The sequence below is a fragment of the Pseudomonas sp. ICBG1301 genome, assembly GCF_016918385.1.
Classification (GTDB): domain Bacteria; phylum Pseudomonadota; class Gammaproteobacteria; order Pseudomonadales; family Pseudomonadaceae; genus Aquipseudomonas; species Aquipseudomonas palleroniana.
In genome coordinates, this window is the sequence record NZ_JAEKGB010000004.1 from 57,672 (window position 1) to 113,944 (window position 56,273).

The window sequence follows — 56,273 nt, forward strand, 5'->3', positions numbered from 1 at the left end:
CCGGCCAGTACCGGCATCACCGCGATCAACAGGAACGCCGTGATCAGCCAGGTCCACACGAACAGCGGCATCTTCATCAGCGTCATGCCCGGCGCGCGCAGGTTGAGGATGGTGGCGACCACGTTGATCGCGCCCATGATCGAACTGACGCCCATGAGGTGGATGGCGAAAATAAAGAACGTCACGCTTTCCGGCGCGTAGGTGGTGGAGAGCGGGGCGTAGAAGGTCCAGCCGAAGTTCGGCCCGCCGCCCGGGGTGAACAGGGTCGAGACCAGCAGCAGAAACGCCGCCGGCAGCAACCAGAAGCTGAAGTTGTTCATGCGCGGCAGGGCCATGTCCGGCGCGCCGATCATCAGCGGGATCATCCAGTTGGCCAGGCCGACGAAGGCCGGCATCACGGCGCCGAACACCATGATCAAGCCATGCATGGTGGTCATCTGATTGAAGAACGCCGGCTGCACAATCTGCAGGCCCGGCTGGAACAACTCGGCACGGATCACCATGGCGAACGAGCCGCCAAGCAGGAACATGGTGAAGGCAAACCACAGGTACAGGGTGCCGATGTCTTTGTGGTTGGTGGTCAGCACCCAGCGCATCAGGCCCTTGGCGGGGCCGTGGGCATGGTCGGTATGACCATGGTCGATCACAGTGCTCATGGCCGTTCTCCTGCACGCGAGTGGGCGGATGGGTTCAAGGCATACGCAGTGAAGGCAGTCATTGGCTTTGCGCCTGTTTCAGGGCCAGCACGTCTTTGGGCGTGACCATGTCGCCTTTGTTATTGCCCCAGGCGTTGCGTTCGTAGGTCACCACGGCGGCGATATCCACTTCCGATAGCTGCTTGCCAAACGCAGCCATGGCGGTACCGGGCTTGCCGAAGTAGACGCGGTGCAGGTGGTCTTCCTTCGGCCCGGTGGCGATCGGCGAGCCTTTGAGTGCCGGGAACATCGGCGGCAAGCCCTGGCCTTCGGCCTGGTGACAGGCCACGCAGGTGGTGTGGTAGATCTTGTCGCCACGGGCCACCAGTTCGTCGAGCGTCCACTCTTTGGAGGTCAGTTCCTGCAGCTTGGCCGCTTCTGCTTTGCGTTCGCCAAGCCAGGTGTCGTAGTCGGCCTTGGATTTGACATCGACCACGATCGGCATGAAGCCGTGGTCCTTACCGCACAGCTCGGCGCACTGGCCACGGTAGATGCCGGGCTTCTCGATACGGGTCCAGGCCTCGTTGACGAAGCCGGGGATGGCATCGCGCTTGACCGCAAAGGCCGGCACCCACCAGGAGTGGATCACGTCGGCAGCCGTCACCAGAAAGCGCACCTTGGCCCCCACTGGCAGCACCAGCGGCTGATCGACTTCCAACAGGTAATGCTCGCCCTTGGTGGCCTGGTTATGAATCTGCTCGGCGGGCGTGGCCAGGTTGCTGAAGAATTCCACATCCTGGCCCAGGTATTTGTAGTGCCACTTCCACTGATAGCCGGTGACCTGGATATCGATATCCGACTCACTGCTGTCATAGATGTTGATCAGGGTCTTGGTCGCCGGAATGGCCATGGCCACCAGGATCAGAAAGGGCACCACGGTCCAGAGAATCTCCACGGTCGTACTCTCGTGGAACTTCGCCGCCACTTGGCCGGTAGAGCGACGGTGCAGGATCATCGACCAGAACATCGCGCCAAACACGACGATGCCGATCACCACACAGATCCAGAAAATGGTCATGTGCAGGTCGAACACGGCGTGACTGACTTCAGTCGCCCCTGGCGCCATATTCGTTGTCCAGGCGGCGTGCGCCTGGCCGAATACCGACCACAACAGGAGGCCCATCCAAACATGTGGATGTCGCGTCATTGCGGGTTCCCCTTTATGTTTCTTGTTATCCCGCCGGTTTGCACCTGCGGCGAAGGGAGCGGCTTCCATACTGCTTACAACCGCCAAGCCTTGCCTGCTTCATGCAGTTGGGCGTCATCAGCTAATTGCGTACAAATCCGAGTATAGACAGCACCTGCAACCCCGCAATGTGTAGGGGCAAATCAACAAAAATCGACGGGCGGAGCTAATAAAACAGGGGGCGCAAACGTTTATCCGACGCGAGATGGCAATTCGATATAACCGCTGTGCATAACCATGAAATAATTATGACAAATGCATCTTAGGTGCTCGTATAAACGAGCTACCTTATCCTCTCCCTTTTCCTACGCCTGTTTCACTGGAGTTTTCATGAACACCGCCGCATTGCGCGAGCAGATTTCCCGTGCCCATCAACACGAAGCCACTACGGGCCAGCTTGCCCAGCAGCTGGAAAAACAATTGCCGCACCTGCATTCGGCCATCGCCTTGGCTGACGGTGATCGCAACATTGTCATGACTCGCTTCGTGACGGCCTACATCGACCTCGTTCCCGATTTGCTGGAAGCCGCCAACGACGTGGCCCGCGAAGCCGGCATTGAAAGCCAGATCAAGCCGGTGCTGAAGATCGCCGAGCACTTCTTCCTGCAGCCCCCTGCAATACTGGCAGGGCACGAGGGCCTCGACGGCCTGCTGGACGAAGCCTACCTGGCCCATCGCCTGGTGGAAGAGGTCAACGATCTGTATATCAAGCACTTCGGCCAACCGCTGATTCCAACCGATACCACCGTGGCCAATTTGATTGCTCACCAATTGATCGGCGAGCAATTCGCCAATCAGCTGGATGAGGCGGTGCATCTGGCGGTAGATGAAATGCTCAACGAAGAGAACTTTGCGCTGGAGTCGGTAGAGGCCTATCGCGAGACACTCAAAAGCCCGGATACGGAAGCGGCGTGGAAACGCTGGCCGTGCCTGTCGCGGCAGCTGGGGGTGGAGTTATCGCTGGATCAGCCTGCCTGAATTTTCCGGCCTGCAAAGATCAAGTGTGGGAGGGGGCTGGCCCCCGCCCACAGTTTCCGGCTGAATCAGGTAGTAGAAGGCGCCGACCCGATCCCCACGGTGGTACGCACCCTACCTTCCAAACGTCGTTTCAACCCACGCGCCTCGATCACCAGCGTCGACCCCTTGGCCGCATTCGCCCGGCCCCATTCCTCCAGCAACTCCAGGCAGGAATGGTCGATATAACTCAGGTTGTTCAGCGGCACATGCACGGTAGTCCCCGCCGGCACTGTCGACAGCACCTGGGTCAGTACCGGCACCTTCAAGAAGGTCGCCGCACCCGTCAGGCGCAACTCCATCTCGCCCTCTTGCGGCAGGTCGATCAGGCTCACCTTCAAGCGTGACGCCTTGAACGCCAGCTTCACCAACGTGAGCCCGAAGCCCACCAGCACGCCCGTCAGCAGATCGGTGAAGATGATCGCCAACGCCGTCGCGGCATAGGTGAACATCGGCATGCGCCCATAGCGTCCCAGCGCCTTGAACGCCTTGATGTCCACCAGTTTGATCCCGGTATACACCAACACACCCGCCAGACTCGCCACCGGAATACTTTGCAGTACGCTCGACAGCAGCAAGACGAAAGCCAACAGCCACAAACCGTGGAACATGGCCGACATGCGGGTGGTGGCGCCGGCTTGCACGTTGGCCGAACTGCGTACGATCACACCCGTCATCGGCAACGCGCCGACCAGGCCACACAGCATGTTGCCCACGCCTTGAGCCGACAACTCCTTATCGAAATCGGAGCGCTGGCCGCTGTGCATCCGATCGACCGCCGCTGCAGAGAGCAAGGTCTCTGCGCTGGCAATAAACGCCACAGCAAACGCGGCGATCAACAACTGTGGATCGGCCAGGTTCAGCAGATCGCTGGGGCGCAGCCAGTCGATGGCATCGGCAAGGTTTTCCGGCACTTGCACGCGCTTGACCTGCAAGGCCAGCACCAGGCTGACAACGGTCGTCAGCCCCACACCCAATAGGGCGCCGGGAACGAAACGCAGGCTTTGCGGGCGCAATTTATCCCACCCATACATCACCAACATCGTCGACAAGCCGAGCAGGCCGGCCTGCCAACCAAGGCCACCGCCAAGGGTCGGCATCGCCTCGCCCAGCGCAGCCGGAAAGCCCGCCAGGTTCGCCAGCCCCGAGGGCTGGGGCGCGCCGTCGAGCATCACGTGAATCTGCGACAGCACGATCAGTACGCCGATCCCCGCCAACATGCCGTATACCACTGCCGGCGCCGTCACGCGGAACCAGCAACCCAGGCGCAAGCGGCCCGCCACCAGTTGCAGAAACCCCGCCAGCAGCAAGATCGGTCCCAGCATCACCATGCCGTGCTGGCGTACCAGTTCAAACACCAACACCGCCAACCCCGCGGCCGGGCCACTGACCTGCAACGGCGAGCCCGCCAACCAACCCACCACCAGGCCACCGATGATCCCGGTGATCAGCCCCTTGGCCGGCGGCATGCCGGAAGCGATCGCAATGCCCATGCACAGGGGCAGGGCAACCAGAAACACAACCACGGAAGCCAGCAGCTCCCGTGGCAGTACAGCTTTCAATTGAGCAGCACGCATGATGACTCTCCCGAGGCATTCGCCGGGCGCGGCAAAGCCTGGCTGCATCCATGGCAGCCACCGCTCTACCCGGCAGGGAAGTGTTTTAAAAGCGCGCTTTAGGCGTCGCGGAAGGGATCGGCTCGGTGCCGTTCAACGGTCGAAATGCCGCTGTTTCCGCATCGTAGGCCCGGATTTCGCTGGTCTCGATGTTGTAGATCCAGCCGTGGATGAACAAGTGACCATTGGCCATGCGCGAAGCCACGGACGGGTGGGTGCGCAAATGTTGCAGTTGGGCGATGACGTTTTCTTCGGTCACCAACTTCATGCTCTCGCCTTCAGTGGCGCAGTCGCAGTTGTCATGGACCATGGTCTTGGCGACCTCGGCATGACGCAACCAGGCTTTGACCGTCGGCATCTTTTCCAGCGTGTGCGGGTTGAGTACCGCACGCATGGCGCCGCAATCGGAATGCCCGCACACAATGATGTGCTGCACACCCAGGGCGAGTACCGCGTACTCGATCGCGGTGGAAACACCCCCGTTCATCTGGCCGTAGGGCGGCACTACGTTGCCGACGTTACGGGTCACGAACAGGTCGCCAGGGGAGCTCTGGGTGATCAGTTCGGGCACGATGCGCGAGTCGGCGCAGGTAATGAACATCGCTCGTGGGCTTTGGGCCGTGGCGAGTTTCTTGAAAAGCTCTTCCTGCTGCGGGAAGACGTCGTGATGGAAATGCAAAAAGCCGTCAACGATATGCTTTAGCGCTGCATCGGCGGATTCCGCCACCTGAGGGGCTGAAGCCGACGCAGCCAACGGCTGTTTATCCTTGTCACTCATGATTCATCCTCTTGATTAATGCAGGGGGAGTATTCAGGTCAGATCGACGCCAGCCAGTAAAATTCCTACAGCGGCGACGCAGACTTATCAGTCACTCGCGGAACAAGGTAACCATCGAAACTTAACTCAAACTGAATGAACCGCTCTAGATCGCGGGTTTCAGTGATATCAAAACGCGACTATTCCTACATAAACAGTGCGACATTCCTAGGCAGTTTACAGCAATGCCATTTGTCTGCCCGGTGGGCAGAACGCTGTGCAGTCCAGGTTGAAGCCTTCCCGACGGTTCAGGCCCAACCGCTTGAGCGCCTTGCTGAAGCGCTGCGCCAGCAAATCGGCAAACGGCCCTTCGCCGCGCATGCGCACGCCGAAACGGCTGTCGTACACCTCGCCACCCCGCACCTGGCGCACCAGGCTCATCACATGGGCCGCACGCTGCGGGTAATGCGCGGCCAGCCACTCCTCGAACAGCGGCGCCACTTCCAGCGGCAGGCGCAGCATCATGTACGCCGCGCTTTGCGCGCCGGCCGCGTGAGCTTCAGTGAGCAGGCTTTCGAGTTCGCTGTCGTTGATCATGGGAATCATCGGCGAACACAGCACCCCAACCGGGATGCCCGCCTCACGCATCACCCGAATCGCCCGCAACCGCGCCTTGGGCGCCGCCGTGCGCGGCTCCAGGATGCGCTTGAGTTCGTCGTCCAGGCTGGTGAGGCTGATCATCACCGCCACCAGGCGCTGGCGGGCCAACTCGGCCAGCAGGTCAAGGTCGCGCAATATCAGCGAGCCTTTGGTGATAATCGTCACCGGGTGCCGGTAGCGCAGCAGGACTTCGAGGGTTTGCCGGGTGATCTTGTACTCACGTTCGACAGGCTGGTACGGGTCGGTGTTGGACCCCAGGTTGATCGGCGCGCAGACATAGCCGGGCTTGGACAACTGTTGCTCCAGCACATCGGCGGCATTGGTCTTGGCGATCAGCCGGGTTTCGAAATCCAGCCCTGGCGACATGTCCCAATAGGCATGACTGGGCCGTGCATAGCAGTAGATACAGCCATGCTCGCAGCCGCGATAGGGGTTGATCGAACGATCAAACGGCAAGTCCGGCGAGTTGTTGCGAGTGATGATGGACTTGGCCGTCTCGATACGCACTTCGGTGCCTTGGGTCGGCGGCACCTCCTGAAACCAGCCGTCGTCCTCGGCCACGCTGACGGTAGGCGCAAAGCGGTTGTGCAGGTTGGTGGCCGTGCCCCGGCCACGGGGCGGCAGCGCAGTAGACATGAAAACGCCTCGATACTGTTTTTATATACAGTATCGAGGCGCAAGGTTTCTGACCAGTGCCGTTTGGCGGCCATTGCGGATCAGTGCTTGTTCGTCACTTGCCCAAGGTCATCGCCGGAGGTGGTGCGCATATCACTCTTGCGCAGGTTTGCCACGTCGCTGGCCTTCACGGGGGCCCCCTTGTTACCCCAGCTGCCGCGAACGAAACTGACCACATCCGCGACTTCCTGGTCCGACAGACGCCAGGCGAACGCGGGCATGGTGAAGGTCGACGGCGCGGTGTGGGTCGCCGGCAAGGTGCCGCCATTCAACACGATGTTGATCAACGACGTGGCATCCGTCGTCTGCAGTACCGGGTTACCCGCCAACGCCGGGAACACCCGCGTATAACCATGGCCGTCCGTGCGATGGCAGGCCGCGCAATTGTCGATGTAGACCGACGCGCCCGGCTTGCTGTCATCGCCTTTCCACAATGCCTCAGCCACCTGTTTGTCGTACTGGTGCGGCTGATCCTGCGGATCGACCGCCGGCAGGCTCTTGAGGTAACGGGCGATCGCCGTCAGGTCATCTTCCGACATGTACTGCATGCTGTGGACTACAACGTCGCTCATGCCACCAAACACAGCGCTGCGATCACTGCGGCCGGTCTTGAGGAATTGCACCAGTTGCGCTTCGCTCCAACTGCCAAGGCCGTCCTTGTGGTCGCCACGCAGGCTTTTCGCGATCCAGCCTTCCAGTGGCGCACTGCCGGACAGGAACGCGTTGCCGTCAGTCGCACTCAGGGCTTTTTCCTGCATGGTCAAGGCACGCGGTGTATGGCAAGCGCCGCAATGGCCGAGACCTTCTACCAGGTAAGCGCCACGGCTGATCACCGGGTCGGCCGCAGCCTGGGCCGGTTGCGCCTGAACAGCCGGGGCAAACATCCAGCGCCACGCCGCCAAAGGCCAGCGCATGCTCAAGGGCCAGGGAATCTCGCTGTCCTTGTTCGCTTGGGCGACCGGCTCGACACCCTTCATGAAATACGCGTACAAGGCCTGCATGTCGCTGTCGCTGACGCGTGCATAAGACGGGTAGGGCATCGCCGGGTAAAGCGTACTACCGTTCTTGGCGACGCCATGGCGCACGGCCTTGTCGAAGTCTTCGAAGCTGTAGTCGCCCAGGCCCGTCTTGTCCGGCGTGATGTTGGTGGAATAGATCACGCCGATCGGGGTTTCCATCGGCAGGCCACCGGCAAAGGGCTTGCCGCCCTTGGCGGTGTGACAGGCCACGCAGTCGCCGGCGCGGGCCAGGTATTCGCCCTGTTTGATCAAATCGGTTTCAGCCGCACTGACCGAGCAACTGCTGAATAACCCCAGTGAGGCCGCCAGAGAGGCGATAACGAATGCTTTCATGCTCATCGCTCCTTATGCCTGTACCAGCGGGCCGGGGTTTTTCAGGTACTGCTCGCGGATCGCCCGCGCCGACCAATAGGTCAACGCCGCCACCAGGCCGGTAGGGTTGTAGCCCAAGCCTTGTGGGAACGCGGAAGCCCCCGGAACAAACACGTTGTGCACATCCCAACTCTGCAGATAGCGGTTCAACGCACTGGTCTTCGGGTTGGTGCCCATGATCGCGCCGCCGTTGAGGTGGGTGGTCTGGTAGGACGCCGTGTTGAAGTGCTCCCCGACCTTTTTACCGAGTACGGCAATGGCTTTGGGGTTCATCGCTTCGGCGACCTTGCCCATCTTCTCGATCATGAATCGGTTCATCTTGATGTCGTTTTCCTGCCAGTCGAACGTCATCCGCAGCAGCGGTTGGCCGTACGCATCGCGGTACACCGGGTCCAGGTCCAGGTAGTTACCCCGGTAGGATTGATGGGCGCCGTGGGCATCCATCGATACTTGGTGGGTGTAGTAATCGGCAGTGGCGCGTTTCCAGGCACTGCCCCAGGCCGGGGTGCCCGGTGGGTTGGAGGTACCGGCAATCGGCCGGCTACCCGCCTGGTTGACCCACATCGGCGAGCCGCCCACAAAGCCGTGTGGCCCATGGTCGAAGTTGTCCGCGTTGAAGTCGTCGATGGCCACGCCATTGCCGCCCGCACCGATGAAGTTGTTGGTGTGGGTGTCCTTGTCGAAGAAGGCTTTGATGGTACCCATGTTCTGGTAGGCGAAGTTCCTGCCCACCACGCCCTCATTGGTAATCGGGTCGTAGGGTTTGCCGATGCCCGACAGCAGCATCAAGCGCACGTTATGGAACTGGAAGGCGCCGAGGATCACCAGATCCGCCGGCTGCTCGCACTCCCGGCCCTGGGCGTCGATGTAGCTCACGCCGGTGGCTTTTTTCCCGGTGCTGTCGAGGTTGACCTTGAGCACGTGGGAATTGGGCCGCAGCTCGAAATTCGGCACCTGGCGCAGAGCCGGCAGAATGTTTACGTTCGGTGAAGCCTTGGAGTACATGTAGCACACGTAACCGCTGCAGAAACCGCAGAAGTTGCACGGCCCCATCTGCGCGCCGTAGGGGTTGGTGTACGGCCCCGACGTATTGGCCGATGGCAGGTTGTAAGGCTTGTAACCGACCTCGGTAGCGGCTTTCTGAAACAGCTGAGCGGAAACGGTATTTTTTTGCGCCTCCAACGGGAACGGGTTGGAGCGGTCCGGCGCATACGGGTTGCCGCCCCGGCCTTCACCCACCAACTGGCCTTTGACGGTCCAGGCCTGGCCGGAGGTGCCGAAGACTTTTTCCGCATAGTCGAAAAAAGGCTCCAGCTCTTCGTAGCTGACGCCGAAGTCCTGGATGGTCATGTCTTTGGGAATGAAATTCTTGCCGTAGCGCTCTTCATAGTGGCTGCGCATGCGCAGCTCGATCGGGTCGACGCGAAAATGCACCCCCGACCAGTGCAAACCCGCACCACCTACGCCATTGCCCGGCAGGAACGCACCCAACTGACGGTTAGGCAGGGCGACATCATTCACACTGTGGCGAATGGTCACCGTCTCCTTGGAGATGTCCTGAAAGAGTTTTTTACGCACGCTGTAGGTCAGTTCGTCGATGACCTGGGGATAGTTGCCGTCCGGGTAAGTGTCCTGCATCGGGCCGCGCTCCAGCGCTACCACGTTGAGGCCAGCCTCCGTCAGCTCCTTGGCCATGATCGCGCCGGTCCAGCCAAAGCCTACGATCACCGCATCCACTTTCTTCATGATGGTCGCCACGTTTATGCCCTCTCGCCGCGGATGGAAACAGCCGGGAAGGGGTATTGCTCGTTGCGTTCCACCCAATCCATGAAATCGGCGCGGGCGCCGGGGAAGCCGATCATGGTCCAGCCGACCATACCTTTGTTGCCCCCGTGGATCGGGTCGCAAAAGAAGCCTTCCTTGGTGTTTTGCAGCAGCAGGTTGAAGAACATCTTCGCCGGCACCGCTTCAAAATGTGCACTCACTTCACTGCCGCCCGCCTCAAGACGACGCAACATGTCATCCTGGGTAGCGCTGTCTTGCGCAGCAAAAACTTTACCGTTGAACGCTTTCGACCATGCATCCGTCGCGGCGATACCCAGGCGATAGATCTCCTTGGGCACCAATTTGCTCTGCCAGCCCATCTCGGGAGCTGCATCGGCATTGAACGGGCCTTGCATGAACCACAGCGCGCCACTGGCGTAAGGCGTGTTCATCTGACGGTCGATATATTCCGGGGCTCCCGCTTCCAATGCGCCAGGGCCCTGGGCATCGGCGGGAATCAGTCGGGCGACGGCAGCGTTGATAAACGCCCATTCTTCAGCGGTGAAATAACTCGGCTCGTAGGCTTTATCGCTCGCAGGCACCTTGGCCGGTGCCGCCTGGGCGGGCTCCGGCGTGGCCATCAGCATTGAACCGCCAAGGCTGGTGCTGGCAACCGTGACCACCGGGATCAAGGTCAAGGATTTGCGCAAAAAGTCGCGCCGCGGGTTGTCTTGATCTTGATCAGACATGGGGGCACCTCATCATGGGGTCACGGGTTTGTCCGCCACTTCTGGGAGCAGCGTGAAGGCATGGATTCCCAGGCATGACACATCCTGGCAACCAATAGTTACAAATGATAGCAGCCTAAGGATTTGGAATAGTCAACTGAGCTGCAAAAAAACAGCAGATCAGTACCGACTGTTCACAATTCTTTGACGAGGGCCTCACGCCCTGTTGACCGCCTGTAGGCGAATCTGTGGCCCATCAGCCATTTCCCTATTCGGTTACAAAGCGCATGTTCAAGATTCGATTGCTGCCCGCCTTCGGCCTGGTGTTCATGGCACTGTTCGCAAGCGTTCACGCTCAAGCCGAGGACGCCCCATCGACGCGCTCGCCGGAATGGGCCCAGCCCGTGGGCGACCAATTCAACCTGCACCAGATGACGCCCACGCTCTATCGCAGCGCGTTGCCGGACAGCAGTGCAGTGCCTGTGCTGGAAAAACTCAAGATTGGCACGGTCATCAACTTCCTGCCGGAATCGGACGCCAGCTGGCTGAAATCGACGGATATCAAACAGGTTCAACTGACCTATCGCACCAACCATGTCGACGACACTGACGTGCTCGCGGCCCTGCGCGCCATTCAGCAGGCCCAGGCCAACGGCCCGGTGTTGATGCACTGCAAACACGGCTCTGACCGCACCGGCCTGATGGCTGCGATGTATCGCGTGGTCGTGCAAGGGTGGAGCAAGGAAGATGCGCTGAACGAAATGACCCTGGGCGGCTTCGGCACCAGCAATGGCTTCAAGGACGGCGTTCGCTACATGATGAAAGCCGATATCGACAAATTGCGCACCGCCTTGGCCAATGGCGATTGCAGCACCAGCGCCTTCGCCCTGTGCTCGATGAAAAGCTGGATCACCACTTCGCAAAGTGACGAGAAAAAGCTCTGACTACACGCTGTTGAGTCGCAAAAAAAAAGCGGGGCACTGGGTGCCCCGCTTTTTTTAGTCTTTTTTCAGCTTCGGATTAGGAAAAAACTGCACCGCCTGCACCTTCGGGTCAGGCGCTTCCAACGCCGATGTATTGACCCGCGTGCCCAACTCCCTGGGCACCGACAGCCCTTGATCATTGAGCGTATCGGTATAGCCGCAGGCCACGCATTCACGATGTGGCACGCTGTCCTCGGTCCACATCTTCAGCTTGTCCGGCTCGCTGCACGCCGGGCAGACCGCCCCGGCGATAAATTGCTTTTTGGTAATCACAGGCCCTTCACTCATGCTGCCGCGTCCTCACTCAGGCCGCTGTGGCGCAAGAGTGCGTCAATCGACGGCGCGCGTCCGCGGAAATCGACGAACAGCACCATCGGTTCCTGGGAACCGCCACGGGCCAGGATCGCCTCGCGGAAGGCACGGCCAGTCTCGGGATTGAGCACGCCGTCTTCTTCAAATTTGGAGAAGGCATCCGCCGACAGCACTTCGGCCCACTTGTAACTGTAATAACCCGCCGCGTAACCGCCCGCGAAGATATGCGCGAAGCTGTTGGGGAAGCGGTTGTAGGCCGGCGGGCGCATCACCGAAACCTCATCACGCACGCCTTCGAGCACCTGCGCGACGGTGCGGCCATCGCCGTGGGTGGCGTGCAGTTCGAAGTCAAACAGCGAGAATTCCAACTGGCGCACCATCATCAGGCCCGACTGGAAGTTCTTCGCCGCGAGCATTTTCTCCAGCAAGTCCTGCGGCAGCGGCTCACCGGTTTCATAGTGACCGGAGATCAACGCCAGGCCTTCCGGCTCCCAGCACCAGTTCTCCATGAACTGACTCGGCAACTCCACCGCATCCCAGGCCACGCCGTTGATGCCGGACACGCCGGCGTGCTCAACGCGGGTCAGCAGGTGGTGCAGGCCGTGGCCGAACTCGTGGAACAAGGTGGTCACTTCGTCGTGGGTCAGCAGCGCAGGCTTGCCGCTGTCGGCCGGGGTGAAATTGCACACCAGGTTAGCCACCGGGCTTTGCAGCACGCCGTCGATCGTGCGGCGACGGTCGCGGGCGCCGTCCATCCAGGCACCGCCACGCTTGTTGGCGCGGGCGTACAGGTCGAAGAAGAAGCGGCCGACATGCTGGCCGTTTTCCTTGATTTCAAACAGACGCACGTCCGGATGCCAGGTATCGAAACCTTTTTGCTCGGCGATCTCGATGCCGTACAGACGCTGCACAATGGCGAACAACCCGCTCAACACTTTGTCGATCGGAAAGTAGGCGCGCAGGGCCTCCTGGGACACGCTGTAGCGCTGCTCACGGAGTTTTTCACCGTAGAAACCGCTGTCCCAGCTTTGCAGGTCGGCGCAGCCTTGTTCGGCGGCGTAAGCCTTGAGCTGTTGCAGGTCCTGAGCGGCAAACGGCTTGCTGCGCTTGGCCAGGTCACGCAAGAAACTCAGCACCTGGTCACTGGACTCGGCCATCTTGGTGGCCAGGCTCAGTTCCGAGAAAGAGGCGTAGCCCAGCAGTTGAGCAAGCTCCTGACGCAGGTCGAGGATCTGTTCCATCACCGGCCCGTTATCGTTCTGACCGGCATTCGGGCCTTGGTCCGACGCACGGGTGCAATAGGCCGCGTAGACTTCCTCGCGCAGGGCGCGGTCCTGGGCGTAGGTCATCACCGCGTAGTAACTCGGGAACTCCAGGGTGATCAGCCAACCGTCGAGCCCCTTGGCCTGGGCGGCAGCGGCCATTTGCGCCTTGGCCGAGTCGGTCAGGCCAGCGAGGCGGGCCTCATCGGTCACATGCTTGGTCCAGGCCTGGGTGGCGTCCAGCAACTGGTTGGAAAATTTGCTGCCCAGCTCCGACAGCTTGCTCTGCACTTCGGCGTAACGTTTTTGCTGCTCAGGCGGCAAATCGATACCCGACAGGCGGAAGTCACGCAGGGCATGTTCCAGGATAGTTTTTTGCGCCACATCGAAGCCGGCCGCTTCCGGGCTGTTGGCCAAGGCTTCGAAAGCCTGGAACAGTGCGCGGTTCTGGCCCATTTCAGTGGAGTAGGCGCTCAACGCAGGCAGACATGCCTCGTAGGCTTCGCGCAGTTCGGCGCTGTTGCACACGGCGTTGAGGTGGCTGACCGGGCTCCAGGCGGCGCCCAGGCGGTCGTTCAGTTCGTCCATCGCCAGGACCAGCCCGGCCCATGTCGGATTTTTACCCTGGCTTTGCAGGATGCCTTCGATGGCGACACGGTTGTCGGCGAGGATCTGTTCGATGGCCGGCTGGACGTGCTCGGCACGGATCGCCGAGAACGGCGGCAGGTCGTAGGACTGCAGAAGTGGGTTGTTCGCGCTCACGGTTGGCACCTTGGCTGAGGAAACGGATAAGACAAAGATGGGGCCATCTTAATTACAATCAATGCCCACCGCAGCTATCAGCAAAAGAGAGAGAGGCTATCGTGACCCTTCGCAGCTATCAGAACCACACGCCAACCCTGGGCGCCGGGGCGTTTGTCGATGTTTCGGCGGTGGTGATCGGCGATGTCGAAATTGGCGCCGACAGCTCGGTATGGCCATTGACCGTGATTCGCGGCGACATGCACCGCATCCGCATCGGTGCGCGCACCAGCGTGCAGGACGGCTGCGTGTTGCACATCACCCATGCCGGCCCCTTCAACCCGGACGGTTTTCCACTGCTGATCGGCGATGACGTGACGGTCGCCCATAAAGTCATGCTGCACGGCTGCAGCGTAGGCAGCCGGGTGTTGATCGGCATGGGCAGCATCGTCATGGACGGTGCCGTGGTCGAAGATGACGTGATCATCGGTGCTGGCAGCCTGGTGCCGCCAGGCAAGAAACTCGACAGCGGCTTTCTGTACGTGGGCAGCCCGGTTAAACAGGTCCGCGCACTGACTGACAAGGAGCGCGCCTTTTTCACCTACAGCGCCGCGAACTACGTGAAGCTCAAAGACCTGCACCTGGCCGAAGGATTCGATCAATGACCTTGCATTACCCCACCGTACTGTTCGACCTGGATGGCACCCTCACCGACCCGCGCGAGGGCATCACCCGCTCGATCCAGTACGCCCTCGGCAAGCTCGGCATTGATGAGCCGGACCTGACCAAGCTGGAACACTTCATCGGCCCGCCGCTGCTGCAAGCGTTCATGCAGTACTACGGTTTCGATGAAGCCAAGGCGTGGGAAGCGGTGAACTTCTACCGCGAGCGCTTCAAGGTCACCGGGCTCTATGAGAACCGCGTGTTCGACGGCGTGATGCCCTTGCTCGAAGCGCTGAACGACCAAGGCCGCCAGCTATATGTGGCGACCTCCAAGCCGTGGGTATTTGCCCGCGAGATCGCGCGGCATTTCGACTTTGCCCGGCACTTCAAGGTGATCTACGGCAGCGAGCTGGATGGTACGCGCACCAACAAGGTCGAGCTGATCGCTCACTTGATGCACGAAGAGCAGCTGGACCCGGCCACCACCTTGATGATTGGGGATCGCAAGCATGACCTGATCGGTGCACGAAGCAATGGGTTGGATTCGGCGGCGGTAGGGTATGGGTTTGGCAGTTTTGAAGAGCTGAATGCCGAGAAGCCGACTTGGCATTTTGAAACCCTGGATCAGATGCATCAGGCGTTTATGCGGCGCCCTTGAGGGCGCTATCGGGAGCAAGTCGAATCGTCGCACCGAGCGTACACAGTGAAAATGTGGGAGGGGGCTTGCTCCCGATAGGGCCCTAGAGGCCAGCACCTTCCAACTGCTTCAACGCCACCTTGCGCTGCGCCACCGGCAACCCGCCCAGCTTTTCCACCGCCGCAAAGAACTTCACCCAATCCCCACCTTGCTGCCTGAACAACGCGGCAAACGCAGGCACCCACTGGTCATACAGCCCGAACGGCAATAGCCGCGCGTTGTTCATCGGCTGGTTGATCCACCCGTCATACCGCTTATCGCCACCCCACTGGCTGTCGCGCATCCGCCGGTACTCACTGCGCAAGCGCTCGAATTCCGCCGCCTTGGCCTGGCGCATCACGTCCGCGGCCAATGGCTGGGCGTAGAGTTTTTCCAGGCGTTTGCGGGTGTCGAGGATCAGCCGGATAAATTGATCACGTTGCAACAACGCCGCATCACCCACCGGCGCCAGACCGCGTGCCGCACGCCATTGACGGGTGCCTTCCTGCTCCACGAAGTTGGCGTAGGACTCATTGAACTCAGTGTCGTCCTTCACATAAAAGCGCTGGTGCGCCAGCTCATGGAAGATCAGCGTCGCCAGGCGCTCATCACCCCAGTTCATCATGGAGCTCATGATCGGGTCATCGAACCAACCCAGGGTCGAATAGGCTTCTACGCCGCCAATCGACACATCCATGCCACGCTGGCGCAACAACGCCGCTTCACCTCGCGCCGCGCTTTGGTTGTAGTAACCGCGATAAGCCACGCAGCCGGCGATGGGGAAGCAATGGGTCTCGGGCGAGAGAGAAAATTCCGGCGTGGCGAAGACGTTCCAGACTACATAAGGCCGACCAATGTCGGCATACAGCCGGTAACTCCGGTTGTCAGGCAGGTGCAAGTGTTCGCTGGCAAAGGCCCGCGCCTTCTGCGCTTGCTTGAGGTGATCGCGCAATACCTGTGGGCGAGACGGGTCTGCGATGACCTCGGAAACCGGCTCCCTGGCCCGCAATAGTTGCCACTGGCCGCTGGCCAATTGGCTGTAATAGCTCACACTGGAACAGCCGCTGAGCAGCACCACCAGCAACCCTGGAAGAAAACGCCTGACCATGCCCCAATGACTCCTGGGTAAATTGCCCGCCAGACTAGCCTGCCTGCGCGGCATTTTTCCATGGCGTGGCATGTTTATACTGGTGGCGAGCCTGCTTGTATCTTTCCCACCGCCTGAGTGCCCGCCATGCGCCAGCTTTTGTTTTGCACCACTGCCTTGTTTCTCAGCGCTTGCGCCTCAACCCCGATTCCCCCGGTCGACCCGCATCAGGCCTGGATTGATTTCGCGACGCCGACGCCGGGCGCCAAACTGGTCATGGCCCAGCGCCTGGACGGCAAGAACCTCAACGACGGACGCTTCTTCCAGGTGCCACCCGGCAGCCATGAGCTGATGGTGCGATTTGATTTTGAGGTGCCCACGGGTGGCAGCTTGGGTGGCCTTGGGCAGATGACTGACCGTACCTGCTTCATTACCCTGCAGTACGATCATTTCGAGGCTGGCCAACGCTATCGCCTGGAGGGGCGCTCATTGGCCTACACGCCGAATATCCGTTTGTATAACGCCGCCCGCCAATTGCTGGCTGAAGAGCGCAGCGTCAACTGCCTGTGATCAGTCGTTGTTTTTTTGGTAGATGATGCGCTTGGTGCCGTTTTCACAGGAACCGACAATCATGGCGATGTCATGCTTCTCGGCTTCTTCGGCGGTGATGATTTCCAAGGTGTAGGACGGAATCGCCTTGGCCTGGATCTTCACCTCGATCTCTTTCCTGAGCTCTTCACAATCTTTTGGCGCGGCCACAACCGAAGTAGCCAACGCACCGCAAATGATCGCCAAGGCAAAACGTTTCATGTGTGAAGCTCCCTGAATGCCTGCGCACGGGTGTGCGCTCGAGGCTGCATAGCCTATACGACCGCATCCGGGAAACACGAGTTCTGATTTAACGCAGAACAAAGTGTGGAAGGGGCGGTGCGGCTTGGCCCCTTCCACATTGGATGGGCTGAGTCAGTTGACGAGCGTGGCATCCAGGCTGATTTTCGCATTCAGCACCTTGGATACCGGGCAGCCTTCCTTGGCCTTTTTGCTCAGCTCATCGAACTGCGCCTGGCTCGCGCCCGGGATCTTGGCTTTCAAAATCAAATGCACGGCGGTAATCGCAAAACCACCGTCCACTTGGTCCAGGGTGACCTCCGCCTGGGTGTCGATGCTGTCAGCCTTGAGACCTGCATCGCCAAGAATCATGGAGAACGCCATGGAGAAACAGCCGGCATGGGCAGCGCCAATCAATTCTTCAGGGTTGGTGCCTTTGCCGCCCTCGAAACGTGCCTTGAAGCCGTAGGGCGCTTCGCGCAACACGCCGGTTTCGGTCGAGATGGACCCCAGGCCTGTCTTCAGATCGCCTTCCCAATGAGCCGATGCTTTTTTCTTGATACTCATAGCTATCTCCTCGAACGGTGGTTTTGCGTCAGTAGGGTTCTGAGGATAGAAGCTTTTGCAAAGTTCACTTTGTCGGAAAAACCTAGTGCGCCAGTAGGAAATTTATGATCACCTATTGAATCTCGGGTATATGCCCTCATTGCATGAACATGCACAGAAGCGGCAGGTTTTGGTTGGTCTATTTAAGCCTGCGCACCCAATGGAGAAGCTGGCTTATGAAATCGCTGTCGGACGTGAAGTTCTCGACCCTCGACCTCGTACCTGTACAGGCTAATGGCAGTCCGGCCCAGTCATTGCGCAATTCCCTGGACCTGGCCCAGCACGTAGAAAAATTCGGCTACAACCGTTTCTGGGTGGCTGAGCACCACAACATGGATGGCATCGCCAGCTCGGCCACCTCAGTCCTGTTGGGCTACCTGGCCGGTGGCACCTCGACCATCCGTGTCGGTTCCGGCGGCGTGATGCTGCCCAACCACGCGCCGCTGGTGATCGCCGAACAGTTCGGCACTCTGGAAAGCCTCTACCCCGGCCGTATCGACCTGGGCCTGGGCCGCGCCCCCGGTTCCGACCAGATGACCGCCCGTGCCCTGCGTCGGGAGCGTTCCGGCAGCGCCGACGATTTCCCGGAAGACGTGGCCGAACTGATGGCCTACCTCGGCCCACGCACGCCTGACCAACGGGTGATCGCCGTGCCGGGGACGGGCACCAACGTACCGGTGTGGCTGCTCGGCTCGAGCCTGTTCAGCGCGCAGTTGGCGGGAGAGCGGGGGTTGCCCTACGCCTTCGCCTCGCACTTCGCTCCGCGCCTGATGCATGAGGCTATTCGCGTCTACCGCAATCACTTCAAGCCTTCAGCCGTGTTGGATAAGCCCTACGTGATGCTCGGCATTCCGCTGGTAGCGGCCGATACCGACGAACAGGCCGATTACCTGGCCACCTCGGTGTACCAGCGCATCCTCGCACTGATGCGCGGGCAGAGCCTGGTGCAGCGCCCACCGGTGAAAACCATGGATGGCCTGTGGCTGCCGCATGAGAAGGACGCGGTTGGCAGCTTCCTCGGCCTGGCGATGGTGGGTAGCCCGGCGAAGATCCGCGCCAAACTGGAAGTGTTGATCGAGCAGACCGGCGCCGATGAGCTGATCTTTACGTGCGACCTGTACGAACACGCTGATCGCATTCATTCCTACGAGCTATTGGCGCAGTTGATGAAAGCCTGAAGCCAGGCGAAAAAAAACCGACGCACTTGCGTCGGTTTTTTATGTCTGGAACACGGAATCAACCGCGCTTGTAGACAATTTCCTTGGTGCCGGCTTCGCAGCTGCCAATCACTTTGCCATCGGCGGCAGCGCCTTTAGCGACCACATCCAGCGAGTAATGCTGAACGCCTTTCGCATCAAGCTTGGCTGCGAGTTCGCTTTTCAGCTCTTCACAAGGCTTGCCAGCTGCCATTGCTGTGCCGGCAATGCTCAACAAACTTACCGCTAACAGAAACTTCTTCATCCGTTACTTTCCTTGCGCTGATCGAAAAGAGCGTGCCGACGCACGTTGCATCGGCACCCTAAGGTTGTAGCGCAGGTTATGGCAATCGGCCAGTCAGCAAGTTCAACCGGCGAGATCAACTACTGGCAATTCGGAACCCCACCTTGAGCGTGACCTGGAAGTGCGCGGCCTTGCCGTCCTTGATGTGACCGCGGGTTTCAGTCACTTCAAACCATTCCAGGTGCTTGATGCTCTTGTTGGCCTCGGCCAGGGCATTGTTGATGGCGTCTTCGATGCTGGTGGTCGAAGAGCCGACCAGTTCGACTTTCTTGTAGGTGTGATGATCAGACATGGCGTTTCTCCTGAGGGCTTTAGTCAGCGTAGCAGTCAATGTTGGTAATGCTTCTGGCGACTGCTCGTAGGTAAAAGTTCAGATTTACTGCACTTTCTGAAACCGCCGCAGTCGGTATCTACACACGTCACTCAATCACTTCAGGAGAGTCCAAATGGCCAACACTTCTCTACGCAAAGCCTCGCTGGAAAGCATGGAAGCGGAGATTTCCAGCCTGCTCAAATCCCTTGAAAGCCTCAAGGATGATGCATCCGATGAGTCGCGCAAAACCCTGAAGGCCCTGAAAAGCAATGCCGAGAATGCCCTCAAGCACTCCCGCCACCTGATCAGCGACGCCTACGAAGAAAGCAAAGTCAAACTGCGTGAAACCGGTGTTGCTACCCGCGACTACGCACAAGAGCATCCCTGGACAACCGCCGGTGTCGCCGTTGGCGCGCTGGGCCTGCTGGCCGCTTACCTGCTGTGCAAACGCGGTGACTGATTAACCGGCTATACCGGCTCGCGCAACAGCTCAGCCTTGAGCCACTGCGCCAGCTGCCGAGCGCGCCCGTCCGCGGCGCGCTTGGGTAGCCACAACGCCAGGTGCGCCGGGGTTTCACTGAAACCCCACGGCGCCACCAGGCGCCCCGCACGCAGGTCCTCTGCCACCAGTGGCTGTGGCGCGATCGCCACCCCAAGCCCAGCTACCGCCGCCTCCAGCAAATAATACAAATGCTCGAAGCCCTGGCCGTGTTTCAAAGCGCCGGGATCGATGCCGTGGTGCCGCGCCCAACTGGGCCAGGCTTGCGGGCGTGAAGTGGTGTGCAATAGCGCCTGGCCGCACAAGGCTTGTGGCGCAGCCTCCCGCAATTGTTCGAAACCGGCGAAACGCGGGCTCATGACCGGCCCGATACGCTCGCTGGCCAACTCGTACACTTGCATATCCGCCGGCCACGGCGGCTCGGCGAAGACCAGCAGCGCATCCAAGCCTGGCCGGCGCGGGTCAAGGTCGCCTTCACCCGCCGACAGATGCAGACGCAAATCCGGCAGGTCGGCATTCAAACGACCCAGACGCGGGATAAACCAGCGCGCCAGCAAACTCCCCGACAAACCGAGCACAAAGGGTGCATCTGCGCCGCTTTGGGTGAGTTCCGCGCACACATCCCGCAAGCGTTCGAAAGCCTCGGCACTGGCATCTCGCAGCCGGATGCCCGCATCTGTGAGTTTAAGGCCCCGGCCTTCCTTGCTGAAAAGGCTGACACCCAAGTGCTCTTCCAGCACTTTCAGCTGACGGCTGACCGCGCCATGCGTGACGTGCAGCTGCTCGGCAGCCAGGCTGACGCTGTTGAGGCGGGCTGTGGCTTCAAAAGCACGCAGGGCGTTAAGGGGCGGGAGGTCTCGGCTCATCTGTGAGTTTTCCTGACAGGTTTCGGCGATCTTATCGGTTTTCAGCGTAGCGTGTGAGGGGTAGAGTGGCCCTCATTGTTTCTACACCCATTTTTTCCTGGAGCGTCCCATGACTCAGTCCCAGACCGATCTACGCAACGGCCCAGACGCCAACGGCCTGTTCGGCACGTTCGGCGGCCGTTATGTCGCTGAAACCCTGATGCCGTTGATCCTCGACCTGGCCCGTGAATACGAAGCGGCCAAGATCGATCCGGCGTTCAATGAAGAACTGGCCTACTTCCAACGCGACTACGTCGGGCGTCCAAGCCCGCTGTATTTCGCCGAGCGCCTGACCGAGTTCTGCGGCGGCGCCAAGATCTACCTCAAGCGCGAAGAGCTGAACCACACCGGCGCACACAAGATCAACAACTGCATCGGCCAGATCCTGCTGGCACGACGTATGGGCAAAAAACGCATCATTGCCGAGACCGGCGCAGGCATGCACGGCGTGGCCACTGCCACCGTGGCCGCGCGTTTCGGCCTGCAATGCGTGATCTACATGGGCACCACCGACATCGAGCGCCAGCAGGCCAACGTGTTCCGCATGAAGCTGTTGGGTGCCGAAGTGATCCCGGTGGTCGCCGGCACCGGCACCCTCAAGGACGCGATGAACGAAGCCCTGCGTGACTGGGTGACCAACGTCGACAGCACCTTCTACCTGATCGGCACCGTGGCCGGCCCACACCCTTACCCCGCGATGGTGCGCGATTTCCAGGCCGTGATCGGCAAGGAAACCCGCGACCAGTTGCAAGCCCAGGAAGGCCGTCTGCCGGACAGCCTGGTGGCGTGCATCGGCGGTGGTTCCAATGCCATGGGCCTGTTCCATCCGTTCCTGGACGACAAGAGCGTGCAAATCATCGGCGTTGAAGCGGCCGGGCACGGCATCGAAACCGGCAAGCATGCCGCCAGCCTCAACGGCGGCGTACCGGGCGTGCTGCACGGCAACCGTACCTTCCTGCTGCAGGACGACGACGGCCAGATCATCGACGCCCACTCGATTTCCGCCGGCCTCGACTATCCCGGTATCGGCCCTGAACACGCGTGGTTGCACGATATCGGCCGCGTGCAATACACCTCGGTGACCGACGACGAAGCCTTGGATGCGTTCCACAAGTGCTGCCGCCTGGAAGGGATTATTCCTGCCCTGGAAAGCGCCCACGCCTTGGCGGAAGTGTTCAAACGCGCGCCGACCCTGCCGAAGGATCACTTGATGGTGGTCAACCTTTCAGGCCGTGGCGATAAAGACATGCAAACCGTGATGTTCCACATGGAACACTCTCAACAAGAGCAGTCCAAGCAGGAGAAACACTGATGAGCCGCCTGCAAACCCGCTTCGCGCAACTGAAAGAACAGAACCGCGCCGCCCTGGTCACTTTCGTCACCGCCGGTGACCCGGGCTATGACACTTCGCTGGCGATCCTCAAAGGCTTGCCTGCCGCCGGTGCCGACGTGATCGAGCTGGGCATGCCCTTCACCGACCCGATGGCCGACGGCCCGGCTATTCAACTGGCCAACATCCGCGCCCTGACCGCCAAGCAGAACCTGGCGAAAACCCTGCAGATGGTTCGTGAATTCCGCAAAGACAATCACGATACGCCGCTGGTGTTGATGGGATACTTCAACCCGATCCACAAGTACGGTGTGCCGCAGTTCATCGCCGACGCCAAGGCAGCCGGGGTTGATGGCCTGATCGTGGTCGACATGCCGCCTGAGCATAACGCTGAGCTGTGCGACCCGGCCCAGGCCGCCGGTATCGACTTTATCCGCCTGACCACACCTACCACCGATGATGCGCGCCTGCCAACCGTACTTAATGGCAGCTCCGGTTTCGTGTATTACGTATCGGTGGCCGGCGTGACCGGCGCCGGTGCCGCCACCCTGGAGCACGTCGAAGAGGCCGTGACCCGCCTGCGTCGGCATACCGACCTGCCGATCAGCATCGGCTTCGGTATCCGCACGCCGGAACAGGCAGCGGCCATCGCACGCCTGGCGGACGGTGTGGTAGTGGGTTCGGCCCTGATCGATCACATCGCCACGGCCAAGAATGATCAGCAAGCAATCGATGGCGTTTTGAGCCTGTGCGCGGCGCTGTCGGAAGGTGTGCGTAACGCCCGTCGGTAAGCGTGGTAGGTGAAGTTCCTGATACAGAGGAATCAGCCCGCTCGTGCATGAGCCTGAACCGCAAGCCCAAGGGATTTCGAACCGCGTTCGAAATCCCTTTTTTGTTGTAGATGCGATGTCGTTAAAGTTCGATCCGCTCTACCTTGCCGACCAGCAACACGTAAGAAAGCGCCCCAAGCAATGCCAACACCGCAATGTAGGTAATCGCCGGCGCAAATGAGTCGCCACTGGCCAGGAAGCCAATCACGATCGGCGTGGCGATCGCCGACAGGTTGCCGATGAAGTTGAACACCCCGCCGGTCAAGCCCAGCAGGCGCGCCGGTGCCAGGGTCGAGACCAGCGACCAGGTGATCGACGCCAGGCCATTGCCGAAGAACGCCACCGCCAGGAAGGCGATGACCCACGCGGTGGAGTCGACATAGTTGGCCCCGATGATCGCCGTGGAAATCAACAGCCCGCCAATGATCGGCAACTTGCGCGCAAAACCCACTGACGCGCCCCGGCGAATCAGCCAGTCGGAAAAAATCCCGGAGCACAGTACGCCGACGAAGGCCGCGAGGAAGGGCAACGACGCCAGCAGACCGGACTTGATGAAGTCCATGCCGCGATATTTCACCAGGTAGGTCGGGAACCAGGTCAGGAAGAACCACAGCGTCGAGTTCAGGCAGAACTGCCCCAGGTAGATCCCCCAGAGTTTGCGCTTGCTCAGCACGATGCCCAGGTCGGCCCAACTGAACGGCGCCTTGACGGTTTTCGCCTGCATGTCCACCAGGCCGCCGCCCTCACGGATCAACGCGATTTCAGCCGCATTGGCGCCTTTGAAATCCTTCGGCTCGCGGTACACCGCATACCAGATCACCGCCCAGAGAATGCCCACGCCCCCCGTGACGACAAACACCATGTGCCAGCCGAAGGCGTGTTGCAGCCAGGCCAGTACCGGCGTGAGAAACGCCAGCCCGACAAATTGCCCGGAGGTGTAGACGCCAATGGCGGTCGCCCGCTCACGCTCGGGAAACCAGGTCGTGACCACACGGCTGTTGATCGGATAAGCCGGCGCTTCCAGCGCACCCACCGCCATGCGCAGCACGAACAGCGCGATGAAGCTTGCGGCAAAGCCCAGCATGACAGTGGCGATGGACCACAACAACAACGCAGCCGTATACAGAATTCGCGGCGGCACCCGGTCCACCAGCCAACCGCCGGGAATCTGCATGGCGGCGTAGGTCCAGCCGAAGGCGGAGAAGATCAGCCCGACATGCACCGGGTCGATACCCAGCTCACTGGTCAGCGCCGGGGCGGCAATCGACAGGTTGCTGCGGTCGAGGTAGTTGATCACCACGGTGATGAACAACAACAGCATGATGAAGAAACGCTTTCTGCTGGGCGTGACTAAAGAAGCCTGTCCAGTAAAGGATTCAGGGTGCATGGGGTGCCTCTTTTTTATGTTTGTTGAGGTCTGGCCTGACGGCCTGAAGAAACCGAATCAACTGTGGGAGGGGGCTTGCTCCCGATGGCGGCGCATCAGATTCAGATGTGCTGACTGACTCACCGCCATCGGGAGCAAGCCCCTTCCCACATTCAGCTGGAAGTCACCATTCGGCAAAGCTGCCGTCGGCATGGCGCCAGATCGGGTTGCGCCAGCGATGGCCGATGGCCGCGCGTTCAACCACATATTCCTCGTTGATCTCGATGCCCAGGCCTGGCCCGTTGGGGATCTTCACGAAGCCCTGGTCATAGTCGAACACGCCCGGATCGCGCACGTAGTCGAGCAGGTCATTGCTCTCGTTGTAGTGAATGCCCAGGCTTTGCTCCTGGATAAATGCGTTGTAGCACGCAGCGTCCAGTTGCAGGCACGCCGCCAGGGCAATCGGGCCCAGCGGGCAGTGCAGGGCAAGAGCCACGTCGTAGGCTTCGGCCATGTTGGCGATCTTGCGGGTTTCGGTGATGCCTCCGGCGTGGGACGCATCCGGCTGGATGATGTCGACATAGCCTTCGCTGAGCACACGCTTGAAGTCCCAGCGCGAGAACAGGCGCTCGCCCAGCGCAATCGGGGTGCTGGTCAGCGGTGCCAGTTCCTTGAGCGCTTCGTAGTTTTCACTGAGCACCGGCTCTTCGATGAACATCAGTTTGTACGGGTCCAGTTCCTTCATCAGCACCTTGGCCATGGGCTTGTGCACGCGGCCATGGAAGTCGACGCCAATGCCCACGTTAGGGCCGACCGCATCCCGCACAGCGGCAACGTTGGCCAAGGCCAGGTCGACTTTTTCGAAGCTGTCGACGAACTGCAACTCCTCGGTGCCATTCATTTTCACCGCCGTAAAGCCACGCGCCACCGCCTCTTTGGCGGCACGGGCGGTATCAGCCGGGCGATCGCCGCCGATCCATGAATACACGCGGATCTTGTCGCGCACCTGGCCACCGAGCAGGTCGCTGACGGACACGCCGAGGGCCTTGCCCTTGATGTCCCACAACGCTTGGTCGATACCCGCCAGGGCACTCATGTGCACCGCGCCGCCACGGTAGAAACCGCCGCGATAGAGCACGGTCCAGATGTCTTCGATATTGCGCGGGTCTTTGCCGATCAGGTAGTCGGACAGTTCTTCGACGGCCGCCGCCACGGTATGGGCGCGGCCTTCAACCACAGGCTCGCCCCAGCCGGTCACGCCTTGGTCGGTTTCGACTTTGAGGAAGCACCAGCGCGGCGGAACGATGAAGGTCGTCAGTTTGGTGATTTTCATCTGTTATCTCTCTTATAGATGCAGCGCCCGTGGGCGCGGAACTTGAAGTCAGCTCAGGCTGTTCCAGGCGGCGACATACGCCTGGGCGCGGCTCGCGACCTGATCCACCGTCATACCCGGCTTGAACAACCCGGAACCCAGGCCGAACCCTTTGGCGCCGGCATCGATGAACACCTGCATGTTGTCCGGGGTAATGCCGCCCACCGGCAGCAGCAACGTGCCCGCCGGCAACACCGCCAGCCACGCCTTGATCACCGACGGGCCCATTTGCTCGGCCGGGAACAGCTTCAACACGTCGGCGCCTTCGGCCAGGGCGGCAAATGCTTCGGTCGGCGTGGCCACACCGGGCGACAGGAACAGGCCCGCCGCTTTCGCTGCGCGCAAGACCTTGGCATCGCTGTGGGGCATCACGATGACCTGGCCACCGGCGGCTTTCACTTGCTCGACCTGCTCCGGGGTCAACACCGTGCCCGCGCCGATCAGGCAATCGGCAGGTAGGCCATCGCGCAGCGTGCGGATGCTGGTGTAGGGGTCGGGCGAATTCAGCGGCACTTCAATGACGCGAAAACCCGCCTGGTACAGCACCTGGCCGATCGCCAGGGCTTCGTCCGGTCGTACGCCACGCAGGATTGCGATCAAACCGTTGCGGGCGAGCGCTTGCTTGAGCATGTCAGGTCTCCAATGCAGGTTGAGTGAGCCCGGCGGCCACCGCCAATTGCCACAGGCCACGCTCGGTGGCTTCCTGCGCCAGGCTGACGTGGTCGAAGCCGCACAGGGCGAGGGCGCGTTGGTAGCGGGCGCAGAGGGCGGCGGCGCCGACCAGGATGATGGGTTGGTGTTTGGCGCCGACCGGCAGGCCGGCCAGTTCATGACCGATGAGCAAGCCGGACAGGTAGTCAGGCTGTTGTTCGGGCGCCAATTCGCCGGTCAGCCCGAGCGTGCGCGCACTGAACAACGTCGACAGCACGCCGCGTTGGCCATCTTTGGAGAGCGCCACCTGCACGCCCCGATCAAAAGCGTCGGCCTGGAAGTATTCGGATATTTGCTGAGTACGCCCAAGCAGGCTGTGTTTGCTCAACACCGCGAACAGCTCGCCGGTCATGAAGGTGTCGAAGTGGGTGATACGCCCCTCGACAACCTCGACCCATTTGGAATGGCTGCCGGGCAGGCCGATCAAAACATCGGCGCCTAGCCCCTGCAGCACGCCCAGTACCTGGGTTTCTTCGCCACGCATCACATTGGGCAGACCGACCTGCTCAATCACGCCGGGCACGATATGCACGTCGATTCCACGCAAGCTGCGTACCCGATGCAAAGCGTTGCCGAGGCTGGCGACGTCCACTGGTGTATTACGGTAGGCCGCCTCGCTCCAGCCCTGGGCGCTGCCGACCATGCCGCAAGCGATCACGGGCAGGTCGGGCCGGGCATCGAGCCAGTCACCACACGCCGCATCGAATGCCAATTCAAAGCCATCACGGCAGTACACACCCGCGATATCCCGGGGCTCGCTGGGCAAATGCATGATGCCCCACGCCAGCGAGCGCTGCTCCAGCACCACACCTGCGGGGCCGAGTTTATAAGCACGAAGGGAACTGGTGCCCCAATCGAGCGCGATCAATTGCGCCTGCATCGCTTCACCTGAATGAATGGTGATGAAAAAAGCTGATGGGCGAATATAAACCTATGCTTACGCACATCTCAATATATAAATATCTATCCCATATATTGAGATTGTGCAAAATAGAAGCTAACCACTTCCGCCGTTTGCGGGGCGTGGAAGCGGGCGTTTTTTGATAGGGGAAGTTAAAAAGCCGACAAGTCCAGCTCGCGCATCGCCCCCATCCAGATCGCATAGTCGGTGTGATCCTTCAGGTCATCGCCGGTTTCGGGGTGCAGGAACACCACCAGACCCTCGCGGTGCAAGGCCAACCACGGCAGCACCACACCGATGTACTCCGGCTCGAAAGCCAATTGGCAGCTCCAGTCCGGGTGCGGGCCCACCGGCCGTTCGTGCACTCGACCCATGCGTAACGGGAACAGCTTGGCCGCGTCTTCGCACAAGGTGCGCGCCTGCTCGATCGTACTGGCGTCGAAGTAGATGTGGGCGTGATAGCCCTTGATACGTTGCATGATGAAATCCGCGTCCACTGTGCGCCGATCCTAGACCGCAATCGACGGCAGGGCCAGCCCGGTCAGGGACTGCGCGCTGCTGGCCTGCTCCGCCAGTAGCCAATCGACAAAGCGCTCGATCAACTGCCCCCGGCGTTTGCGCTGGGGCTGCACGACGTAATAACCGAAACGCGAGATCACCGTGTCGCTGATCGGCCGGCACAGCCAGTTCTGCTGCAACAGGTTATCCACCAGGTGGCGCCAGCCGATGGCTACGCCCTGACCGGCAATCGCCGCCTGGATCAGCAGTGTGTAGTTGTCGAAACGCAACTGGCCTGGCGTGGGTGCCGTGGTGATCCCTAACTCGCGAAACACACCGCTCCAGTCGAACCACTGGCTGTTGTTCTCCTGACGCAGGTGCAGCAGGGGAAAATCCTGCAAATTCGCCAGGGTCAGCGCTGTGGTCTGCTCCTTGAGCCACTGCGGGCTACACACCGGGAACACTTCTTCGTTGAACAGCCACAAGCTGTCGCCCTGCTTGAAACGCCCGTCGCCGAACAACACCGCCACATCGATATCACTGCGCAAGGTGGCGTGGTTACGTTCGCTGGTGACCAGGCTGACATCGACCTGCGGGTTGGCCTGGTGGAAACGGTGCAGGCGCGGCATCAACCAGTAAGCGGCGAAAGCGAAGTCGGTGGCCACTTGCAGCACTTCATGCTGGCCCTGCTGGGTGATCGCGCTCAGGCCTTGGTTGATGGCCTGCAAGCCACCCTGGGCATGCTCGAACAGCAGGGCACCCGCGTCGGTCAATTCGATGCCACGGTAGATGCGATCAAACAGGCGAATCGACAGCTGTTCTTCGAGCCGCTTGATCTGCTGGCTGATGGCCGGTTGAGTGGTGCCCAACTCCATGGCGGCCGCCGTGAAGCTGCGATGTCGCGCCGCCGCTTCGAACACGCGCAACAGGTCGAGGGATAGATCACCGAGGGCTTCATACATTAGCTGTACTTATCCTAGACATTGTATTTCATGGGCTTTACCCAATTTTTCATGGGCTGCATGCTCATTCGCATAAACACCGCCTATGGAATGCCGAAGCCCCATGAAGCGCAAGAACATTCTTTTCATCATGGCCGATCAAATGGCCGCGCCACTGTTGCCGTTCTACGCACCGTCCCCGATCAAGCTGCCGAACCTGAGCCGCCTTGCCGCACAGGGCGTGGTGTTCGACGCCGCCTATTGCAACAGCCCGCTGTGTGCACCGTCGCGCTTCACCTTGGTCAGCGGCCAACTGCCGAGCAAGATCGGCGCCTACGATAACGCGGCGGATTTCCCCGCCGATGTACCGACGTATGCCCACTACCTGCGCCGCCTCGGCTACCGCACCGCGCTGTCGGGCAAGATGCATTTCTGTGGCCCCGACCAGTTGCATGGCTACGAGGAGCGCCTGACCAGCGACATCTACCCCGCCGACTACGGCTGGGCGGTGAACTGGGATGAGCCGGACGTGCGCCCCAGCTGGTACCACAACATGTCCTCGGTACTGCAAGCCGGTCCGTGTGTGCGTACCAACCAGCTCGACTTCGACGAAGAGGTGGTGTTCAAAGCCCAGCAATACCTGTTCGACCATATCCGTGAGGACGGCGATCAGCCGTTCTGCCTGACGGTGTCGATGACTCACCCGCACGACCCGTACACCATTCCCAAGCCGTTCTGGGAGCTGTACGACGATAGCCAGATCCCTTTGCCGACGACCCCGCCCCAGGCCGATCTCGACCCGCACTCCCAACGCCTGCTCAAAGTCTATGACCTGTGGGACAAGCCGCTGCCTGTGGATAAGATCCGCGATGCGCGGCGTGCTTATTTCGGTGCTTGCAGCTATATCGACAGCAATGTCGGCAAGCTCTTGCAGACCCTGGAAGACACCGGCCTGGCCGAGGATACGATCATCATCTTCTCCGGCGACCACGGCGACATGCTCGGCGAGCGCGGCCTCTGGTACAAAATGCATTGGTTTGAAATGGCCGCCCGCGTACCGTTGCTGGTCTGGGCACCGGGGCAATTCGCCGCCGGCCGCGTGGCCCACGCGGTGTCCACCGCCGACCTGCTGCCGACCCTGGTGGAACTGGCCGGCGGCGAGCTGGACCCACGCCTGCCGCTGGACGGCCGCTCGCTGGTGCCGCATTTGCAAGGGCAGGGCGGGCACGACGAAGTGTTCGGCGAATACATGGCCGAAGGCACCATCAGCCCGCTGATGATGATCCGCCGTGGCGCCTACAAATTCATCTACAGCGAAGACGACCCTTGTCTACTGTTCGATGTGCACAACGACCCGCACGAGCGGGAGAACCTCAGCCAGTCGCCGGAGCACCGCTCACGGTTCGAGGCGTTCTTGAGCGAGGCGCGAGCCAAATGGGACATCCCGGCGATCCACCAACAGGTACTCGCCAGCCAACGCCGCCGTCGCCTGGTGTTTGAAGCCCTGACCCAGGGCAAGCTGAAGAGCTGGGATCACCAGCCACTGGTAGACGCCAGTCAGCAATATATGCGCAACCATATCGACCTCGACGACCTGGAGCGCAAGGCACGTTATCCACAGCCCTGCCAAAACCAATAAATACACAGAGGGAAGGCCATGCAAAAGCTAACGGTAGTACTGGGTATCCTGGCGCTCGCCAGCGCCAATGTGTACGCAGACGCCAGTTGTGAAACGGTGAAAATGGCTGATCCCGGCTGGAGCGATATCGCCGCCACCAATGCCATCACCGGTTTTCTACTGACAGGCATGGGCTACAAACCCAAGGTCGACACCCTGGCGGTGCCGATCACGTTTGGCGGGCTCAAGGATGGCCAGGTGGATGTGTTCCTGGGCAACTGGATGCCGGCACAACAGGGCTTCTATGACAAATTCGTGGCCAATGGCGATGTAGTGCAACTGGCGAAAAACCTCGACGGCACCGAGTTCACCCTCGCGGTGCCGGACTACGTGTGGGACGCCGGCGTGCATGACTTCAACGACCTGAACAAGTTTGCCGACAAGTTCGACAAGAAGATCTACGGCATCGGCTCCGGCGCGCCGGCGAATATCTCGTTGCAGGAGATCATCAAGAAGAACGACTTTGATCTGGGCCAATGGAAGCTGATCGAGTCCAGCGAACAGGCAATGCTCGCCGAGGTGTCACGCTCGGTCAAAAAACAGAAATTCGTCACCTTCCTCGGCTGGACGCCGCACCCGATGAACGTGCAATTGAAAATGCACTACCTCAAGGGCGGCGAGAAGTATTTTGGTGACACCGGCAGCGTGTATACCTTGACCCGCAAGGGTTACGCACAGGCGTGCCCGAATGTCGGGAAGCTGCTGACCAATCTGAGTTTCACCCAGGAGATGGAGAACAGCATCATGGCCGAGGTCGCCAACAACAAGGTCAGCAATGCCGATGCGGCGAAGGCGTGGATCAAGGCGAATCCCGCAGTGTTGGACAAGTGGCTCGACGGGGTGAAGACCACGGATGGCCAGGAGGCCCTGCCGGCTGTCAAAGCCAGGCTCTGACATCCGACGCGATCCAAGTGCGGGAGGGGCGGAGCGACGATTCGACTTGCTCCCTCCCACCGGGATCGGTGCCTGCTGATATTCTGCGCCAAACCTACAGACCGAGCCTTTCATGCCCCGGCCCAACCGCCACACACTTTTTCCCTTTCTCGCCTGGCTCCCGCGCCAAACCCGCGCCAGCGTGGGGCGAGATGCAGTCGTTGGCCTCAGCGGCGCAATCCTCGCCCTGCCACAGTCGATTGCCTACGCACTGATCGCCGGTCTCCCGCCCGAATACGGCCTGTACGCGGCAATCATCCCGGTACTGATCGCCTGTCTCTGGGGCTCCTCCTGGCACCTGATCTGCGGCCCTACGGCGGCGATTTCCATCGTGCTGTACGCCAGCATCAGCCCCTTGGCGATACCCGGATCGCAGGACTACATCACCTTGATCCTCCTGCTGACATTCCTGGCCGGCGTTTTCCAGTGGCTGCTGGGCATGCTGCGCTTCGGCGCGCTGGTGAATTTCGTCTCTCACTCGGTGGTACTGGGCTTCACCCTGGGTGCCGCCGTGGTGATTGCCCTGGGCCAGTTGCCCAATCTGCTGGGCCTGGATTTGCCGAGCCAGGCCACGGCAATCAATAGCCTGCTGGCACTGATCGACCATGGCGGCGAGTGGGACCAGGCGTCACTGGCCCTGGGGCTGGGCACCTTGTTGGTGGGCGCGTTGCTCAAATACTGGGTGCCACGCTGGCCAACGCTGTTGATCGCCCTGGCCCTCGGCAGCCTGGCCGTCTGGCTGTGGCCGGCGATGTTCGGGCATGTTGCACGGGTCAGTTCGTTTGTTGGCAAGCTGCCGCCATTCAGCCCGCTACCGATGGACCTCGATCTGCTGCTGCGCCTGCTGCCCAGTGCCGTGGCGGTGGGCATGCTGGGGCTGGTGACCAGCCTGTCGATAGCCCGCTCCTTGTCGGCTCGTTCACAGCAATTGCTCGACGCCAACCAGGAAGTCCGCGCGCAGGGTTTATCCAACATTGTCGGCGGATTTTTCTCGGGCTACTTGTCAGCCGGTTCCTTTACCCGCTCCGGGCTCAGCTATGAAGCCGGCGCGTGCTCGCCGTTGGCAGGGGTGTTTTCCGCGCTGTGGGTGGCGCTGTTCGCGTTGTTCGGCGCCGCATTGATCGCCCACATCCCCATTCCGAGCATGGCCGCGAGCATTCTGTTGATTTGCTGGGGCCTGGTGGACCATCGCGGCATTCGTGCGTTGTTCCGGGTGAGCCGGGCCGAGTTTGTGGTGATGAGCCTGACCTGCGTCGCCACCTTGCTGCTGGAGCTGCAAACGGCGATTTATGCCGGGGTGCTGGCCTCGCTGTTTTTCTACCTCAAGCGCACCTCGCAACCGCGCGTCCAGCAGTGGCGTGACGGCGACGAAGATGTGCTGCGGGTAGGCGGCTCGATCTTCTTCGGCGCCAGCCATTACCTGCAAGTACGTCTGCAAAGTCTGCATGGCCAGCGGGTGGTCATCGAGGCGCAGCAGATCAACTTTATCGATTATTCCGGCGTGGAGATGCTGCACCAGGAGGCACGGCGATTGCGGGGCTTGGGACGCAGCTTGACCTTGCGCCGGGCCCGGCCGCAGGTGGTGGAAGAGTTGAAGAAACTGGAAGGAGCCGACAACTGCCCCCTCCCACAGTAGCGGTGCCCACATCAGATTGGAGCTAGATGAGTTGGCGGCGCAGTTCAGCCAGCACCGGTGCCGAAGCCGGGCGCACACCGCGCCACAGGAAGAACGCTTCCGCCGCCTGCTCCACCAGCATGCCCAGGCCATCCATCGCCACGGCCGCACCTTGTTCAGCGGCCCAGCGACAGAACGCGGTCGGCTCCTTGGCGTACATCATGTCGTAGCAAAAGGTCTTGCCGGGTTCGATCAGGCTGCCGGCAATCGGCGGTACATCGCCTGACAGGCTGGCGGACGTGGCATTGATGATCAGGTCTACCGGCTCACGCAGCCAGTCGAAACCGCTGGCGGATACTGGGCCGAGATCGTCGAACAGCTCCGCGAGCAATTCGGCCTTTTCGACCGTACGGTTGGCGATGATCAACGAGGCCGGTTGTTCCGCCAGCAACGGTTCCAATGCCCCGCGGACTGCACCGCCGGCGCCCAGCAGCAGGATGCGCGCGCCTTTGAGCGTCAACCCGGCGTTTACCGTCAGGTCGCGCACCAAACCCGCGCCGTCGGTGTTGTCGCCCAGCAGGGTGCCGTCGGCCAACTTGCTCAAGGTGTTCACCGCACCGGCGCGTTGGGCGCGCTCGGTCAAGGTATCGGCCAGACGGTAGGCTTCTTCCTTGAACGGCACAGTGACGTTGGCACCCCGTCCTTGCACAAAGAACTCACGGGCACAGCCGGAGAAATCCTCCAGCGGTGCGAGCAAGGTGTTGTAATCCAGTTGCTCGCCGGTCTGCTCGGCAAACATACGGTGGATCAACGGCGATTTACTGTGGCCGATGGGGTTACCGAATACGACATACCGATCCATCAGACAGCCGCCTTGGGCGCAATCAGGCCAAGCCAGTCTCGGTCTTGCAGGAAGTAGTCGGTGAGCCGCGCTTCTTCGCTGCCGGCTTCGGCTTTCCAGTCATAGCTCCAGCGCACTTGCGGCGGCAGCGACATCAGGATCGACTCGGTACGCCCACCCGACTGCAGGCCGAACAAGGTGCCACGGTCGTAGACGAGGTTGAATTCAACGTAGCGGCCGCGACGGAATTCCTGGAATTCGCGCTGTTGCTCGGTGTAGGGCATGGCTTTGCGGCGCTGTACGATCGGCAGGTAGGCATCGATGTAGGCATCGCCGATAGCGCGGATGAAGGCGAAACAGGTGTCGAAGTCCCATTCGTTCAAGTCATCGAAGAACAGCCCGCCGATACCGCGCGGTTCGTTGCGATGCTTGATATGAAAATAGGTGTCGCACCAGGCTTTGTAGCGCGAGTACACCTGCGGGCCGAACGGCGCACAGGCCTGCTCGGCCACACGGTGCCAGTGGATGCAGTCTTCTTCGTTGCCATAGTAGGGCGTCAGGTCGAAGCCGCCACCGAACCACCATACCGGCTCTTCACCGTCTTTTTCGGCAATGAAAAAGCGCACATTGGCGTGGGACGTCGGCACATGCGGGTTGTGCGGATGGATCACCAGCGACACCCCCAACGCCTCAAAGCCGCGCCCGGCCAGCTCAGGGCGATGGGCACTGGCAGAGGGTGGGAGGCCGCTGCCAAACACGTGGGAAAAGTTAACGCCGCCTTTTTCAATGACCGAACCGTCTGCAATCACACGGGTGCGACCGCCACCGCCGGCAGGCCGGGTCCAGGCGTCTTCGATAAAGCGAGTGTCCGTCTCGAAGGTTTCCAGGGCGCTGCAAATGCGGTCTTGCAGGTCGAGCAGGTAGGCTTTAACAGCCTCAGTGCGAGTAGTCATGGCATCACCTTGAATCGGGCAAAGCTACGCGAGGCCATTGGGCGTCGGCGGCAAATGGGCGCACAGGATAACACCGCACCCACGTGCGTCGCAGTTGACGAAGATCAAGCTTAGGAGTCCGATAGCAGGCCACGCGATTCGATCTCAAGGAGAAGTGCAGATGGCCAAACGTATCCAGTTCAGCGCCCATGGCGGTCCCGAAGTACTTGAATATGTCGACTACACGCCCGCAGAGCCGGGCCCGCAACAGGTTCGCGTGCGTAATGAGGCCATCGGCCTGAACTTCATCGACACCTATTTCCGCAGCGGCCTGTATGCACCGCCAGCGTTACCATCGGGGCTGGGCGCCGAAGGTGCCGGGGTGGTCGACGCGGTCGGCAGTGAAGTCTCTCAATTCAAAGTCGGCGACCGTGTGGCGTATGGCAGCGGCCCATTGGGCGCCTACAGCCAACTGCATGTGTTGCCCGCGGCCAACCTGGTGCACCTGCCGGACGAGATCAGCTTTGAACAGGCTGCCGGTGCCATGCTCAAGGGCCTGACCGTGCAATACCTGCTGCGCCAGACCTATGAACTCAAAGGCGGCGAAACCATTCTGTTCCACGCCGCGGCCGGGGGCGTGGGCTCCCTGGCCTGCCAATGGGCCAAAGCCCTGGGCGTCAAGCTGATCGGTACCGTGAGCTCGCCGGAAAAAGCCGCCCTGGCCAAATCCCTCGGCGCCTGGGAAACCATCGACTACAGCAAGGAAAACGTCGCACAGCGCGTATTGGAATTGACCGACGGCAAGAAAGTACCGGTGGTATACGACGGTGTGGGCAAGGATACCTGGCTGACCTCACTGGACAGCGTGGCACCGCGTGGGTTGGTGGTGAGCTTCGGTAACGCGTCGGGCGCGGTCGATGGGGTGAACCTGGGGATCCTGGCGGCCAAGGGTTCGCTGTATGTGACCCGTCCGACACTGGCGACCTATGCCAACAACCCGGAGAACCTGCAGGCAATGGCCGATGATTTGTTCTCGATGATCAAGAGCGGCAAGGTCCGCATTGATATCAACCAGCGCTATTCGCTGGCTGAGGCGGCGAAAGCGCAAACGGAGTTGTCGGGACGGCGCACCACGGGGTCGACCATTCTGTTGCCGTAACACGATAGATCTGTAGAGGTTGTGAGGGCCTTATCGCGAGCAAGCCCGCTCCCACATTTTGATCGGATTCCAACTGAAGGAACGCGGTCAAAATGTGGGAGCGGGCTTGCTCGCGATGGTCACACCTCGGCCTCAGGACGGCCGCACCACCTCACCCGTCGCCAAATCACGAATCAGGCTCGGGTTCTTGCGCCCACCCAGGGCGCCACCCAGCACCACGTCCAGTTGGCCACGGAAATATTGCTCTACACGCAGCCGCGTGCGCGCCGCCGGGCGCCCCTGAGGGTTGGCCGATGTGGAAATCAACGGCCCCACCAGCGAGCACAAATCCCGCACCAGCGGATGGTCACTCACCCGTACCGCCACCGTGTCATGCACACCGGTCACCCATTCAGGCAGCAAGCCCTGATGGGGCACCAGCCAGGTATTCGGCCCCGGCCAGGTACTGGCCATGCGTTCGATCCAGGTATCCGGGAAATCTTCAAAGAGAAAATCGAACTGGCGAATATTGTCCGCCACCAGGATCAAGCCCTTATCCACCGAGCGGTTCTTGATCGCCAGCAGCCGGTCCACCGCTTCTTCGTTCCACGGGTCGCAGCCCAGGCCCCAGACCGCCTCGGTCGGATAGGCAATCACCGCGCCTGCGCGAATTTCTCGTGCGGCTTCCAGCACACGCCACCTGTTGACCATTGTTCACTCTCCGGATTAAAGCTCTGCGCAGTTTACCGATCTTCGTTACAAAACCTAGGGGCGCGCGAGCCAGCGGCCACTCTCGCAGATCACTTGGCCTTCGAGCTCCAACTCCGTCAGCGTCGCCAGCACTTGGGATAACGGCCGCCCGCTGGCAATCGCCAAGCCTTCGCTGGTATGAGGCGCGGCATGCAGCAACGCCACCAGCGGATGGGTGACCGGCATGGGGGCAGGACGGGACAGGGCCTGCCAACCGCGCAAACCTTCCAGAATATGCTCGATGGTTTCGACCAACACCGCGCCATCGCGGATCAACTGGTGACACCCCTTGGCACCCGGATGATGAATGGAGCCGGGGATCGCATACACCTCGCGTCCTTGCTCGGCCGCCAGCCGTGCGGTAATGAGCGAGCCGCTGGCCATGCTGGCTTCAACCACCAACACGCCCAGCGACAAGCCGCTGATGATCCGGTTGCGCCGGGGAAAATTACCCGCTTGCGGCGCCGCATCCAGCGGAAACTCGGAAACCACGGCACTGCCTTGGTCAATCATTGCCGCCGCGAGCTTTCGATGGCGCTGTGGATAAAAATTTTCCAGGCCCGTGCCCAGCACGCCGATGGTCTGGCCACCCACCTCCAATGCCGCCTGATGCGCCGCGCCGTCTATGCCCAGCGCCAAGCCGCTGGTGATAACAAAGCCCGCACTCGCCAGGCTGCGCGAAAACGCGGCGGCCGTGTCCATGCCGGGGCGGGAAGCGCGACGGCTGCCGACCATCGCCAGCTGGGGTTTTTCCAGGATCGCAGGGTCACCGGCAACGAACAGCAACGGGGGGGCATCGTCGATCTGGGCGAGTAGCGCGGGATACTCAGGTTGGTCCCACATCAGTAAATGCTGGGCCGGGCGAGCTAGCCAGGCCAAGGCAGCACTCGCGCCATCACGGATTTCAGGGCTGCGTCGAGCCTCGGCACTGATGGCCGGCAACCCAAGGGAACGCCAGGCACTGGCGGGGGCGCTGATGGCCTTTGAAGCGCCGCCGAACGCTTCGATCAAAATGCGAAAACGCTTGGGGCCCAGTTCCGGCAGCCTGTGCAAGCGTAGTCGGGCTTCCAGTTCGGCAGGCGAAATTTCATCACTGTTTATCGGATACATCTGATCATCCTTGACCGGAACAAGCTGTGGATAACTCTGTTGGTAACTTATTTAGCAGGCTATTTATTGCGTTGAATTGGCCGTCACGAAACGGTCCATCACCGCCAGTGAGCGCGAGGCACTCAGTACCAGGCCGTAACTGAGTTTTTCAAAGGTACGAAACACCAGCAGGGTGCCAGCACGCTCGTCAGGAAGTGGCGTCGGGGCGCCGGTGAGGATGTCGCGGACAGTGGAACCGCTCTTGATCACCGTGAGCAATTGGCCTTCGACCATGCCGTCGCGCCGGCCTTTATTCAGGGTGACGGCGTCCAGCACGCCAATCTGAGTGACGCCCTTGGGGATATCAATGATTTGCCCTTCGATAAAAGGCGCGGATACCGCGGCTTGCAGCCTTGCCGGCGCGACGGGGTGCTCAGCGCGTAGCAGACGGTCGCCTGGGCGGACTTCCTGGGTCACGCGCTGCACGGCCAGGGTAGTGAGATCACCGGCCGTCACAAAACGTGCGGTGCCGATGTCGTCGGCATTGATGCCCAGCAGTTCCTGAGTGTGCGGGTCGGTGTAGGTTTTGCCGCGCCGGAAAATCCCATAGCTGGCCTGGGACGGGTCGAGAGCACCGCGGGCATGCACCCGCTCGCCATGGGCGCCCAACACCCGCCCCGCCTCAGCCGCAACAATATAGGGCGCCCGGTCCAGATCCTGGGGCGTATCGAGAATGCGGTTATGCAATAAGAAGCGCTGGATAGCCTGTTGCGTCGGTTGATCCAGGCGCTGTACAGGCTGGGGCAGCAGGGCCGTGGCGAACGGGGCCCACAGCAGCAAGACGAGTAGCGATTTCCTCATGGGGTCAATCTCCTTTATTATGTGCGTTCGCGTGAAATGCCATGGCCTGTGCGGCTTTTGAGCGTTTCACACCGGCTGTCTGGGTCCATCCCAACGCCGATTTGCCTCTACCTCACATGTGCAGCAATTACGCTTATGGCTATTTTGAACATCCTCGAATTCCCCGACTCGCGCCTGCGCACGATCGCCAAACCGGTGGCCGTAGTGGACGACAAGGTTCGTCAGTTGGTCGATGACATGTTTGAAACAATGTATGAAGCCCCGGGCATCGGCCTCGCCGCCACCCAGGTCAACGTGCATCAGCGCGTCGTGGTCATGGACCTGTCGGAAGATCGCAGCGAACCCCGGGTGTTCATCAACCCCGAGTTCGAACCGCTGACCGAAGAGATGGGCGAATACCAGGAAGGTTGCCTGTCGGTACCGGAGTTCTACGAAAACGTCGAACGCCCGCTACGCGTGAAGATCAAGGCCCTGGACCGTGATGGCAAGCCCTACGAGTTGATCGCCGATGGCCTGCTGGCGGTATGCATCCAACATGAGTGCGACCACCTCAACGGCAAGCTGTTTGTCGATTACCTGTCCACGCTCAAGCGCGACCGAATCAAGAAGAAGCTGGAAAAAAAGCATCGCCAGCAAGCTTGATGCCCGTCTTCCAAAGGCTTGCTGCGGCAAGCCTTTTTCTTTTGTGACTGCTTTTAACCGAGAACTCCCATGACCGAGCCACTGCGCATTGTTTTTGCCGGCACTCCCGAATTCGCAGCCGAACACCTCAAGGCGCTGCTTGCCAGCCCTTATGACATCGTCGCGGTGTATACCCAGCCGGATCGTCCGGCCGGGCGCGGGCAAAAACTGATGCCAAGCCCGGTCAAGCAGTTGGCGCTGGAGCACAACATCCCTGTGCTGCAACCACCCAGCCTGCGTAATGCCGAGGCTCAGGCCGAGCTGGCCGCACTGCAGCCGGACCTGTTGGTGGTCGTGGCCTATGGCTTGATCCTTCCACAAGTGGTGCTCGACATCCCGCGCCTGGGTTGCATCAACAGTCACGCCTCGTTGCTGCCACGCTGGCGCGGCGCAGCCCCCATCCAGCGGGCGGTTGAGGCGGGTGACCGCGAAAGCGGGGTGACCGTGATGCGCATGGAGGCGGGCCTGGATACCGGCCCGATGCTGCTCAAGGTCACCACCCCGATCACGGGCGAAGACACGGGCGGCAGCCTGCACGACCGTCTCGCCGAGCTGGGCCCGCCGGCGGTGATCCAGGCTATCGCCGGCCTCGCAACTGGCACACTGCCAGGCGACGTACAGGATGACAGCCTGGCCACCTACGCCCACAAACTGAATAAAGACGAAGCGCGTATCGACTGGAGCCGCCCGGCCGTGGAACTGGAGCGCCTGGTGCGAGCCTTCAACCCGTGGCCGATCTGCCACAGCACGCTCAACGGCGAAGCCTTGAAGGTACTGGCCGCGACCTTGGCCGATGGCAAAGGCGCTCCCGGCGAAATCATCGGGGCCAGCAAAGACGGCCTGTTGGTGGCCTGCGGTGAACAGGCGCTGTGCCTGACCCGTCTGCAATTGCCCGGCGGCAAGGCGCTGAATTTCAGCGACTTGTTCAACAGCCGTCGTGAGAAATTTGCCCTCGGCACGGTTCTCGGGACGGTCGCCCAATGAACCCGCGTCTGGCCGCCGCCAAGGCCCTCGCCGCCGTTCTCAACGGCAAGGCTTCGTTGAACAGTTCGCTGCCCACTCAGCTGGACAAGGTTGAGGACCGCGATCGCGGTTTCACCCAAGACCTGGCATTTGGCACCGCCCGCTGGCAGCCTCGCTTGTCGGCGCTGGCGGCCAAGCTGCTGCAAAAGCCGTTCAAGGCCGCCGATGCGGATGTGGAGGCGCTGCTGCTGGTCGGCCTCTATCAGTTGCTCTACACCCGCGTGCCGGCCCATGCCGCCATCGGTGAAACCGTCGGTTGCGCCGACAAGCTGAAAAAGCCCTGGGCCAAGGCCCTGCTCAACGCCGTGCTGCGCCGCGCCCAGCGCGAGAGCGAAGCGCTGCTGGCCGAGCTGGAGCACGACCCGGTAGTGCGCACCGCTCACCCACGCTGGCTGCAAAAAGCCCTGAAAGCCTTCTGGCCGCAGCACTGGGAAGCCATTTGCGCCGCCAACAACGCACACCCGCCGATGATCCTGCGGGTCAACCGCCGTCATCACAGCCGTGATGCCTACCTGCAATTGCTGAGCACGGCCGGCATCAACGCCACACCGTGCGTGTACAGCGTCGACGGTATCGTGCTGGAAGCCGCCACCGACGTACGCAGCCTGCCGGGCTTTGCCGAAGGCTGGATCAGCGTGCAGGACGAAGCCGCACAACTGGCCGCCGACCTGCTCGACCTGGCCCCCGGCCAACGCGTGCTCGACGCTTGCTGCGCACCGGGCGGCAAGACCTGCCACATCCTGGAAGTCGAAAAGGACCTGGCGGGTGTGGTCGCGGTCGACCTGGAAGCCAAGCGCCTGGTACGTGTGCGTGAAAACCTCGCACGCCTGGGCCTCAACGCCGACCTGATCGCTGCCGACGGCCGCGACACCGCCAGTTGGTGGGACGGCAAACCCTTCCAACGTATCCTGCTGGACGCGCCGTGTTCCGCCACCGGCGTCATCCGCCGTCATCCGGACATCAAGCTGACCCGCCAGCCCGACGACATCGCGGCCCTGGCCGTGCTGCAAGGCGAACTGCTCGACGCCTTGTGGCCGACCCTGGAAGTCGGCGGCATCCTGCTCTACGCCACCTGCTCTACCTTGCCCACCGAGAACACCGAGGTGATCCAGGCCTTCCTCGCCCGCACCAGCGGCGCGCGCGAACTGGACCTCGCCACGGCCGCCGGGATCAAGCAGCCCCACGGCCGCCAACTGCTCGCACAGGAAGGCGGCCACGATGGCTTCTACTACGCCAAACTGATCAAAATCGCCGCCGCACGCGGCTGAATGGTTTTAAGGGAGTGACCGGATGAAAATCATCATCCTTGGGGCAGGGCAGGTTGGCGGTACGCTGGCCGAGCATTTGGCCAGCGAAGCCAACGACATCACGGTGGTCGACACCGACAGCGAACGCCTGCGCAACCTCGGCGACCGCCTGGACATCCGCACTGTGCAAGGCCGCGCATCATTCCCGACGGTGCTGCGCCAGGCCGGCGCCGACGATGCCGATATGCTGGTGGCCGTGACCAACAGTGACGAAACCAACATGGTTGCCTGCCAAGTCGCCCACACCCTGTTCCACACCCCGACCAAGATCGCCCGCGTGCGTGAAGCGGCCTACCTGACCCGTGCGGGGCTGTTCGACAACGACGCGATTCCGGTGGACGTGTTGATCAGCCCGGAGCAGGTGGTGACCCACTACATCAAGCGCCTGATCGAGATACCCGGCGCCTTGCAGGTGATCGACTTCGCCGAAGGCAAGGCACAATTGGTGGCGGTTAAGGCTTACTACGGTGGCCCGCTGGTCGGCCAGCAACTGCGCCAGTTGCGCGAACACATGCCGAATGTGGAAACCCGCGTAGCGGCTATTTTCCGACGCGACCGGCCGATCCTGCCCCAGGGCGATACGGTGATCGAGGCTGACGACGAGGTATTTTTCATCGCAGCCAAGGCGAATATTCGCGCAGTGATGAGCGAAATGCGCCGGCTCGACGAGAGCTACAAACGCATCGTGATCGCGGGGGGTGGGCAGATCGGCGAACGCTTGGCGGAGGCGATTGAAAGCCGCTACCAAGTGAAGATCATCGAGATGAGCCCGACACGTTGCCGGTATTTGTCCGACACGCTCGACAGTACCGTGGTGCTGCAAGGCAGTGCCTCGGACCGCGACCTGCTGATGGAAGAAAACATTGCCGACGCGGATATCTTCCTGGCCCTGACCAACGATGACGAAGCCAACATCATGTCTTCCCTGCTGGCCAAGCGACTGGGCGCGAAGAAGGTGATGACCATCATCAACAACCCGGCCTATGTCGACCTGATTCAAGGGGGCGATATAGACATCGCCATCAGCCCGCAGTTGGCCACCATTGGCACCTTGCTCGCCCACGTGCGCCGTGGCGATATCGTCAGCGTGCACTCCCTGCGCCGGGGCGCGGCGGAGGCCATCGAGGCGATCGCCCACGGTGATGCGAAATCGAGCAAGGTGATCGGCAAGGCCATCCGCGATATCGGCCTGCCACCGGGCGCCACCATCGGCGCGATCATTCGTGATGAAGAAGTGATCATCGCCCACGACGACACGGTGATCGCCACGGGCGACCATGTGATTTTGTTCCTGGTGGATAAAAAGCATATCCGCGATGTGGAGAAGTTGTTCCACGTGGGGCTGAGCTTTTTCTGACGCAAAAGGAGTACGCCGGCATGCTCGAATCCCTGGAGAAAATGCTCGCCAAGGGTGTTGATAATTCCCTGCTGCGCTTTGGCTTGGGCAAGGGTTACCTGGACCTGAAGGACAACGCCAAGGCCGTGGAGCATTTACGCAAGTGCGTCGAGTTTGACCCGAAGTATTCGGCGGCGTGGAAGTTGCTGGGCAAGGCGCAGGCGGGATTGGGTGATATCGCTGCGGCGCGGCTGGCGTGGGAGAAAGGGATCGAAGCGGCCCAGACCCATGGCGACAAGCAGGCCGAGAAAGAGATGACGGTGTTCCTGAAGAAACTCGACCGTCAGCCCTGACCGGAATGAAATGTGGGAGGGGGCTTGCTCCCGATTGCAGTGTGTCAGCCAAGAATTACTTAGCTGAACCACCGCTATCGGGAGCAAGCCCCCTCCCACATTGGGTTTTGCTTGGGTATTGAGCCAGTGGGGCCTAGTACCACCGCGCCTCGCCCGGCGGGCGCTTCTTGAAGCGCTTCATGCTCCACATGTACTGGCTCGGGTACGCGCCGACATAACGCTCCACCACCTTGCTCATGGCCGCGCAGGACGTGGCGGTGTCGGTGCTGTACATGTCTTCCGGCGCCGCTTCCAGGATCACTTTGTAGCCTGAGCCATCCGGCAACCGCAGCGCATGCAGGAAGACACCCACAGCCTTGTGGCCTGCGAGCATGTTCGGCACGAACTTGCTGGTCAGCGCCTGGGTGGCGAAGAACGGCACGAAGATCCCTGCCGATTCGGCCGGCTCCGGGTCGGCGGGGATGCCGACCTGGCCGCCTTTGCGCACTTCCTTGATCACGCTGAGAATGCCTTCCTTGGTCGACGCCGCCACGCGGTTACCCAGTTGCACCCGCTGTTTTTGCAGGAGTTCATCCACCGCCTTGAGCTTCGGCGGGCGGTAGAAAATGATCGGTTTGCATTGGTTGCAATAGAAGTGATTGAGCACTTCCCAGTTGCCCAGGTGGCTGGTGATGCCCACCACGCCTTTGCCTGAGGCCAGGGCTTGGTGCAGCACTTCCAGGCCTTCGACTTCGCGCACCAGGTCGATGGAGCGCTGGGCCGGCCAGATCCAGGCACAGGCGCTTTCGGTCAGGGACTTGCCGATATCCATCAGGCTCTGGCCGACCAGCCGCTCGCGAGCGGCCGGGTCCATGTCCGGGAAGCACTTGGAGAGGTTGATCCGCACCGTGTCGCGAGAGCGGTTGGGGGTTTTCCACATGATCCAGCCAATCGCCGTGCCGACGGCTTGAACGGCGCGCCAGGGCAGCAGGGCAAACAACCGGAGAGCGCCTACCAGCAAGGCGCCTTTAAACTTTTCCACAGGTCACTCCTGATCGTGTGTGGTGCGCAAAGCGGGCATTCTAACCGGCGTTGGCCAACTGCGCGTAACGGTCACAGTCCTGGGTGTGGTCCATGACCATGCCGCTGGCCTGCATGAAGGCATAGCAGATGGTCGGCCCGACAAAGGTGAACCCGGCCTTTTTCAGGGCCTTGCTCATGGCTTCGGCCTCGGGGGTAATTGCCGGGACTTCGCTGCGGTCCTTGAAGTGATTGACCTTGGGCACGCCGCCAACGAAGGACCAGAGCCACCCCACCGGGTCTTCCAGGGCCAGCCAGGCAGCGGCATTGCGCCGGGTGGCGTTGAGCTTCAAGCGATTGCGCACGATACCCGGATCGAGCATCAAGGCATCGATTTCAGCATCGGTCAGTTTCGCCAACCGCTGCGCATCAAAACCGAACAACACCTTTCGATAATGCTCGCGTTTGCGTAAAACGGTGATCCAGGACAGGCCCGCCTGGAACCCTTCGAGCAAAAGCAACTCGAACAAACCCTGCGCATCGCGCAGCGGCGTTCCCCACTCCTGATCGTGATATGCCATGTACAGCGGATCTTCAGAACACCAAAAGCAGCGTGGCATAAGGCTCCAGGGGGTGGTAGCAGGGCCGAATCGGGTATACTCCCGCTCTTTAAATCGCAGCCCAAGTAACAGGTGAATTTCGTGAGCCAGCCTACGCCAGCCGTGCGTACCTTCCAAGACTTGATCCTCGCCCTCCAGCAATATTGGGCCGAGCAAGGTTGTGTGGTACTTCAGCCCTACGATATGGAAGTAGGCGCCGGCACTTTCCACACCGCCACATTCCTGCGGGCCATCGGCCCGGAAACCTGGAACGCCGCTTATGTGCAGCCCAGTCGTCGCCCGACTGACGGCCGCTACGGCGAAAACCCCAACCGCCTGCAGCACTACTACCAGTTCCAGGTGGTCTTGAAGCCGAACCCGGACAATTTCCAGGAGCTGTACCTGGGCTCGTTGAAACATGTCGGCCTGGACCCACTGGTCCACGATATCCGTTTCGTCGAAGACAACTGGGAATCGCCGACCCTGGGCGCCTGGGGCCTGGGCTGGGAAGTGTGGCTCAACGGCATGGAAGTGACGCAGTTCACTTACTTCCAGCAAGCGGGCGGCATCGAGTGCTACCCGGTGACCGGCGAAATCACCTACGGCCTTGAGCGCCTGGCCATGTACCTGCAAGGCGTGGACTCGGTCTACGACTTGGTGTGGGCGGACGGCCCGTTCGGCAAAGTGACCTACGGCGATGTGTTCCATCAGAACGAGGTGGAGCAGTCCACCTACAACTTCGAACACGCCAACGTCGACAAGCTGTTCGAACTGTTCGACTTCTATGAAAGCGAAGCCAAGCGCCTGATCGAACTCGACCAGCCGCTGCCGTTGCCAAGCTATGAAATGGTGTTGAAGGCCTCCCATACCTTCAACCTGCTCGACGCCCGCCGTGCCATCTCGGTAACCGCGCGTCAGCAATACATCCTGCGTGTCCGCACCCTGGCGCGTTCCGTCGCCCAAGCCTACCTGCTGGCACGCGCCAAGCTGGGCTTCCCGATGGCAACCCCGGATTTGCGTGATGAAGTGTTGGCTAAGCTGGAGGCTGCACAATGAGTGCTCAAGATTTCCTGGTTGAACTGGGCACCGAAGAGCTGCCACCCAAGGCACTCAATACCCTGGCCGACGCCTTCCTGGCCGGTATCGAAAAAGGCCTGCAAACCGCCGGCCTGAAGTTTGAAGCGAAGAAAGTCTACGCCGCGCCACGCCGCCTGGCCGTGTTGCTGACCGCCCTGGAAACCCAGCAGCCGGACCGCAGCATCAACCTTGACGGCCCACCGCGCCAGGCCGCTTTCGACGCCGAAGGCAACCCGACCCAGGCCGCCCTTGGTTTTGCCAAGAAGTGTGGCGTGGAGCTGAGCGATATCGACCAGAGCGGCCCGAAACTGCGCTTCAGCCAGGTCATCACCGGCAAGCCGACCGCAAGCCTGCTGCCGACCATCGTCGAAGATTCGCTGAACGACCTGCCGATCCCCAAGCGCATGCGCTGGGGTGCGCGCAAAGAAGAATTCGTACGCCCGACCCAGTGGCTGGTCATGCTGCTCGGTGACCAGGTCATCGACTGCACCATCCTCGCCCAGAAAGCGGGCCGTGATTCCCGTGGCCACCGCTTCCACCATCCCGAAGCCGTGCGCATTACTTCGCCGGCCAACTACCTCAACGACCTGCGTGCCGCCTACGTGCTGGCCGATGCCAACGAGCGTCGCGAGCTGATCAGCAAACGCACCGAAGAGCTGGCTCGCCTGCAGGAAGGCACCGCCATCGTGCCGCCAAGCCTGCTTGATGAAGTGACCGCCCTGGTTGAATGGCCGGTGCCGCTGGTGTGCTCGTTCGAGGAACGTTTCCTCGAGGTGCCGCAAGAAGCGCTGATCACCACCATGCAGGACAACCAGAAGTACTTCTGCCTGCTGGACGTGGACGGCAAGTTGCTGCCGCGCTTCATCACAGTGGCCAACATCGAGAGCAAGGACCCGCAGCAGATCATCGCCGGTAACGAAAAAGTCGTTCGCCCGCGCCTGACCGACGCCGAGTTCTTCTTCAAGCAAGACAAGAAGCAGAAGCTCGAAGACTTCAACCTGCGCCTGCAGAACGTGGTGTTCCAGGAAAAACTCGGCAGTGTCTACGACAAGGCCGTACGCGTTTCCAAGCTGGCTGCCTACATTGCGCCACGTATCGGCGGTGATGCTGCACGGGCTGCGCGTGCGGGCCTGCTGTCCAAGTGCGACCTGGCCACCGAGATGGTTGGCGAGTTCCCCGAGATGCAAGGCGTCGCCGGTTACTACTACGCCCTCAACGACGGCGAGCCGGAGGATGTGGCCCTGGCACTGAACGAGCAGTACATGCCGCGCGGTGCCGGTGCCGAGCTGCCAAGCACCCTGACCGGTGCGGCCGTGGCCATCGCCGACAAGCTGGACACCCTCGTTGGTATCTTCGGTATCGGCATGTTGCCCACCGGCAGCAAAGACCCGTATGCCCTGCGCCGTGCGGCCCTGGGCGTGCTGCGTATCCTGATCGACAAGAAGCTGGACCTCGACCTGACCCAGGCCGTGGTGTTCGCGGTCGGCCAGTTCGGTGCCAAGGTCAAGCAAGCCGGCCTAGCCGAGCAAGTGCTGGAGTTTGTGTTCGACCGCCTGCGTGCGCGTTACGAAGACGAAGGCGTGGATGTTTCCGTCTACCTGTCGGTACGTGCCCTGCAACCGGGTTCGGCGCTGGACTTCGACCAACGCGTGCAAGCCGTACAGGCGTTCCGCAAGCTGCCGGAGGCCGATGCCCTGGCCGCCGTGAACAAACGCGTGTCGAACCTGCTGAGCAAGGCCGAAGGCTTGGGCAACGCCGAAGTCGACCCGGGCCTGTTTGCCGATGCCAAGGAGTTCTCGCTGAACTCGGCCATCGCCAAGGCGGAAAACGCGGTGAAGCCGCTGATCGCCGAGCGTAACTACGCCGAAGCGCTGGCGCGCCTGGCGAGCTTGCGTGAGCCGGTGGATGCGTTCTTCGAGGCGGTGATGGTCAATGCCGAAGAGGCCGGCGTGCGGAAAAACCGTTATGCCATGCTGGCGCGCCTGCGCGGCTTGTTCATCGGCATCGCTGATATTTCCACACTGAGCTGACTATGTTGAAACTGCTGATTCTCGATCGGGACGGGGTGATCAACTATGACTCCGACGCTTACATCAAGTCGGTGGAGGAGTGGGTTCCACTGCCCGGCTCGATCGAGGCCATCGCGCAGTTGAGCAAAGCCGGCTGGACGGTGGCGATCGCCACCAACCAGTCCGGCATTGCCCGTGGCTACTACGACATCGCCACCCTGGACGCCATGCATGCGCGATTGCGCACGTTAGTCGCCGAGCAGGGCGGTGAGGTGGGGCTGGTGGTGTACTGCCCCCACGGGCCGGATGAGGGCTGCGATTGCCGCAAACCCAAGCCTGGCATGTTGAAAACCATTGCAGAACATTACAAGGTGCCCTTGGCTGGGCTATGGTTCGTCGGGGACAGCCTCGGTGACCTGGAGGCGGCCAAAGCCGTCGACTCTCAGCCAGTTTTGGTTAAGACCGGGAAAGGCGAAAAGACCCAGGCGAAAAACCTGCCGGTAGGCACTTTGATTTTTGACGATCTGGCGGCGGTTGCCGCAGAACTTATCAACAACTAGCCGCCCTCGACTTCCTGGCCAAGGACTGTTCGGGAGTGCGCTTTTAACAGGCGGGCCGTGTCCCGCAACGGTAAATGCCGCCATGTCGATCTTGCAGGCCATCAGAACCTTTTTCTTTTACCTGCTGCTGGGCACCAGTTCGTTTCTCTGGTGCACCCTGAGCTTTTTTATTGCGCCTTTTTTGCCGTTCAAGGCGCGTTATCGCTTTATCAACGTCTATTGGTGCCGCTGCGCGTTGTGGCTGACCCGGGTATTCCTCAACATCCGTTTCGAGGTCAAGGGTGCTGAAAACGTCCCGGACCAGCCCTGCGTGATTCTGTCGAACCACCAGAGCACGTGGGAGACGTTCTTCCTGTCGGCCTACTTCTCGCCATTGAGCCAGGTACTCAAGCGTGAGTTGCTGTACGTGCCGTTCTTCGGCTGGGCCATGGCCATGCTTCGGCCAATTGCCATTGACCGTGACAACCCCAAGGCGGCGCTCAAGCACGTGGCCAAAAAAGGCGACGAATTGCTCAAGGACGGCGTCTGGGTGTTGATCTTCCCTGAAGGCACTCGGGTGCCCTACGGCACCGTAGGCAAGTTCTCACGCGGTGGTACCGCGCTGGCGGTCAACGCGAACCTGCCGGTTTTGCCAATCGCCCACAACGCCGGCAAGTTCTGGCCAAAGACGGGTTGGGCAAAACGCGAGGGCACCATCACCGTAGTGATTGGTGAGCCAATGTACGCCGAAGGTGAAGGACCGCGTGCCATTGCTGCGCTGAATGATCGCGCTGCCGCGTGGAACGAGGCACAACAGCGAGCCATGGGTTCGTTGCCTCCGGAGCCGGTTGTGGTCGAAACACCGGCGGTGTGAGCTTCTGTGGATAACCTGTGTACGGTTTGTTGGCGAATTGATGATTTTCAAACTTAACAAACTGATTTTATTACATATTTCTTGATCTTATAAAATCTCGAAAAACGTGCATAAGTTTTTTCAGTCAAAAAAAACCGGTCCTTGTGACCGGTTTTTTATGCACAACGAAAAAGTACGTTTTTTATTCGTCCAAGAGGGGCAGGGAAAGGATGAAGGTAGAGCCTTTTTCCAACTCGCTTTCACACCGGATACGACCACCATGACGCTCGACCACGGCTTTGACCATGGTCAGGCCCAACCCCAACCCTTCGCTGCCCTGGGCCGAATCAAAGCGCCGGTACTGGTTGAACAGCTCGGGCAAGTCGTCAGGCGCAATACCCGGCCCCTGATCGCTGATGCGGCACTCCAGAACACCTTGCCCGCTGCTATGGCTCAAGCTGACGGTGGTACCGGACGGCGAGTACTTGATGGCGTTCTCCAGCACATTAAACAGCGCTCGAGTGAGCAATGATTGATCTGCCGACACCATGGCCTCATCGGCTTCATCCAGGTCGTGGACGAGGTGGATGCCCTTGAGCTGGGCGAGCAACGCCACCTGGTCAAAGGCGTCCATCACCAGCATGGCGAACAGCGTGGGCTGGAACTGATAGCCGTCGGCTTCGGCCTTGGCCAATTGCACAAAGGATTCCGTGAGGCTCAAGGCTCGCTTCACTTGTTGTTCGATTTGAGCAAACACCGGTGACTCGCTGTTGTGCACATCCAGCAGGGCCAATATTGCCGAATGCGGCGCACGCAGGTCGTGGGACAAAAAGCGCAACATCGTCTCACGGTGTTGCTGGGCCTCGCGCTCCTTGCTCAGGTCGGTCAGGCTCAGCAGCCAGCCGAGGGCGATATCGCCTTCAGCCGGCAGCAAGGGTGCGAGTTCCATGCGCAAGCTGCGTTGGTGGATGTCACGGAATTCAACAAGCTCCAACGCCGAGAGGGCAGGGCGAACGCCGTTGTGCAGCGGTGGATAACCCAAATCAGCGAGCTGTTCGATCAGATTGGCGCTGACCAGATCGCTACCGAACACCTCACGAGCGATGCGATTGGCCAGCAATATGGTGCCTTGGGGATCGGTAATCAGCGTTGCCACCGGCAGGCACTCCAGACCATCGGCCATGAAACGGCGCGTGTCACGTGTGCGGCTAACCGCCTGCTCCAAGGCAAAAATCCGCGCCTGTAACATATCCCCTTTGCTTGCGGGGGCGCGACGACGTTCGGGGAGAACCTTGGGTTCGTGATCCAGGCGCGCCAGTTCCCAGCCGAAATAAGCGAGGATCACGCTGAGACGACGCCAGTTCCAGATCAGGTAGCTGAGCAGCAAACCGATCAGACACGCCGCCGGCGGCCACCAGTGCCCCATGCGCAGCAGCAGCCATGCCCCCAGCAGAGCGCCAGCCATGCACCCCAGCGTCATCCACAAGGCGTACCGGGGCCGATACAGCAGCAGGCCCAGTAACACGGCCACCAACGAGGTCGCGATCAACGCGGCGAGCCAACCGGGCAGCTCGACAATGCTGCGCTCTTGCAGCAAGCCGTTGAGGACGTTGGCCTGGATCTCGACACCCGCCGTGGTGCCCGCAATCGACGACAGCGGGGTGACAAAACGATCGCCCATTCCAGAGGCGGTGGCCCCCACCAGGATCAGGCGATTGCGCAGCCGCTCAGGGGCGACTTCACCGCGTAACAGGCTGGCGTAGGAGACACTGGGAAAATGGGTATGGGCCGCGATGAACGGGATGCGTATAGCGTAGTCCCGATGCCACTGCGCGCTGGTTTGCGCCATCGGCTCGCCAGGCATCTCAGACGGTTGGCCGCTTAATGTGTAGGCCAGCCACGCCAATTGCGGTGTGGTAGCACCGGGCGGGCCTTCGCGCAGGTAGAGGCTACGAACCACGCCATCGCTATCCGCTTCAACGTTGATATGCCCAAGGCCCTTGGCGCATTTGAGCAGGGGCAAGAGTTGCGGGTCCGGCTCGCTATAGGTGGCGGCGCCTTCACGCAATAACGGCAATACCACGTTACCTGCGTTGCAAATCGCATCCGCCAGGCGTCGATCATTGGCGGGTACACCTGGCTCGCTGAAGATCACATCGAACAGGATCGCCGCCGGTTGTGCGTCACTCAGGCGGTCGATCAAGTCGGCGTGCAGGCTGCGCGGCCAGGGCCATCGGCCCAGCGCTTTGACGCTCTGATCATCAATCGTCACCAACAAGATGCGCGGGTCCACCGGCAGAGGGGCCAGGCGGCGAAGGCTGTCGTACAGCGGGTTGTTCAGCGCCAGCCCCGGGCTGAGGGACAGGTAGGCGGTGATCGGCAATAGCAGCAGACCTATCCACAACCATTCCCGAACCAGGCCGTGGAATAAACGCTGGGCATGGGTAGGCTGGCGTTTCTCGGCCTTGCGCCAGAGCATCATCGGTCAGCCACCGGATGCCTGCGCCTGGGTGGCGGGTGGGTAGTAGAAGATGTCATAAACCCCGGTTTCTCCCTCCAGGCCGTGCTCATCGTACGCCGACAAACGCACGTGATAGAACGACGCTTTGAGCCCAGTGAAGCTCATTTTCGGCTCGCTGGAAAAGTTTTGCTGCTTGATGTTCAGGAAGGCGCTATCCGTGGCAACTTGCGCGCGATAACGCTGCGCCCCCGGTAATGGTCGCAGGTACAAATGCCACACCGGCGCGTCGCCTTTCTGGCCGTCCTGCCCAACCAACACCGGCGCCGGCAGAAGCTCCACGGGCTTGAGTTCACCCCGTCTGGTGAACAACAGTCCCTGGCGCGCATCCACCTTCACTTCGCCGTCGACAGGACCGGTGACCCGCTTTGTGTTCACATCACGGTTGACCGCGACCTGCCCGTTGAGCACCTCCAATACCGATTGCTCACCTTCATCGCGTACTCGAAAGTGCGTACCGCGTACCCCCAGCACTCCCACGGGAGTCACGATCTGGAACCGATCATAGGCGCTGTCCCGCTTGATCACATAGGCTTCAGCCTGGCCTTGTTCGAGAACGACCTGGGGAATCGACAGCGGTTGCACCGAGCGCAAATGCACCTGCGAATGGGAAGGCAGGACCACTCTCGAACCGTCGCCGAACAACAGGCTGGTGAACGCCGATTCCGAGGTTCTCACGCCTTCTTGCTCATCGATGGTCATGCCTTCTTGCAGAGGGTGCGCCTTGCCCTGGCTGTCCAGCTTCCAGGCGTCCCCTGTCAGATGCAGGACAACCGCCGGCAGCGGCTGGGCACGACAGACAAAATGATCATCGATGTAGGCGGCGCGGGGCGCCGCGCAAACAGGTAGGGCAACCAAGGCCATGAGCAGGAACGAGGGGAGTATCCCGTACCCGCTGCGGGGAGAAAAACTCAGGGTGCTTATCGACATGGGGCTTCCATAGTGCGTCTCACAAAAACGCGCAGGTTTTACGCACGTTACGCATGCGTCGGCTGATCCTTTTCCTCAGGAGCAGGAGCCGGTATCTTTCCCACATTGGTACTGAAGACATTCAATGAGTTAACGGCTCTTTGCTATCAGCGTACCGATTGATCCACGGGGTGTTGCGTCTGGCCACAATTATTCAGATTCAACACCAGGTATTTGCTCTGTACGAAATCGCTGTCGAACAGGCCATCGACGGCCGCTATTTTAGTTGAAAGGACCCACCCATGCGTGTCGCAATACTGGATGACGAGCCTGCCGAACTACGCCGGGTTGAACAGACACTGCGACAGATCCCCAGCACTGCGGAACAGCCGTGGTCCCTGCATTTCTTTGAGCGCGGCGAAGACCTGTTGCGCCAGTTACGCCGGGAAACCTTCGATCTGCTGATACTCGATTGGCAACTGCCTGATATCAGCGGAATCGCCCTGTTGCGCTGGACCCGAGAACACATGGAGGTCCCCCCTGCGGTCATCATGCTGACCAGCCGGGACGCAGAGAGCGACATCGTCACGGCACTCAACAGCGGGGCCGATGACTACGTCAGCAAACCCTTCCGCCCCAATGAGCTCAAAGCACGGGTCAGTGCGGTGCTACGCCGTCATGGTTTGCAAAAGCCCGCCACCAGCGAGCTGCAAAGTTTCAACGACCTGACCTTTGACGATGCCGAGCTGACCGTCACCCGTGCAGGTAAACCAATCAATCTGACCGAGAGGGAGTATCGACTGGCCAGTTGCTTGTTCGCAAACCTCGCGCGGCCGCTGTCCCGTGAGTACCTGTATGAACGGTTCTGGACCCATGAGGAAATGGTGTCCTCCCGCCCGCTGGATACGCATATCTATCGACTGCGTAACAAGCTGGGGCTGACGGCGGATCGAGGCTGGCAGTTGCTGACTATCTATGGGTATGGGTATCGGTTGGAGAGTGTGGCGACGACCACGTCGGACTAAAATCGGCAATGTTCCACGTGGAGCATTTTAAAAATACATCCCCGCAGCAATAAAAAAGGCCAACGCATAGCGTTGGCCTTTTGCTTTAGCGCGTAGGCTTGATCAGAAGTCCAAGTTGGACACCGCCAAGGCATTGCTCTCGATGAAGTCACGGCGAGGCTCGACCGCATCACCCATGAGGGTGTTGAAGATCTGGTCTGCGCCAATGGCGTCTTCGATGGTCACGCGCAACATGCGACGCTGGCTTGGGTCCATGGTGGTTTCCCACAGCTGATCCGGGTTCATCTCACCCAGACCTTTGTATCGCTGGATGGTATGACGCTTGGTGCTTTCAGCCATCAGCCAGTCGAGGGCTTCCTTGAATTCCTTGACGGGCTTTTTGCGTTCGCCACGCTGGATGTAAGCGCCTTCGTCCAACAGAGTGCTCAGTTGAGCGCCCAGGGTAACCACGGTCTTGTAGTCATTGCTGCCGAAGAAGTCGCGGTTGAAGGTGACGTAGTTGGACAGGCCGTGGGAGATCAGTTCGACCTCGGGCAACCACACGCCACGTTCACGATCTTCACGCAGGCTGGCTTTGTAGACCAGGCCGGATTTCTCGACGGTACGCAAGCGCACTTCGTATTGAGCCAACCATTCCTGCATGGCCGCGTGATCACCCAACTGCTCCAGGCTGACCGCCGGCAGGTAGATGAAGTGCTCGGTCAGTTCCTGAGGGTACAGGCGCGACAGACGCTTGAGGGTCTTCATCACCATGCGGAAGTCGTTAACCAGACGCTCCAGTGCCTCACCGGAGATACCCGGCGCCTCGTCGTTCAAGTGCAGGCTGGCATCTTCCAGGGCCGACTGCGTCATGTACTCTTCCATGGCGTCGTCGTCTTTGATGTATTGCTCTTGCTTGCCCTTTTTCACTTTGTACAACGGCGGCTGGGCGATGTAGATGTAGCCGCGCTCGATCAGCTCCGGCAACTGACGGAAGAAGAAGGTCAGCAGCAGGGTACGGATGTGCGAACCGTCGACGTCAGCATCGGTCATGATGATGATGTTGTGGTAGCGCAGCTTGTCGATGTTGTACTCGTCGCGACCGATGCCGCAGCCCAGTGCCGTGATCAAGGTGCCGACTTCCTGGGAAGAAATCATCTTGTCGAAACGGGCTTTCTCGACGTTGAGGATCTTGCCCTTCAACGGCAGGATGGCCTGGGTACGACGGTTACGGCCCTGCTTGGCGGAGCCGCCAGCAGAGTCACCTTCCACCAGGTACAGTTCGGAGAGGGCAGGGTCCTTCTCCTGACAGTCCGCGAGTTTGCCTGGCAAGCCGGCAATATCCAGCGCGCCTTTGCGGCGGGTCATCTCACGGGCTTTACGTGCTGCTTCACGGGCACGTGCGGCGTCGATCATCTTGCCAACTACCAGCTTGGCTTCGTTCGGGTTTTCCAACAGGAAGTCGGAGAAGTACTTGCCCATCTCCTGTTCCACTGCGGTCTTCACTTCGGAAGACACCAGCTTGTCTTTGGTCTGGGAGCTGAACTTGGGGTCCGGTACTTTAACCGAGATGATCGCAGTCAAGCCTTCACGCGCATCGTCACCGGTGGTGGCGACTTTGTGCTTCTTCGCCAGGCCCTCGGCCTCGATGTAGGTGTTCAGGTTACGCGTCAGTGCGGAACGGAAACCCACCAGGTGAGTACCGCCATCGCGCTGTGGAATGTTGTTGGTGAAGCACAACAGGTTCTCGTTGAAGCTGTCGTTCCACTGCAGGGCGATTTCCACGCCGATGCCGTCTTCACGCTGGATATTGAAGTGGAACACCTGGTTGACCGCAGTCTTGTTGGTGTTCAGGTATTCAACGAACGCACGCAGGCCACCTTCGTACTTGAACAGTTCTTCCTTGCCGCTGCGCTCGTCCTTGAGGACGATACCCACACCGGAGTTAAGGAAGGACAGCTCACGAATACGCTTGGCGAGGATATCCCAGCTGAAGTGGATATTCTTGAACGTCTCGCTGGAAGCCTTGAAGTGAATCTGGGTACCGGTGGTTTCACTGTCACCCACGATCGCCATGGGTGCCTGAGGCACGCCATGCACGTAGGTTTGCTCCCAGATTTTGCCGCTGCGGCGAACGGTCAACACCAGCTCTTCCGAGAGGGCGTTTACTACCGAAACACCTACGCCGTGCAAGCCGCCAGACACTTTATACGAGTTATCGTCGAACTTACCGCCAGCGTGGAGCACGGTCATGATGACCTCGGCCGCCGAAACGCCTTCTTCTTTATGCACATCAACCGGAATGCCGCGACCATTGTCGCGCACGGTGATGGATTCATCCGGGTGGATGATGATGCTGATGTCGTCGCAGTGACCGGCCAGCGCTTCGTCGATGGAGTTGTCGACCACCTCGAACACC

General features: G+C 60.7%; 55 protein-coding genes (2 of these 55 cut by a window edge). 23 read left to right on the plus strand and 32 right to left on the minus strand.

Going from position 1 to position 56,273, the window contains the following annotated elements:
• Both ctaD and coxB read right to left on the minus strand, forming a co-directional pair.
• On the minus strand, positions 1–656 hold the 5' end (the start) of the coding sequence (gene ctaD / locus JBE38_RS10335) for a cytochrome c oxidase subunit I (RefSeq protein WP_090367733.1). The gene continues 928 nt to the left of window position 1, outside the view; the window shows 656 of its 1,584 coding nt (coding positions 1–656); its start codon is at positions 654–656; the stop codon falls past the left edge of the window.
• A gap of 58 nt (positions 657–714) precedes the next feature.
• Positions 715–1,842 carry a cytochrome c oxidase subunit II gene (gene coxB, locus JBE38_RS10340; RefSeq protein ID WP_060756512.1) on the minus strand — a complete coding sequence of 376 codons (1,128 nt, stop codon included), beginning with the start codon at positions 1,840–1,842 and terminating at the stop codon, positions 715–717.
• Positions 1,843–2,211: 369 nt separating this feature from the next.
• Between coxB and JBE38_RS10345 the strand changes: the two genes are divergently transcribed.
• Positions 2,212–2,859 carry a hypothetical protein gene (locus tag JBE38_RS10345; RefSeq protein ID WP_205344253.1) on the plus strand — a complete coding sequence of 216 codons (648 nt, stop codon included), beginning with the start codon at positions 2,212–2,214 and terminating at the stop codon, positions 2,857–2,859.
• 65 nt (positions 2,860–2,924) lie between these two features.
• Here the strand turns inward: JBE38_RS10345 and JBE38_RS10350 are convergent, their stop codons facing one another.
• The 6 genes from JBE38_RS10350 to JBE38_RS10375 all read right to left on the minus strand — a co-directional run bounded on the left by JBE38_RS10350 (position 2,925) and on the right by JBE38_RS10375 (position 10,507).
• Positions 2,925–4,472: a SulP family inorganic anion transporter gene (locus JBE38_RS10350; protein WP_205344254.1), complete on the minus strand. Its 1,548-nt coding sequence runs from the start codon at positions 4,470–4,472 to the stop codon at positions 2,925–2,927.
• Positions 4,473–4,557: 85 nt separating this feature from the next.
• Positions 4,558–5,289: a carbonic anhydrase gene (locus tag JBE38_RS10355; RefSeq protein ID WP_060756515.1), complete on the minus strand. Its 732-nt coding sequence runs from the start codon at positions 5,287–5,289 to the stop codon at positions 4,558–4,560.
• A gap of 216 nt (positions 5,290–5,505) precedes the next feature.
• Complete coding sequence (locus JBE38_RS10360; RefSeq protein WP_205344255.1) at positions 5,506–6,564, minus strand: PA0069 family radical SAM protein; 1,059 nt, start codon at positions 6,562–6,564, stop codon at positions 5,506–5,508.
• A gap of 80 nt (positions 6,565–6,644) precedes the next feature.
• The gene (locus tag JBE38_RS10365) at positions 6,645–7,955 is read right to left on the minus strand and encodes a cytochrome c (RefSeq protein WP_205344256.1); all 1,311 of its coding nucleotides are present in this window, start codon (positions 7,953–7,955) and stop codon (positions 6,645–6,647) included.
• Positions 7,956–7,967: 12 nt separating this feature from the next.
• On the minus strand, positions 7,968–9,752 hold the full coding sequence (locus JBE38_RS10370) for a GMC family oxidoreductase (protein WP_060756518.1): 1,785 nt from the start codon (positions 9,750–9,752) through the stop codon (positions 7,968–7,970).
• A gap of 2 nt (positions 9,753–9,754) precedes the next feature.
• Positions 9,755–10,507, minus strand: a complete 753-nt coding sequence (locus tag JBE38_RS10375; protein ID WP_104995103.1) for a gluconate 2-dehydrogenase subunit 3 family protein — start codon at positions 10,505–10,507, stop codon at positions 9,755–9,757.
• A 266-nt stretch (positions 10,508–10,773) separates the two neighbouring features.
• Between JBE38_RS10375 and JBE38_RS10380 the strand changes: the two genes are divergently transcribed.
• Complete coding sequence (locus tag JBE38_RS10380) at positions 10,774–11,430, plus strand: dual specificity protein phosphatase family protein (protein WP_198761112.1); 657 nt, start codon at positions 10,774–10,776, stop codon at positions 11,428–11,430.
• Between the two features lie 54 nt (positions 11,431–11,484).
• Here the strand turns inward: JBE38_RS10380 and JBE38_RS10385 are convergent, their stop codons facing one another.
• Together JBE38_RS10385 and prlC are read right to left on the minus strand one after the other, a co-directional pair.
• Positions 11,485–11,757: a YheV family putative zinc ribbon protein gene (locus tag JBE38_RS10385; RefSeq protein ID WP_205344257.1), complete on the minus strand. Its 273-nt coding sequence runs from the start codon at positions 11,755–11,757 to the stop codon at positions 11,485–11,487.
• Positions 11,754–13,805 (minus strand): oligopeptidase A, encoded by a 2,052-nt coding sequence (gene prlC / locus JBE38_RS10390; protein ID WP_205344258.1) that lies wholly within the window; start codon positions 13,803–13,805, stop codon positions 11,754–11,756. The genes JBE38_RS10385 and prlC overlap by 4 nt, the downstream gene beginning before the upstream one ends.
• Before the next feature lie 101 nt (positions 13,806–13,906).
• On the opposite strand from prlC, the gene JBE38_RS10395 reads away from it, so the two are divergent.
• Together JBE38_RS10395 and JBE38_RS10400 are read left to right on the plus strand one after the other, a co-directional pair.
• Positions 13,907–14,449: a gamma carbonic anhydrase family protein gene (locus JBE38_RS10395; protein WP_060756523.1), complete on the plus strand. Its 543-nt coding sequence runs from the start codon at positions 13,907–13,909 to the stop codon at positions 14,447–14,449.
• Complete coding sequence (locus JBE38_RS10400; RefSeq protein WP_205344259.1) at positions 14,446–15,105, plus strand: HAD family hydrolase; 660 nt, start codon at positions 14,446–14,448, stop codon at positions 15,103–15,105. The genes JBE38_RS10395 and JBE38_RS10400 overlap by 4 nt, the downstream gene beginning before the upstream one ends.
• A gap of 82 nt (positions 15,106–15,187) precedes the next feature.
• Here JBE38_RS10400 and JBE38_RS10405 read toward each other — a convergent pair whose 3' ends face one another.
• Positions 15,188–16,231, minus strand: coding sequence for an aminopeptidase (locus JBE38_RS10405; protein WP_205344260.1), 1,044 nt, complete (start codon positions 16,229–16,231; stop codon positions 15,188–15,190).
• A 126-nt stretch (positions 16,232–16,357) separates the two neighbouring features.
• On the opposite strand from JBE38_RS10405, the gene JBE38_RS10410 reads away from it, so the two are divergent.
• Positions 16,358–16,780, plus strand: coding sequence for a PA0061/PA0062 family lipoprotein (locus tag JBE38_RS10410; RefSeq protein ID WP_090367749.1), 423 nt, complete (start codon positions 16,358–16,360; stop codon positions 16,778–16,780).
• Here the strand turns inward: JBE38_RS10410 and JBE38_RS10415 are convergent, their stop codons facing one another.
• Together JBE38_RS10415 and JBE38_RS10420 are read right to left on the minus strand one after the other, a co-directional pair.
• Entirely contained in the window at positions 16,781–17,020 is a 240-nt protein-coding gene (locus tag JBE38_RS10415; protein ID WP_090367751.1) for a DUF1161 domain-containing protein, read from the minus strand. It abuts the gene before it with no gap.
• 153 nt (positions 17,021–17,173) lie between these two features.
• On the minus strand, positions 17,174–17,605 hold the full coding sequence (locus JBE38_RS10420; RefSeq protein ID WP_060756528.1) for an OsmC family protein: 432 nt from the start codon (positions 17,603–17,605) through the stop codon (positions 17,174–17,176).
• Positions 17,606–17,820: 215 nt separating this feature from the next.
• Between JBE38_RS10420 and JBE38_RS10425 the strand changes: the two genes are divergently transcribed.
• Positions 17,821–18,822, plus strand: a complete 1,002-nt coding sequence (locus tag JBE38_RS10425) for an LLM class flavin-dependent oxidoreductase (protein WP_205344261.1) — start codon at positions 17,821–17,823, stop codon at positions 18,820–18,822.
• Between the two features lie 58 nt (positions 18,823–18,880).
• Here the strand turns inward: JBE38_RS10425 and JBE38_RS10430 are convergent, their stop codons facing one another.
• Together JBE38_RS10430 and JBE38_RS10435 are read right to left on the minus strand one after the other, a co-directional pair.
• On the minus strand, positions 18,881–19,105 hold the full coding sequence (locus JBE38_RS10430) for a DUF1161 domain-containing protein (RefSeq protein ID WP_060756530.1): 225 nt from the start codon (positions 19,103–19,105) through the stop codon (positions 18,881–18,883).
• A gap of 115 nt (positions 19,106–19,220) precedes the next feature.
• On the minus strand, positions 19,221–19,436 hold the full coding sequence (locus tag JBE38_RS10435) for a dodecin (protein WP_005783406.1): 216 nt from the start codon (positions 19,434–19,436) through the stop codon (positions 19,221–19,223).
• A 154-nt stretch (positions 19,437–19,590) separates the two neighbouring features.
• Here JBE38_RS10435 and JBE38_RS10440 point away from each other — a divergent pair, with 154 nt between their 5' ends.
• A complete protein-coding gene (locus JBE38_RS10440; RefSeq protein ID WP_003233664.1) occupies positions 19,591–19,917 on the plus strand; it encodes a DUF883 family protein in 327 nt (108 codons plus the stop codon).
• Positions 19,918–19,925: 8 nt separating this feature from the next.
• On the opposite strand, the gene JBE38_RS10445 is transcribed toward JBE38_RS10440, so the two are convergent.
• Entirely contained in the window at positions 19,926–20,822 is an 897-nt protein-coding gene (locus tag JBE38_RS10445) for a LysR family transcriptional regulator (RefSeq protein ID WP_205344262.1), read from the minus strand.
• Between the two features lie 109 nt (positions 20,823–20,931).
• Here JBE38_RS10445 and trpB point away from each other — a divergent pair, with 109 nt between their 5' ends.
• Complete coding sequence (trpB, locus tag JBE38_RS10450; protein ID WP_205344263.1) at positions 20,932–22,173, plus strand: tryptophan synthase subunit beta; 1,242 nt, start codon at positions 20,932–20,934, stop codon at positions 22,171–22,173.
• Complete coding sequence (gene trpA / locus JBE38_RS10455; protein WP_205344264.1) at positions 22,173–22,982, plus strand: tryptophan synthase subunit alpha; 810 nt, start codon at positions 22,173–22,175, stop codon at positions 22,980–22,982. Before trpB ends, trpA begins: the two co-directional genes overlap by 1 nt.
• A 121-nt stretch (positions 22,983–23,103) precedes the next feature.
• On the opposite strand, the gene JBE38_RS10460 is transcribed toward trpA, so the two are convergent.
• The 6 genes from JBE38_RS10460 to JBE38_RS10485 all read right to left on the minus strand — a co-directional run bounded on the left by JBE38_RS10460 (position 23,104) and on the right by JBE38_RS10485 (position 28,831).
• Positions 23,104–24,408, minus strand: a complete 1,305-nt coding sequence (locus JBE38_RS10460; RefSeq protein WP_090367760.1) for an MFS transporter — start codon at positions 24,406–24,408, stop codon at positions 23,104–23,106.
• A 163-nt stretch (positions 24,409–24,571) separates the two neighbouring features.
• A complete protein-coding gene (gene dgoD / locus JBE38_RS10465; protein WP_104995095.1) occupies positions 24,572–25,720 on the minus strand; it encodes a galactonate dehydratase in 1,149 nt (382 codons plus the stop codon).
• A gap of 48 nt (positions 25,721–25,768) precedes the next feature.
• The gene (locus JBE38_RS10470; RefSeq protein ID WP_090367764.1) at positions 25,769–26,389 is read right to left on the minus strand and encodes a 2-dehydro-3-deoxy-6-phosphogalactonate aldolase; all 621 of its coding nucleotides are present in this window, start codon (positions 26,387–26,389) and stop codon (positions 25,769–25,771) included.
• 1 nt (position 26,390) lies between these two features.
• The gene (locus JBE38_RS10475) at positions 26,391–27,350 is read right to left on the minus strand and encodes a 2-dehydro-3-deoxygalactonokinase (protein ID WP_205344265.1); all 960 of its coding nucleotides are present in this window, start codon (positions 27,348–27,350) and stop codon (positions 26,391–26,393) included.
• A 173-nt stretch (positions 27,351–27,523) separates the two neighbouring features.
• Entirely contained in the window at positions 27,524–27,850 is a 327-nt protein-coding gene (locus tag JBE38_RS10480) for a DOPA 4,5-dioxygenase family protein (protein ID WP_060756682.1), read from the minus strand.
• Positions 27,851–27,880: 30 nt separating this feature from the next.
• A complete protein-coding gene (locus JBE38_RS10485; protein WP_060756539.1) occupies positions 27,881–28,831 on the minus strand; it encodes a choline sulfate utilization transcriptional regulator in 951 nt (316 codons plus the stop codon).
• 103 nt (positions 28,832–28,934) lie between these two features.
• Between JBE38_RS10485 and betC the strand changes: the two genes are divergently transcribed.
• From betC to JBE38_RS10500, 3 genes are all read left to right on the plus strand, one after another.
• The gene (gene betC / locus JBE38_RS10490) at positions 28,935–30,449 is read left to right on the plus strand and encodes a choline-sulfatase (protein ID WP_090367768.1); all 1,515 of its coding nucleotides are present in this window, start codon (positions 28,935–28,937) and stop codon (positions 30,447–30,449) included.
• An 18-nt stretch (positions 30,450–30,467) separates the two neighbouring features.
• Positions 30,468–31,382: a choline ABC transporter substrate-binding protein gene (gene choX / locus JBE38_RS10495; protein WP_060756541.1), complete on the plus strand. Its 915-nt coding sequence runs from the start codon at positions 30,468–30,470 to the stop codon at positions 31,380–31,382.
• Positions 31,383–31,494: 112 nt separating this feature from the next.
• Positions 31,495–33,057: a SulP family inorganic anion transporter gene (locus tag JBE38_RS10500; protein ID WP_205344266.1), complete on the plus strand. Its 1,563-nt coding sequence runs from the start codon at positions 31,495–31,497 to the stop codon at positions 33,055–33,057.
• Positions 33,058–33,079: 22 nt separating this feature from the next.
• On the opposite strand, the gene aroE is transcribed toward JBE38_RS10500, so the two are convergent.
• Both aroE and hemF read right to left on the minus strand, forming a co-directional pair.
• Positions 33,080–33,898: a shikimate dehydrogenase gene (aroE, locus tag JBE38_RS10505; RefSeq protein WP_090367774.1), complete on the minus strand. Its 819-nt coding sequence runs from the start codon at positions 33,896–33,898 to the stop codon at positions 33,080–33,082.
• A complete protein-coding gene (gene hemF / locus JBE38_RS10510) occupies positions 33,898–34,830 on the minus strand; it encodes an oxygen-dependent coproporphyrinogen oxidase (protein ID WP_060756544.1) in 933 nt (310 codons plus the stop codon). The genes aroE and hemF overlap by 1 nt, the downstream gene beginning before the upstream one ends.
• Positions 34,831–34,990: 160 nt before the next feature.
• On the opposite strand from hemF, the gene JBE38_RS10515 reads away from it, so the two are divergent.
• On the plus strand, positions 34,991–35,968 hold the full coding sequence (locus JBE38_RS10515; RefSeq protein ID WP_060756545.1) for a quinone oxidoreductase family protein: 978 nt from the start codon (positions 34,991–34,993) through the stop codon (positions 35,966–35,968).
• A 132-nt stretch (positions 35,969–36,100) separates the two neighbouring features.
• Here the strand turns inward: JBE38_RS10515 and JBE38_RS10520 are convergent, their stop codons facing one another.
• The 3 genes from JBE38_RS10520 to JBE38_RS10530 form a co-directional block, all read right to left on the minus strand.
• Complete coding sequence (locus JBE38_RS10520; RefSeq protein ID WP_060756546.1) at positions 36,101–36,658, minus strand: L-threonylcarbamoyladenylate synthase; 558 nt, start codon at positions 36,656–36,658, stop codon at positions 36,101–36,103.
• Between the two features lie 54 nt (positions 36,659–36,712).
• Positions 36,713–37,807: a DNA-processing protein DprA gene (gene dprA, locus JBE38_RS10525; RefSeq protein WP_090367780.1), complete on the minus strand. Its 1,095-nt coding sequence runs from the start codon at positions 37,805–37,807 to the stop codon at positions 36,713–36,715.
• Between the two features lie 63 nt (positions 37,808–37,870).
• Positions 37,871–38,647: a peptidoglycan-binding protein gene (locus JBE38_RS10530; RefSeq protein WP_205344267.1), complete on the minus strand. Its 777-nt coding sequence runs from the start codon at positions 38,645–38,647 to the stop codon at positions 37,871–37,873.
• A 135-nt stretch (positions 38,648–38,782) separates the two neighbouring features.
• Here JBE38_RS10530 and def point away from each other — a divergent pair, with 135 nt between their 5' ends.
• From def to JBE38_RS10555, 5 genes are all read left to right on the plus strand, one after another.
• Entirely contained in the window at positions 38,783–39,289 is a 507-nt protein-coding gene (gene def, locus JBE38_RS10535; protein WP_016970668.1) for a peptide deformylase, read from the plus strand.
• 69 nt (positions 39,290–39,358) lie between these two features.
• A complete protein-coding gene (gene fmt / locus JBE38_RS10540; RefSeq protein WP_205344268.1) occupies positions 39,359–40,312 on the plus strand; it encodes a methionyl-tRNA formyltransferase in 954 nt (317 codons plus the stop codon).
• Positions 40,309–41,619: a 16S rRNA (cytosine(967)-C(5))-methyltransferase RsmB gene (gene rsmB, locus JBE38_RS10545; RefSeq protein ID WP_198761092.1), complete on the plus strand. Its 1,311-nt coding sequence runs from the start codon at positions 40,309–40,311 to the stop codon at positions 41,617–41,619. The genes fmt and rsmB overlap by 4 nt, the downstream gene beginning before the upstream one ends.
• Positions 41,620–41,641: 22 nt before the next feature.
• A complete protein-coding gene (gene trkA, locus JBE38_RS10550; RefSeq protein ID WP_205344269.1) occupies positions 41,642–43,015 on the plus strand; it encodes a Trk system potassium transporter TrkA in 1,374 nt (457 codons plus the stop codon).
• A gap of 20 nt (positions 43,016–43,035) precedes the next feature.
• Positions 43,036–43,347 (plus strand): hypothetical protein, encoded by a 312-nt coding sequence (locus JBE38_RS10555; protein ID WP_060756552.1) that lies wholly within the window; start codon positions 43,036–43,038, stop codon positions 43,345–43,347.
• 133 nt (positions 43,348–43,480) lie between these two features.
• On the opposite strand, the gene JBE38_RS10560 is transcribed toward JBE38_RS10555, so the two are convergent.
• Together JBE38_RS10560 and JBE38_RS10565 are read right to left on the minus strand one after the other, a co-directional pair.
• Positions 43,481–44,368 carry a lysophospholipid acyltransferase gene (locus JBE38_RS10560; protein ID WP_060756553.1) on the minus strand — a complete coding sequence of 296 codons (888 nt, stop codon included), beginning with the start codon at positions 44,366–44,368 and terminating at the stop codon, positions 43,481–43,483.
• 40 nt (positions 44,369–44,408) lie between these two features.
• Positions 44,409–44,966, minus strand: a complete 558-nt coding sequence (locus tag JBE38_RS10565; RefSeq protein WP_104995084.1) for a DNA-3-methyladenine glycosylase I — start codon at positions 44,964–44,966, stop codon at positions 44,409–44,411.
• A gap of 81 nt (positions 44,967–45,047) precedes the next feature.
• On the opposite strand from JBE38_RS10565, the gene glyQ reads away from it, so the two are divergent.
• From glyQ to JBE38_RS10585, 4 genes are all read left to right on the plus strand, one after another.
• Entirely contained in the window at positions 45,048–46,001 is a 954-nt protein-coding gene (gene glyQ, locus JBE38_RS10570; RefSeq protein ID WP_003187265.1) for a glycine--tRNA ligase subunit alpha, read from the plus strand.
• Positions 45,998–48,052 (plus strand): glycine--tRNA ligase subunit beta, encoded by a 2,055-nt coding sequence (glyS, locus tag JBE38_RS10575; RefSeq protein ID WP_104995083.1) that lies wholly within the window; start codon positions 45,998–46,000, stop codon positions 48,050–48,052. Before glyQ ends, glyS begins: the two co-directional genes overlap by 4 nt.
• Before the next feature lie 2 nt (positions 48,053–48,054).
• Positions 48,055–48,591, plus strand: coding sequence for a D-glycero-beta-D-manno-heptose 1,7-bisphosphate 7-phosphatase (gene gmhB / locus JBE38_RS10580; RefSeq protein WP_161548523.1), 537 nt, complete (start codon positions 48,055–48,057; stop codon positions 48,589–48,591).
• A gap of 82 nt (positions 48,592–48,673) precedes the next feature.
• Positions 48,674–49,444 (plus strand): lysophospholipid acyltransferase family protein, encoded by a 771-nt coding sequence (locus JBE38_RS10585; RefSeq protein WP_060756556.1) that lies wholly within the window; start codon positions 48,674–48,676, stop codon positions 49,442–49,444.
• A 181-nt stretch (positions 49,445–49,625) separates the two neighbouring features.
• On the opposite strand, the gene JBE38_RS10590 is transcribed toward JBE38_RS10585, so the two are convergent.
• The gene (locus JBE38_RS10590; protein WP_060756557.1) at positions 49,626–51,905 is read right to left on the minus strand and encodes a CHASE2 domain-containing protein; all 2,280 of its coding nucleotides are present in this window, start codon (positions 51,903–51,905) and stop codon (positions 49,626–49,628) included.
• 3 nt (positions 51,906–51,908) lie between these two features.
• A complete protein-coding gene (locus tag JBE38_RS10595) occupies positions 51,909–52,871 on the minus strand; it encodes a FecR domain-containing protein (RefSeq protein WP_205344270.1) in 963 nt (320 codons plus the stop codon).
• 281 nt (positions 52,872–53,152) lie between these two features.
• Between JBE38_RS10595 and JBE38_RS10600 the strand changes: the two genes are divergently transcribed.
• A complete protein-coding gene (locus tag JBE38_RS10600; RefSeq protein WP_060756559.1) occupies positions 53,153–53,875 on the plus strand; it encodes a response regulator transcription factor in 723 nt (240 codons plus the stop codon).
• Between the two features lie 102 nt (positions 53,876–53,977).
• On the opposite strand, the gene gyrB is transcribed toward JBE38_RS10600, so the two are convergent.
• Positions 53,978–56,273: the 3' portion of a DNA topoisomerase (ATP-hydrolyzing) subunit B gene (gyrB, locus tag JBE38_RS10605; protein WP_060756560.1), read on the minus strand. Its footprint extends 122 nt past the window's final position; 2,296 of the gene's 2,418 nt are visible here — the last part of the coding sequence; its start codon lies off the right edge, out of view; its stop codon occupies positions 53,978–53,980.

Excerpts from the sequence above, each read along its gene's own strand:
- coxB (WP_060756512.1), bottom strand. The coding sequence starts at position 1,842 with ATGACGCGACATCCACATGTTTGGATGGGCCTCCTGTTGTGGTCGGTA.
- JBE38_RS10345 (WP_205344253.1), top strand. The coding sequence starts at position 2,212 with ATGAACACCGCCGCATTGCGCGAGCAGATTTCCCGTGCCCATCAACAC.
- JBE38_RS10350 (WP_205344254.1), bottom strand. The coding sequence starts at position 4,472 with ATGCGTGCTGCTCAATTGAAAGCTGTACTGCCACGGGAGCTGCTGGCT.
- JBE38_RS10355 (WP_060756515.1), bottom strand. The coding sequence starts at position 5,289 with ATGAGTGACAAGGATAAACAGCCGTTGGCTGCGTCGGCTTCAGCCCCT.
- JBE38_RS10360 (WP_205344255.1), bottom strand. The coding sequence starts at position 6,564 with ATGTCTACTGCGCTGCCGCCCCGTGGCCGGGGCACGGCCACCAACCTG.
- JBE38_RS10365 (WP_205344256.1), bottom strand. The coding sequence starts at position 7,955 with ATGAAAGCATTCGTTATCGCCTCTCTGGCGGCCTCACTGGGGTTATTC.
- JBE38_RS10375 (WP_104995103.1), bottom strand. The coding sequence starts at position 10,507 with ATGTCTGATCAAGATCAAGACAACCCGCGGCGCGACTTTTTGCGCAAA.
- JBE38_RS10380 (WP_198761112.1), top strand. The coding sequence starts at position 10,774 with ATGTTCAAGATTCGATTGCTGCCCGCCTTCGGCCTGGTGTTCATGGCA.
- JBE38_RS10385 (WP_205344257.1), bottom strand. The coding sequence starts at position 11,757 with ATGAGTGAAGGGCCTGTGATTACCAAAAAGCAATTTATCGCCGGGGCG.
- JBE38_RS10400 (WP_205344259.1), top strand. The coding sequence starts at position 14,446 with ATGACCTTGCATTACCCCACCGTACTGTTCGACCTGGATGGCACCCTC.
- JBE38_RS10405 (WP_205344260.1), bottom strand. The coding sequence starts at position 16,231 with ATGGTCAGGCGTTTTCTTCCAGGGTTGCTGGTGGTGCTGCTCAGCGGC.
- JBE38_RS10410 (WP_090367749.1), top strand. The coding sequence starts at position 16,358 with ATGCGCCAGCTTTTGTTTTGCACCACTGCCTTGTTTCTCAGCGCTTGC.
- JBE38_RS10415 (WP_090367751.1), bottom strand. The coding sequence starts at position 17,020 with ATGAAACGTTTTGCCTTGGCGATCATTTGCGGTGCGTTGGCTACTTCG.
- JBE38_RS10420 (WP_060756528.1), bottom strand. The coding sequence starts at position 17,605 with ATGAGTATCAAGAAAAAAGCATCGGCTCATTGGGAAGGCGATCTGAAG.
- JBE38_RS10425 (WP_205344261.1), top strand. The coding sequence starts at position 17,821 with ATGAAATCGCTGTCGGACGTGAAGTTCTCGACCCTCGACCTCGTACCT.
- JBE38_RS10430 (WP_060756530.1), bottom strand. The coding sequence starts at position 19,105 with ATGAAGAAGTTTCTGTTAGCGGTAAGTTTGTTGAGCATTGCCGGCACA.
- JBE38_RS10435 (WP_005783406.1), bottom strand. The coding sequence starts at position 19,436 with ATGTCTGATCATCACACCTACAAGAAAGTCGAACTGGTCGGCTCTTCG.
- JBE38_RS10440 (WP_003233664.1), top strand. The coding sequence starts at position 19,591 with ATGGCCAACACTTCTCTACGCAAAGCCTCGCTGGAAAGCATGGAAGCG.
- JBE38_RS10445 (WP_205344262.1), bottom strand. The coding sequence starts at position 20,822 with ATGAGCCGAGACCTCCCGCCCCTTAACGCCCTGCGTGCTTTTGAAGCC.
- trpB (WP_205344263.1), top strand. The coding sequence starts at position 20,932 with ATGACTCAGTCCCAGACCGATCTACGCAACGGCCCAGACGCCAACGGC.
- trpA (WP_205344264.1), top strand. The coding sequence starts at position 22,173 with ATGAGCCGCCTGCAAACCCGCTTCGCGCAACTGAAAGAACAGAACCGC.
- JBE38_RS10460 (WP_090367760.1), bottom strand. The coding sequence starts at position 24,408 with ATGCACCCTGAATCCTTTACTGGACAGGCTTCTTTAGTCACGCCCAGC.
- dgoD (WP_104995095.1), bottom strand. The coding sequence starts at position 25,720 with ATGAAAATCACCAAACTGACGACCTTCATCGTTCCGCCGCGCTGGTGC.
- JBE38_RS10470 (WP_090367764.1), bottom strand. The coding sequence starts at position 26,389 with ATGCTCAAGCAAGCGCTCGCCCGCAACGGTTTGATCGCAATCCTGCGT.
- JBE38_RS10475 (WP_205344265.1), bottom strand. The coding sequence starts at position 27,350 with ATGCAGGCGCAATTGATCGCGCTCGATTGGGGCACCAGTTCCCTTCGT.
- JBE38_RS10480 (WP_060756682.1), bottom strand. The coding sequence starts at position 27,850 with ATGCAACGTATCAAGGGCTATCACGCCCACATCTACTTCGACGCCAGT.
- JBE38_RS10485 (WP_060756539.1), bottom strand. The coding sequence starts at position 28,831 with ATGTATGAAGCCCTCGGTGATCTATCCCTCGACCTGTTGCGCGTGTTC.
- betC (WP_090367768.1), top strand. The coding sequence starts at position 28,935 with ATGAAGCGCAAGAACATTCTTTTCATCATGGCCGATCAAATGGCCGCG.
- choX (WP_060756541.1), top strand. The coding sequence starts at position 30,468 with ATGCAAAAGCTAACGGTAGTACTGGGTATCCTGGCGCTCGCCAGCGCC.
- JBE38_RS10500 (WP_205344266.1), top strand. The coding sequence starts at position 31,495 with ATGCCCCGGCCCAACCGCCACACACTTTTTCCCTTTCTCGCCTGGCTC.
- aroE (WP_090367774.1), bottom strand. The coding sequence starts at position 33,898 with ATGGATCGGTATGTCGTATTCGGTAACCCCATCGGCCACAGTAAATCG.
- hemF (WP_060756544.1), bottom strand. The coding sequence starts at position 34,830 with ATGACTACTCGCACTGAGGCTGTTAAAGCCTACCTGCTCGACCTGCAA.
- JBE38_RS10515 (WP_060756545.1), top strand. The coding sequence starts at position 34,991 with ATGGCCAAACGTATCCAGTTCAGCGCCCATGGCGGTCCCGAAGTACTT.
- JBE38_RS10520 (WP_060756546.1), bottom strand. The coding sequence starts at position 36,658 with ATGGTCAACAGGTGGCGTGTGCTGGAAGCCGCACGAGAAATTCGCGCA.
- dprA (WP_090367780.1), bottom strand. The coding sequence starts at position 37,807 with ATGTATCCGATAAACAGTGATGAAATTTCGCCTGCCGAACTGGAAGCC.
- JBE38_RS10530 (WP_205344267.1), bottom strand. The coding sequence starts at position 38,647 with ATGAGGAAATCGCTACTCGTCTTGCTGCTGTGGGCCCCGTTCGCCACG.
- def (WP_016970668.1), top strand. The coding sequence starts at position 38,783 with ATGGCTATTTTGAACATCCTCGAATTCCCCGACTCGCGCCTGCGCACG.
- fmt (WP_205344268.1), top strand. The coding sequence starts at position 39,359 with ATGACCGAGCCACTGCGCATTGTTTTTGCCGGCACTCCCGAATTCGCA.
- rsmB (WP_198761092.1), top strand. The coding sequence starts at position 40,309 with ATGAACCCGCGTCTGGCCGCCGCCAAGGCCCTCGCCGCCGTTCTCAAC.
- trkA (WP_205344269.1), top strand. The coding sequence starts at position 41,642 with ATGAAAATCATCATCCTTGGGGCAGGGCAGGTTGGCGGTACGCTGGCC.
- JBE38_RS10555 (WP_060756552.1), top strand. The coding sequence starts at position 43,036 with ATGCTCGAATCCCTGGAGAAAATGCTCGCCAAGGGTGTTGATAATTCC.
- JBE38_RS10565 (WP_104995084.1), bottom strand. The coding sequence starts at position 44,966 with ATGCCACGCTGCTTTTGGTGTTCTGAAGATCCGCTGTACATGGCATAT.
- glyS (WP_104995083.1), top strand. The coding sequence starts at position 45,998 with ATGAGTGCTCAAGATTTCCTGGTTGAACTGGGCACCGAAGAGCTGCCA.
- gmhB (WP_161548523.1), top strand. The coding sequence starts at position 48,055 with ATGTTGAAACTGCTGATTCTCGATCGGGACGGGGTGATCAACTATGAC.
- JBE38_RS10585 (WP_060756556.1), top strand. The coding sequence starts at position 48,674 with ATGTCGATCTTGCAGGCCATCAGAACCTTTTTCTTTTACCTGCTGCTG.
- JBE38_RS10590 (WP_060756557.1), bottom strand. The coding sequence starts at position 51,905 with ATGATGCTCTGGCGCAAGGCCGAGAAACGCCAGCCTACCCATGCCCAG.
- JBE38_RS10595 (WP_205344270.1), bottom strand. The coding sequence starts at position 52,871 with ATGTCGATAAGCACCCTGAGTTTTTCTCCCCGCAGCGGGTACGGGATA.
- JBE38_RS10600 (WP_060756559.1), top strand. The coding sequence starts at position 53,153 with ATGCGTGTCGCAATACTGGATGACGAGCCTGCCGAACTACGCCGGGTT.